Below are 57,671 nucleotides of genomic sequence, written 5' to 3'. Positions count from 1 at the left end.
GCAACTCTTTCGCGTAACCACATTCGGCGAATCACACGGGCTGGCGCTCGGTTGTATTGTCGATGGTGTTCCGCCGGGCATTTCTCTGACAGAAGCTGACCTGCAGCACGATCTCGACAGACGTCGCCCGGGGACGTCGCGTTACACTACGCAGCGCCGTGAACCGGATCAGGTGAAAATCCTCTCTGGTGTGTTCGAAGGCGTGACCACCGGTACCAGCATTGGTCTGCTGATCGAAAATACCGATCAGCGTTCACAGGATTACAGCGCGATTAAGGATGTTTTTCGTCCTGGTCACGCCGACTATACCTATGAGCAAAAATACGGTCTGCGCGACTATCGTGGAGGTGGACGCTCATCCGCACGTGAAACAGCGATGCGCGTGGCGGCCGGGGCGATTGCCAAAAAATATCTGGCGGAAAAATTCGGCGTTGAAATTCGCGGCTGTCTGACGCAGATGGGCGATATCCCGCTGGAGATTAAAGACTGGTCTCAGGTGGAGCTTAACCCGTTCTTTTGCCCGGATCCGGATAAAATCGAGGCGCTCGATGAACTGATGCGCGGCCTGAAAAAAGAGGGCGACTCCATCGGAGCGAAGGTCACCGTAGTGGCAAGCGGCGTACCTGCGGGTCTCGGTGAACCTGTATTTGACCGCTTGGATGCCGACATTGCCCATGCGCTGATGAGCATTAACGCCGTTAAGGGCGTAGAGATTGGTGATGGGTTTGACGTTGTCGCGCTGCGCGGCAGCCAAAACCGTGATGAAATCACCAAAGACGGTTTCCAGAGTAACCATGCGGGCGGCATTCTGGGCGGGATCAGCAGCGGGCAGCAAATTGTTGCACATATGGCGCTGAAACCGACGTCCAGTATTACCGTTCCAGGTCGTACCATTAACCGCTTCGGTGAAGAAGTCGACATGATCACTAAAGGTCGTCACGATCCATGCGTTGGGATCCGCGCTGTGCCGATCGCCGAAGCGATGCTGGCGATCGTATTGATGGATCACCTGCTGCGTCAGCGGGCGCAAAACGCGGACGTGAAGACCGATATTCCACGCTGGTAAGAGATGAACAAAATGGCACTTGCGGCGCTGGCTCTGTTTGCCAGTACCGCCTGTCTGGCGGCGACGCCCTGGCAGAAAATTACCCATCCGGTGGCAGGCAGCGCGCAGTCTATCGGCGCGTTCTCCAATGGCTGCATTGTTGGTGCAGATACGCTGCCTGTACAGTCAGAACACTATCAGGTGATGCGCACCGATCAGCGTCGTTACTTTGGTCATCCGGACCTGGTGATGTTTATCCAGCGTCTGAGTAATCAGGCGAATAATCTGGGGCTGGGCACGGTGTTAATCGGCGATATGGGCATGCCGGCCGGTGGGCGGTTCAATGGCGGTCACGCCAGCCACCAGACGGGACTGGATGTCGATATTTTCCTGCAACTGCCAAAAACGCGCTGGACCCAGTCACAATTGCTGCGTCCTCAGGCGTTAGATTTGGTCTCACGGGATGGCAAACATGTCGTGCCGTCGCTGTGGAAGCCGGAGATTTTCAGCCTGATTAGGCTGGCGGCAAAAGATAATGAAGTCACGCGTATTTTTGTGAATCCGGCGATTAAGCAGCAACTGTGTCTGGATGCAGGGACCGACAGGGACTGGTTGCGTAAAGTGCGACCGTGGTTCCAGCATCGTGCGCATATGCACGTACGATTACGTTGTCCTGCTGACAGCCTGGAGTGCGAAGATCAACCTTTGCCCCCACCGGGTGACGGCTGTGGCGCAGAGCTGCAAAGCTGGTTCGAACCTCCTAAACCTGGAACCACCAAGCCTGAGAAGAAGACACCGCCGCCGTTGCCGCCTTCCTGCCAGGCGCTACTGGATGAGCATGTACTCTAATGGATCATTTTGTCTCTCTGTTTATGGTGTCGCCACTGCTGTTGGGTGTGCTTTTTTTTGTGGCAATGCTGGCAGGTTTTATTGACTCTCTGGCCGGGGGCGGCGGTTTACTCACCATCCCGGCATTGATGGCGGCCGGAATGCCGCCCGCGCAAGCACTGGCCACCAATAAGCTGCAGGCCTGCGGGGGATCTATCTCTTCCTCGATCTATTTTATTCGCCGGGGCGTGGTTAATCTGGCGGATCAGAAGCTCAACATCTTCATGACCTTTGTCGGTTCAATGAGCGGCGCATTGTTGGTCCAGCATGTGCAGTCCGACATATTACGCCAGATCCTGCCGGTGCTGGTTATCTGTATTGGCCTCTACTTTCTGTTGATGCCCAGAGTGGGCGAAGAAGACCGGCAGCGTCGACTGCACGGTTTGCCTTTCGCGCTGGTGGCCGGAGGCTGCGTTGGTTTTTACGATGGCTTTTTTGGTCCGGCAGCGGGATCGTTCTACGCGCTGGCTTTTGTCATGCTGTGCGGATATAACCTGGCGAAATCGACGGCCCACGCCAAAGTATTAAATGCCACCTCGAATATCGGTGGGTTGTTGCTGTTTGCCCTCGGCGGCAAAGTGATTTGGGCGACCGGGTTTGTGATGCTCATTGGCCAGTTTATTGGCGCACGGATGGGATCGCGACTGGTGCTCAGCAAAGGACAAAAACTCATTCGGCCTATGATCGTTATTGTCTCCGCCGTAATGAGCGCCAAGCTACTTTACGATAATCATGGACAGGAGATTCTCCACTGGCTGGGGATGAACTAATGAATAACACCCATCACTACGAACAGTTAATTGAGATTTTTAACGGCTGCTTTGCCGATGAATTTAATACCCGTCTGATTAAAGGCGATGACGAACCGATCTATCTTCCTGCTGATGCGGAAGTACCGTATCACCGTATCGTTTTTGCGCATGGTTATTACGCCAGCGCCTTACATGAAATTTCGCACTGGTGTATTGCGGGTAAAGCGCGTCGTGAGCTGATTGACTTTGGTTACTGGTACTGCCCGGACGGACGCGACGCGAACACGCAATGCCAGTTTGAAGATGTGGAAGTGAAGCCGCAGGCGTTTGACTGGCTGTTCTGCATGGCGGCGGGCTATCCGTTTAACGTCAGTTGCGACAATCTGAACGGAGACTTTGAACCGGATCGCGTGGTATTCCAGCGTCGTGTGCATGCCCAGGTGATGGAGTATCTGGAAAAGGGGATCCCGGAGCGTCCAGCGCGCTTTATTAACGCGTTACAGAATTATTATCACACGCCTGAACTTAAGGCGGAACAATTCCCGTGGCCCGAAGCGCTCAACTGAAGCCGCCGCCACGTTTACAATGAGGAAAGAAGATGATCGCGGAGTTTGAATCACGCATTCTGGCATTAATCGACGATATGGTAGAGCACGCCAGCGATGATGAGTTGTTTGCCAGTGGCTATTTGCGTGGGCACCTGACGCTGGCCGTAGCAGAGCTGGATGCTGGCGAGGACCATTCCGCTGAGGCATTGTACGCCAATGTGACCAGCAGCCTGGAAAAAGCGATTAGCGCAGGCGAACTTTCGCCGCGTGACCAGGCGTTAGTGAAAGAGATGTGGGACATGCTGTTCCAGAAGGCGACAAAACAATAATTGCAGTGGATTGTGCCGGATGGCGACGTTAAGGCGTCTTATCCGGCCTACGTGGACTGACGATTCGGGTTCAGTTTGTAGGCCTGATAAGCGTAGCGCATCAGGCAATGATGAGAGGGTATCTTATTTCACCGCTTTTCCCTTCAATAACTTCCTGACCCACAACCGATTCGGGTTCAGTGCCGCCAGCGTATTGGCATCCATAGGAATAGGTTCATCGCTCATTTGTGATGCCAGAATTTCTGCACACAGTGGGGCTGAACACAACCCGCGTGACCCCAATGCCCCCAGCATAAATAAATCAGCATAAACTGGGGCGTTCACCGCATGCGCTTTGTCTTCGGCAAGCGTGGCGTACTGGCTGAGCGTGGCGTCATAGTCCGCGACATTACCCACCATCGGGATGTGATCGCGCGTAGCGCAGCGGACCCCGCAGCGGGCAGCATGCGCACTGACGTCCACCTCTTTTGCCCATGCGGCGTGCGGGAAGCAGTCGATTAAGCGCTGACGATTTTGCTGCTGGTCCTCCTCGCGATACTCAGTCTCTTCACTCCCACGATGATAGCTGGCACCAATGCAGTGTTGCTGGTTTTGCGGGTTATGCGGCGTGAGGTAACCGTCGTAGCACAACACCTGGCGTAGCGCTGACAGCGCGGGCGTGGTGGGGATATGACTCACCTGGCCGCCAACGGAATAGACCGGTAACGTCTGTGTCTGCTCAAAGCTGTTAATGCGATGGCCGTTAGCCAGAACCACCGCTGCGTGAGTGGCGGTTTCTCCACAGGCAAACTGCAATTGCCAGCCTGCTGTCTGGCGTGAAAGTGAGGCCAGAGTATGTTGGTAGCGGGTGCGTAATCCCAGGGTTGTGGCATAGTCCAGTACGGCAGCGGTTAACTGCGCCGGGCACAGCCATCCACTGGCAGGATACTGAATCCCGCCGCACCCGGTTTCGACGCCGGTGGTCTGTAAAACCTGCTCTGCGTCAACGCCGACGGCAAGCGCATCGGGCAGTTCAAGAGACAGCATTTGAGTGATTTTCTGCTGACTTTTTTCATCCCATGCCAGTTGCGTCACGCCGCACCAGTCATGCGCGAACTCTACCGGAAGGGCATCATACAGGCGGCGGGCGAAGGTAAACGCGGTGGGGAAAAAGAGATTAATGGCCGCGTCATGCTTGCTGAGTAACGGATAGAGCGCGCCCTGACGGTTACCTGATGCGCCTTCAGCAGGTTTTTCATCTGCGCAATACAGCGTGACCTGCCAGCCGCGGCGCAGTAGCGCCAGCGACAGCAATGCGCTGGCGATGCCACCGCCAATAATAGCGGCTTCGCGCTTATCTGTGCCCGTGCGCGTGAACCACGGAGCCGATGAAGGGAGTGCCAGAGTCTGTTCCATAACGCCACAAAGCATTTCGCGTTTGCGGCCAAAGCCTTTGCGCTTTTGCATCGTAAATCCGGCTTCCTGCAACCCCCGTCGCACAAAGCCTGCCGATGTGAAGGTAGCCAGCGTGCCGCCGGGGCGAGCCAGTCGGGCCATCGCGTTAAACAGCGTTGGCGTCCACATGTCCGGATTCTTCGCCGGGGCGAAACCGTCCAGGAACCAGGCGTCCACTTTTTGATTCAGGGAATCATCGAGTTTGCTGGTCAGTTCGTTAATATCGCCAAACCACAAATCCAGCGTGACGCGCCCATCATCAAGAAGCAGACGATGGCATCCCGCCAGCGGCAGCGGCCACTGCGCCTGTAACGCCGTGGCCCACGGGGCAAGCTCCGGCCAGTGCTGATGGGCTAAAGTTAAATCTTCACGCGTCAGCGGATATTTTTCAAAACTGATGAAATGTAATCTTTTCAGAGTTGCGTCAGGGTGCGTATCGCGAAAATCAGCGAATGCCTGCCAGAGAGTCAGGAAGTTAAGCCCGGTGCCAAACCCACTTTCTGCCACCACGAAGAGGGGGCGTGAATGCACAGGGAATCGCTGTGCGAGATGATTCCCGCCGAGGAAGACGTAACGTGTCTCTTCCAGCCCGTTATCATTGGAAAAATAGACATCATCAAAATCTCGGGAAACAGGTGTACCCTCAGCGTTGAATTCAAGGTTGGCAGGTTGTATAGCGTATTGTTTCACGTAAGTTACTCGTCTGGCAGGCTGTGCCCCGATCTTAGCGATGAGTGCCTGGCTGCGCAAATTTCCACATTAAATGGCTGATCGGACTTGTTCGGCGTACAAGTGTACGCTATTGTGCCACTCGAAACTTTAAAATAGTGCGACTTACAGAGGTATTGAATGAAACGTGCAGTGATTACTGGCTTGGGCATCGTTTCCAGCATCGGTAATAACCAGCAGGAAGTCCTGGCATCTCTGCGTGAAGGACGTTCAGGGATCACTTTCTCTCAGGAGCTGAAGGACTCCGGCATGCGTAGCCACGTATGGGGCAACGTAAAACTGGATACCACTGGCCTCATTGACCGCAAAGTAGTGCGCTTCATGAGCGACGCATCCATCTATGCATTCCTTTCCATGGAGCAGGCTGTGGCGGATGCCGGTCTTGCTGCAGAAGATTACCAGAATAACCCGCGCGTTGGCCTGATTGCAGGTTCCGGCGGCGGTTCCCCGCGTTTTCAGGTGTTCGGCGCTGACGCAATGCGTAGCCCGCGTGGTCTGAAAGCGGTTGGCCCGTATGTGGTCACCAAAGCGATGGCGTCCGGCGTTTCTGCCTGCCTCGCAACGCCATTCAAAATTCACGGCGTAAACTACTCCATCAGCTCTGCCTGTGCGACATCTGCGCACTGCATCGGCAACGCAGTAGAACAAATTCAACTGGGTAAACAAGACATCGTGTTTGCTGGCGGCGGCGAAGAGCTGTGCTGGGAAATGGCGTGTGAATTCGACGCCATGGGCGCGCTGTCTACCAAATATAACGACGATCCGTCTAAAGCTTCCCGTACCTATGATGCAAACCGCGACGGTTTTGTTATCGCAGGCGGCGGCGGTATGGTCGTGGTCGAAGAGCTGGAACACGCTCTGGCTCGTGGCGCGCATATCTACGCGGAAATCGTCGGTTACGGCGCTACCTCTGATGGCGCAGACATGGTTGCCCCGTCTGGCGAAGGCGCAGTACGTTGCATGCAGATGGCGATGCACGGTGTAGACACCCCGATCGACTACCTGAACTCTCACGGTACTTCTACTCCGGTAGGCGACGTGAAAGAGCTGGGCGCAATCCGTGAAGTGTTTGGCGACAACAGCCCGGCAATTTCTGCAACCAAAGCGATGACTGGTCACTCACTGGGCGCGGCTGGCGTGCAGGAAGCTATCTACTCTCTGCTGATGCTGGAACACGGCTTTATCGCGCCGAGCATCAACATTGAAGAGCTGGACGAGCAGGCGGAAGGTCTGAACATCGTGACCAAACCGACTGAGCAGGCGCTGACCACCGTGATGTCCAACAGCTTCGGCTTTGGCGGCACTAACGCGACGCTGGTCATGCGTAAGCTGAAAGCGTAAGTCTGCAAGATGATGTAGAAGGGAGCCCGATGGCTCCCTTTTTTATTTATTCATTTTTTCGTACTCCGGCGCGATTTCCACCGACCAGGCTTTGGCTCGTGTGATATCACCAGTGCTGTAGATTGGCTGTTCAAATTGATTATCCAGATCCCGCACGCGATAAATTTTCCAGCGACCTTCTTCCCAACGCGTATACACTTCCAGTTGCATGGGTGCTTCGCCTGCCGGCCCACCTAATTGTACTTCCACCTTTTCACCACCGAGAAAGGGCTGAGCCGCTCCAACCCGTAGCCGCGGGATCCATTCAGGGTCGTAATCCTGCACGTACATAAAATAGTCAGAATTTATTATTTCCTGCTCGTAAAGGCTGTCAATCAGCGCCAGACGGTCGATAACGTCTTTCGCCACATAAAGTTGCATGAGCGCGGACGTATCTCGATCTTGTGTGTAGGCGGACATCCACGCGAGATAGAATTGTTTTACAGCCTGTGTGCTGTCTTGATGAGGCGCATAGCAGCCGCAAAGCATCAGGATGAGAGCAATAAGCGAAAATGCTTTCATTACCGTGTCCCTAAAAATATATTCCGGCAAAAAAGATCGTTGAGTGTCCCTCTGATTGAAAACTATTTCCTCATTGTTAGTGCTTTTCTTCAATAATATAACCCTCTGTTTTGTGGATGCCTTCGGTGATTTCGAGGTTGACAAGTTTAGCCCCTCACAGGCAGACTCCAGCTTCAACATTATCCTCTTGATAATGCGTAAGCGTTTAACGTTATCCAACGCACCTTAATCCTGAAAGTCAGGTAGAGGGGGCGTGGGCATTCCTCGCCTTACTCTGCATTTTGGAGTAACGCATGACAGCAGTAACCCAACAAGAAAAAACACCGTCGGCGAACTTTTCGCTGTTTCGTATCGCTTTTGCGGTTTTTCTGACCTACATGACGGTCGGTCTGCCTTTGCCCGTCATTCCTCTGTTTGTGCACCACGAGCTGGGCTATGGCAACACCATGGTTGGTATCGCCGTAGGCGTACAGTTTTTGGCAACGGTCTTAACCCGCGGCTACGCCGGGCGCTTAGCCGATCAATATGGCGCTAAACGTTCGGCGTTACAGGGGATGTTTGCCTGTGCGCTGGCGGGGGCGGCGTGGCTTTTAGCCGCGCTATTGCCTGTCTCTGTCCCGGTGAAATTTGCGTTGTTAATCGTCGGGCGTTTGATCCTCGGCTTTGGCGAAAGCCAACTGCTCACCGGAACCCTGACCTGGGGACTGGGGCTGGTTGGCCCAACGCGATCCGGTAAAGTAATGTCGTGGAACGGGATGGCGATTTACGGTGCGCTGGCTGCCGGTGCGCCGTTGGGCTTGCTGATCCATAGCCACTTTGGCTTCGCGGTGCTGGCGGGAACCACTATGGTATTACCGCTGCTGGCCTGGGCATTCAACGGCACCGTTCGTAAAGTGCCTGCGCATGCCGGGGAACGACCTTCACTGTGGAGCGTGGTCGGGCTTATCTGGAAACCGGGCCTGGGTCTGGCATTGCAGGGCGTGGGTTTTGCCGTCATCGGTACGTTTATTTCGCTCTATTTTGTCAGCAATGGCTGGACGATGGCGGGATTCACCCTGACCGCGTTTGGCGGGGCATTTGTGCTGATGCGCATTCTGTTTGGCTGGATGCCGGACCGGTTCGGCGGCGTGAAGGTCGCCGTTGTCTCATTGCTGGTTGAAACTGCGGGCCTGATCCTGCTGTGGCAGGCTCCCTCTGCCTGGGTTGCTCTGCTCGGGGCGGCATTAACCGGGGCCGGGTGTTCGCTTATCTTCCCGGCATTGGGCGTTGAGGTTGTGAAGCGAGTGCCAGCACAGGTTCGTGGTACGGCGTTAGGCGGTTACGCCGCATTTCAGGATATCTCCTACGGCGTAAGCGGCCCTGTCGCCGGGGTGCTGGCCACCGCGTACGGTTATCCCTCGGTATTCCTTGCCGGGGCGATATCCGCCGTGGTGGGGATTGTTGTGACGTTGCTGACTCTGCGAAAAGGCTAAGCGACCAGCCAGAAAATGGCTAACGCAATCATCAAGGCAATAAATATCAGTCCCGGTCGTGCCGACAGTGATTTAACCGTTTCAATCATCGGCGCGAACGGGCTGTAAATGGGTTGGGGATGGCGCGGATCGTTTAATTCCTGCTCCCGGTCACGTTCCACGCGGCGCAGGAAGATTTGATTCAGCAAGTCCAGCACCTGAACTGTGGTCAGAATCGATTGTGGTTGGATCTGATACGTCTGTTGCGCGTACTCTTTGATTGCCGTCAGCTCATTGGGCTCTAACGGCAGCTTCAGCGCCGCCTGCAGCGTTTGTAGCGTCGGGGCACTTTGCAGACTGAGCGTCTGACGCGCCTGCAGCCAGGTGACCAGATGCGTAAATTGTTTGGCGGGGATTAGCTCTCCGCTTTTTACCCCAGACAGCTCCAGCATAGATTGCCAGATCATCTTACCGGATTCTCCCGTGGCCGCCGCCAGTTTGGTAACCAACTGGTTCAGCGTATTGTGCTCTGCGGGGAGTAACGGACGATCGGTAGCCGGACGCTGCTGCGGCTGCGGTATTGAAAGCTGACCTTGTTGCAACAGGGTTAGCACGTTCTTCAATTGTTCCGGCGTGAGTTGGCTAAGCGCCGTCTGCCCATACTGCTGGCGAATAAAATCACTCACCGCCTGACGGTTATTTCCCTGACTTAACAGTTCAGTAAGCTGCGACAGTACCTGACGATTAGCATGGTTCTGCTGTGCGACTTCCAGCCGCTGGTTCAGGTTTTGCTCTGCGGCAGGAAAGTGACGTGACTGCAACGGTGTGTCACTTTTTACGCCCAGATCGTGTTTCATTCCAGCCCACACCTCAGCGCTTTGCTGTTGGGTGAGCGAAATCAAACGGGTAATCAGCCGTTCCAGCACGGTACGTTGTAACGTGGATAACGGTTGCTCACCTGCAACGGAGGGGACATTTTGGCCTTCGCCGGGAGGGCGAGCGGGCGTACCTGAAATGGGCTGCATCGTCTCTGTTCCTTAAATCTGTGCTGACCAGGTCTCGCAGTATGCCTGGCGGCGAGATTATGGCACACTTGCCCGGTTAACTCTCGTTCTCAAACAGGTGCGAAAGACGTGAAAATCCTCGTTGATGAAAATATGCCCTATGCCCGCGAACTGTTCAGTCGTTTGGGGGAGGTCAAAGCGGTTCCTGGCCGTCCGATTCCCGTTGCGGAACTGGATGATGCGGATGCTTTAATGGTGCGCTCGGTGACGAAAGTCAATGAATCACTGCTCAGCGGAAAACCGGTTAAATTTGTCGGTACGGCAACCGCAGGCACGGACCATGTGGATGAAGCCTGGCTTGCGCAGTCGGGAATCGGTTTTTCCGCAGCGCCCGGATGTAATGCGATTGCGGTCGTAGAATATGTTTTTTCAGCGTTGTTGATGCTGGCGGAACGCGACGGTTTTGCGTTACGCGATCGTACCGTGGGTATCGTCGGTGTTGGCAACGTAGGTGGACGTTTGCAGGCGCGACTGGAAGCGCTGGGGATCCGTACTTTGCTGTGCGATCCGCCAAGAGCCGATCGCGGTGACGAGGGCGATTTCCGCTCGCTGGACGAACTGGTACAGCAGGCCGATGTGCTGACGTTCCATACGCCGCTATTTAAAGACGGCCCGTATAAGACACTGCACCTGGCGGATGACGCGCTGATGAGTCGACTGAAGCCCGGCACTATTCTGATCAACGCCTGCCGTGGGCCGGTTATCGACAATACGGCATTACTGAACCGGCTTAACGCCGGGCAGGCACTGAGCGTGGTGCTGGATGTCTGGGAAGGCGAGCCGGATCTCAATGTGGCGTTGCTGGAGAAAGCCGATATTGGCACCGCGCACATTGCCGGATATACCCTGGAAGGAAAGGCTCGTGGGACCACGCAGGTCTTTGAGGCCTATAGCAAGTTTATTGGTCGCGAGCAGCACGTGGCGCTGAATACCCTGTTACCTGCGCCGGAATTCGGTCGTATCACGTTGCATGGCCCGTTAGATCAGCCAACGCTGAAAAGGTTGGCGCATTTAGTGTATGATGTGCGCCGCGATGATGCGCCGCTGCGTAAAGTCGCTGGAATTCCGGGTGAATTTGATAAACTGCGTAAAAATTATCTTGAGCGCCGTGAATGGTCGTCTTTATACGTGATGTGTGACGACGAGACGGCAGCCGCCTTGCTGTGTAAGCTGGGTTTTAACGCTGTTCATCACCCGGCACATTAATGTCTTCTTAATGCTCCCTGTCGAATAATGCGACAGGGACGCTTATGTATTTCTGGAGTAAATCACCATGTCTGAAGGCTGGAACATTGCCATTCTGGGCGCAACGGGCGCCGTAGGCGAAGCCCTGCTCGATACGCTGGCTGAACGCCAGTTCCCGGTCGGTGAAATTTTTGCGCTGGCGCGTAACGAAAGTGCCGGTGAGCACCTGCGTTTTAACGGTAAATCGGTCATTGTTCAGGATGTTGCAGACTTTGACTGGACCCAGGCACAACTGGCATTTTTTGTTGCGGGCGCTGAGGCCACCGCTGCATGGGTGGAAGAAGCAACCAATGCCGGTTGCCTGGTTATCGACAGCAGTGGTTTGTTCGCACTTGAGCCTGACGTTCCGCTGGTGGTTCCGGACGTTAACCCGTTCGTGTTGGCAGATTACCGCAACCGCAATGTGATTGCGGTCCCTAATAGCCTGACCAGTCAACTGTTGTCTGCGCTGAAACCGCTGATTGATGACGGTGGTCTTTCACGTATTACGGTGACCAATATTCTGTCGGCCTCCGCGCACGGTAAAAAAGCGGTGGATGCGTTGGCAGGGCAAAGTGCGAAACTGCTCAATGGTATCCCGATTGACGAAGACGATTTCTTTGGTCGCCAGCTGGCATTCAATATGCTGCCGCTGCTGCCAGATCGCGAAGGTAGCGTGCGTGAAGAACGTCGTATCGTTGATGAAGTGCGCAAAATTATGCAGGATGACGGTCTGCTTATCTCCGCTAGCATCGTACAGTCACCGGTATTCTACGGTCACGCGCAGATGGTGAATTTTGAAGCTCTGCGTCCATTAGCTGCGGAAGAAGCGCGCGATGCGTTTTCTCGCGCTGAAGACGTGGCGTTGTCGGAAGAGACCGATTTCCCGACTCAGGTTGGCGATGCGTCAGGTACGCCACATCTTTCCATCGGCTGTGTACATAACGATTACGGTATGCCGGAGCAGGTTCAGTTCTGGTCCGTGGCAGACAACGTGCGTTTTGGCGGCGCGTTGATGGCGGTGAAAATTGCGGAGAAACTGGTGCAGGAGTATCTGTACTAATGTCGGACCTGCAACAGCCGCTAACCCATAAAATTGCGCTGGGCATTGAGTATGACGGCAGCAAATATTATGGCTGGCAGCGCCAGAACGAAGTGCGTAGCGTTCAGGAAAAGCTGGAAAAAGCGCTTTCTCAGGTCGCGAATGAGCGTATCAATGTCTTTTGTGCGGGGCGCACGGATGCGGGCGTTCATGGCACAGGGCAGGTCGTGCATTTTGAAACGCACGCTGTGCGTAAAGACGCCGCCTGGACGTTGGGCGTAAATGCGAATTTACCTGGTGACATCGCCGTGCGCTGGGTGAAAGCTGTACCTGATGATTTTCATGCCCGATTTAGCGCCACGGCTCGCCGTTATCGCTACATCATCTACAATCATCGGTTGCGCCCTGCGGTTTTGGGCAAAGGGGTAACCCATTACTATGAGCCGCTGGATGCTGAACGTATGCATCGTGCAGCCCAGTGTCTGATCGGCGAAAATGATTTTACCTCGTTTCGTGCGGTGCAGTGCCAGTCGCGCACACCGTGGCGTAACGTGATGCACATTAACGTTGAACGTTTTGGTGCATATGTGGTGGTGGATATTAAAGCGAATGCCTTTGTACATCATATGGTCAGGAATATTGTCGGCAGCCTGATGGAAGTAGGCGCCAACAACCAGCCGGAGAGCTGGATAGCAGAACTGTTAGCAGCGAAGGACAGAACGCTGGCAGCGGCAACGGCGAAAGCGGAAGGACTGTATTTGGTCGCGGTAGATTACCCTGACCGGTTCGACCTGCCAAAACCGCCAATGGGCCCGCTATTTCTGGCGGACTAATTTGAGTCGTATAAAGGCAAAACTATGGACCTGATTTACTTTCTTATCGATTTTATTCTGCACATTGATGTGCACCTGGCAGAGCTGGTCGCGGAATACGGTATCTGGGTATACGCGATTCTGTTTCTGATCCTGTTCTGTGAAACCGGGCTGGTAGTGACGCCGTTCCTGCCGGGGGACTCACTGCTGTTTGTTGCTGGCGCGCTTTCTGCGCTGCCAACTAACGATCTCAATGTTCATCTGATGGTGGCGTTGATGATTGTAGCTGCGATTGTCGGCGATGCGGTGAACTATACGATTGGCCGGTTGTTCGGTGAAAAACTCTTTAGTAACCCGAACTCCAAAATTTTTCGTCGCAGCTACCTGGATAAAACCCATGCGTTCTACGAGCGTCATGGCGGAAAAACGATTATCCTGGCGCGTTTCGTGCCTATCGTGCGGACATTTGCGCCATTTGTTGCCGGTATGGGACACATGTCCTACCGCCACTTTGCGATGTATAACGTTGTAGGCGCACTGCTGTGGGTATTGCTGTTCACCTATGCAGGCTATCTGTTTGGCGATCTGCCCATCGTTCAGGAAAACCTGAAATTATTGATTGTGGCGATTATCGTCCTTTCCGTATTGCCGGGTGTGATTGAAGTAATTCGTCATAAACGGGCTGCGTCACGGGCTGCAAAATAGAAAGTAACTCAGCGGTTCGACCACTTTTTTATCCAAAGTTTCGGGCTGTTATGTTTTAATGTGCAACATTCATGGTCTGTTAGGGGCAAAAATGGCATTATGCGCCCCTTATAACAAAGCTGACTAGGGTTCAGGCAGAAAGGTCACCAATGAGCTGGATTGAACGAATTAAAAGCAACATTACTCCCACCCGCAAGGCAAGCATTCCTGAAGGGGTGTGGACCAAGTGTGATAGCTGCGGTCAGGTTTTATACCGTGCTGAGCTGGAACGTAATCTTGAGGTCTGTCCGAAGTGTGACCATCATATGCGCATGTCGGCGCGCAATCGCCTGCATAGCCTGTTAGATGAAGGTACTCTTGTGGAACTGGGTAGCGAACTTGAGCCGAAAGACGTGCTGAAGTTTCGTGACTCCAAAAAGTACAAAGACAGACTGGCCTCAGCACAGAAAGAAACCGGCGAGAAAGATGCGCTGGTGGTGATGAAAGGCACGCTTCACGGTATGCCGGTCGTTGCGGCTGCATTCGAGTTCGCGTTTATGGGCGGCTCCATGGGTTCTGTCGTCGGTGCGCGTTTCGTCCGTGCCGTTGAGCAGGCGCTGGAAGACAACTGTCCGCTAATCTGCTTCTCCGCTTCTGGCGGGGCGCGTATGCAGGAAGCGCTGATGTCTCTGATGCAGATGGCGAAAACCTCTGCTGCGCTGGCGAAAATGCAGGAACGCGGTTTACCGTACATTTCTGTACTGACCGACCCAACGATGGGCGGTGTTTCCGCAAGCTTCGCGATGCTGGGCGATCTCAACATTGCCGAACCGAAAGCGTTGATCGGCTTTGCGGGTCCGCGTGTTATCGAGCAAACCGTACGTGAGAAACTGCCGCCGGGATTCCAGCGCAGCGAGTTCCTGATTGAAAAAGGCGCTATCGATATGATCGTCCGCCGTCCGGAAATGCGCCTGAAACTGGCAAGCATTCTGGCGAAGCTGATGAATCTTCCGGCGCCGAATCCGGATGAGCCGCGTGAAGGCGAGGTGGTACCTCCGGTACCCGATCAGGGATCAGAGTCCTGATAATTTACTCTATGGATTTCGAGTTGCAGGTAGGCGGCAAGAGAGTTCATCCCGATGAGCTTGCACAGGCAAGTGATTCGGGTGAACGAGAGCAGCCAACAAGCCTGCAGCTTGAAAGACGACGAGTACAAAAGGGCAGGGCCAGTTGGCGCTGCCTTTTGCTTTTCTCAACGTAAAGAATCTACAGGCATCATGGACAATAAACGTATTCCTCAAGCCGCGTCGCCTCTGGCGTCGTGGCTTTCTTATCTGGAAAACCTGCACAGTAAAACCATCGATCTGGGCCTCGAACGCGTAAGCCTGGTGGCGCGCAAACTGGGCGTGTTGAAACCCGCATCATTTGTCTTTACGGTGGCGGGAACCAACGGAAAAGGCACGACCTGCCGTACGCTGGAATCGGTGCTGACCGCAGCAGGTTATAAAGTCGGAGTATATAGTTCGCCGCATCTGGTGCGTTACACGGAACGCGTGCGCGTGCAGGGGCGTGAACTGCCGGAATCCGCGCATACCGCCTCGTTTGCTGAGATTGAAGACGCACGTGGCGATATTTCCCTGACCTACTTTGAATACGGTACGCTATCGGCGCTTTGGTTGTTTAAACAGGCTCAGTTGGACGTCGTCATTCTGGAAGTGGGGTTAGGCGGTCGCCTTGACGCGACGAATATCGTCGATGCCGATGTTGCGGTCGTCACCAGTATTGCGCTTGATCATACTGACTGGCTGGGCCCGGATCGCGAGAGCATTGGTCGTGAGAAAGCGGGGATTTTCCGCGCAGAGAAACCGGCCATCGTTGGCGAACCGGAAATGCCATACACTATTGCGGATGTGGCGCAAGAGTGCGGGGCGATTTTGCAACGCTGTGGTGTGGACTGGCGCTATACGGTAACGGAGAACGACTGGTCCTTTACGGACGCTCACGGCACGTTGGCGCATCTGCCATTGCCACAGGTTCCACAACCGAACGCCGCGACTGCACTGGCTGCGCTGCGTTCCAGTGGTCTTGACGTCAGCGAGCAGGCGATTCGTGACGGAATCAAACAGGCGATTTTACCGGGGCGCTTCCAGATTGTGAGCGAGTCGCCGCGGGTGATTTTTGATGTTGCCCATAACCCGCATGCGGCGGAATATCTGACCGGACGTCTGAAAAAGTTAGTGAAAAGCGGGCGTGTACTTGCAGTTATCGGTATGCTACATGATAAAGATATTGCCGGTACGTTGGCCTGGTTAAAAAGCGTGGTCGATGCCTGGTACTGCGCGCCACTGGAAGGGCCGCGTGGCGCAACGGCAGAACAGCTGTTAGAACATCTGGGCAAAGGTGAAGCCTATGACAGCGTGGCGCAGGCATGGTCTGCGGCACTGGCCGAGGCGAAGCCAGAAGATACCGTGTTGGTGTGTGGATCGTTTCACACTGTCGCACATGTCATGGAAGTGATAGACGTGGGGAGAAGCGGTGGCGAGTAAGTTTCAGAATCGATTAGTTGGCACAATTGTGCTGGTCGCGCTTGGGGTGATTGTGCTCCCCGGGCTGCTTGACGGGCAAAAAAAACATTATCAGGATGAGTTTGCTGCGATCCCTCTGGTGCCCAAACCGGGCGATCGCGACGAACCGGACATGATGCCTGCGGCAACGCAGGCGCTGCCGACGCAACCGCCTGAAGGGGCGGCAGAAGAGGTGCGCGCGGGCGATGCCGCTGCGCCATCGCTGGACCCATCGCGCATGGCAACGGCAAACAGCGCGGAGTTAGATCCTGTCCCCGCACCTGTTGAACCGCCGAAACCTAAACCGAAGCCGCAACCCGTTGTCGCCACACCGGCGCCAACGCCAGCCCCAGCGGCGAAACCGGTCGCTGAAGAAGCGCCAGCACCGACCGGCAAAGCGTATGTTGTGCAGCTCGGCGCACTGAAAAATGCGGATAAGGTCAATGAGATCGTGGGTAAACTTCGTGGCGCGGGCTTCCGGGTATATACTTCCCCGTCAACGCCGGTACAGGGTAAAATAACCCGCATTCTCGTAGGGCCTGACGCCTCCAGAGATAAGCTGAAGAACTCGCTGGGCGAGCTGCAGAAGATCTCCGGTCTGAGTGGGGTTGTGATGGGGTATACCCCTAATTAAGGGGCAGTCTCATGTCGGCCGGATACGGTGTTTTCACCGCTATCCGGCAGTGTCCGAAGAGGCATAAAACCGTATGGCGTTGAAGATTTTTTCAGCGCCATTTTTATTTACGCGTGGAAAGGAAATCCCTACGCAAACGTTTTCTTTTTCTGTTAGAATGCGCCCCGAACAGGACGACAGGGCGTAAAATCGTGGGACACTTATGGTCTGGATTGATTACGCCATTATCGCGGTGATTGGTTTTTCCTGTCTGGTTAGCCTGATCCGTGGCTTTGTTCGTGAAGCATTATCGTTGGTGACTTGGGGTTGTGCTTTCTTTGTCGCCAGCCATTACTACACTTACCTGTCTGTCTGGTTTACGGGCTTTGAAGACGAACTGGTTCGAAATGGGATTGCTATCGCGATACTGTTCATCGCGACACTTATCGTCGGCGCTATCGTTAACTTTGTGATAGGCCAACTGGTAGAGAAAACAGGTTTGTCGGGTACCGACAGGGTGTTGGGGGTTTGCTTTGGTGCTCTGCGAGGAGCGCTGATCGTCGCCGCCATACTGTTCTTTCTCGATACGTTTACCGGTCTGTCGAAAAGTGAAGACTGGAGTAAGTCGCAGCTGATCCCGCAGTTCAGTTTCATCATCAGATGGTTCTTTGACTATCTGCAAAGCTCGTCAAGTTTCTTGCCCAAAGTATAAACTTTGGGTCGTTGCTGAACGAGGAAAAGACGTATGTGCGGTATTGTCGGTATCGCCGGTGTTATGCCGGTAAACCAGTCGATTTATGACGCGTTAACGGTGCTCCAGCATCGTGGTCAGGATGCTGCGGGCATCATCACTATTGATGCCAACAACTGCTTCCGCTTGCGTAAAGCAAACGGAATGGTGAGCGATATTTTTGAAGCGCGCCATATGCAGCGTTTGCAGGGCAATATGGGCATCGGTCATGTGCGTTACCCAACGGCTGGCAGCTCCAGCGCCTCCGAAGCTCAACCTTTTTACGTTAACTCACCGTATGGCATCACGCTTGCCCACAACGGCAACCTGACCAATGCGCATGAGCTGCGTAAAAAGCTGTTTGAAGAAAAGCGCCGCCACATCAATACCACTTCAGATTCTGAAATCCTGCTGAATATTTTCGCCAGCGAGCTGGATAACTTCCGCCATTACCCGCTGGAAGCAGACAATATTTTTGCGGCCATTGCGGCAACTAACCGCCAGATCCGTGGCGCCTACGCCTGCGTGGCGATGATTATCGGCCACGGTATGGTTGCCTTCCGCGATCCTAACGGTATTCGCCCGCTGGTACTGGGCAAACGCGATATTGGCGACGGTCGCACCGAGTATATGGTGGCTTCCGAGAGCGTGGCGCTGGATACGCTGGGCTTTGAATTTCTGCGCGACGTAGCACCTGGCGAAGCGGTGTACATCACCGAAAAAGGCCAGCTGTTTACCCGCCAGTGCGCCGATAACCCGGTCAGCAATCCGTGCCTGTTCGAATACGTTTACTTTGCGCGTCCTGACTCCTTTATCGACAAGATTTCCGTCTACAGCGCCCGTGTGAATATGGGAACTAAGCTCGGCGAAAAAATTGCCCGCGAGTGGGAAGATCTGGATATCGACGTGGTGATCCCGATTCCGGAAACCTCTTGTGATATCGCGCTGGAAATCGCCCGTATTCTCGGCAAGCCGTACCGTCAGGGGTTTGTGAAAAACCGCTATGTGGGGCGTACCTTTATCATGCCGGGCCAGCAGCTGCGTCGTAAATCCGTGCGCCGTAAACTGAACGCCAACCGTGCGGAGTTCCGTGATAAGAACGTGCTGCTGGTGGATGACTCTATCGTACGTGGCACCACCTCAGAACAGATTATCGAGATGGCGCGTGAAGCCGGGGCGAAGAAGGTGTATCTGGCCTCTGCCGCACCGGAAATTCGCTTCCCGAACGTGTATGGTATCGATATGCCGACGGCGACGGAGCTGATTGCCCACGGTCGCGAAGTGGACGAGATTCGTCAGATAATCGGCGCAGACGGGCTTATCTTCCAGGACCTGAACGATCTGATTGAAGCCGTTCGCGCTGAGAACCCAGATATTCAGCAGTTTGAATGTTCAGTGTTTAACGGCGTGTACGTTACTAAAGACGTCGACCAGCAATATCTCGATTTCCTCGACTCCCTGCGTAATGACGATGCCAAAGCGATATTGCGTCAGAATGAAGCGGAAAACCTTGAGATGCATAACGAAGGTTAATGTTTGCTCGCAAGCAAGGGCGCAATCCGCACCCTTGCTTGCAACTCCCCATAAATTCCTGCAAAGTCGGCCCTGAAGCAAGCAAGGGCGATTAAACATGAAACGACTCATCATTGGTATTTCTGGCGCAAGTGGGGCTATTTACGGCGTGCGCCTGCTGCAGGTTTTGCGTGACGTTACTGATGTGGAAACCCATCTGGTGATGAGCGCCGCTGCCCGGCAGACGCTGGCGCTGGAAACGGATCTCTCTGTGCGCGACGTGCAGGCGCTGGCGAATGTGACTCACGATACGCGCGATATCGCCGCCAGTATTTCCTCTGGCTCTTTTCAGACCGCCGGGATGGTTATCCTGCCCTGTTCAATTAAAACGCTTTCTGGCATCGTTCATAGCTATACCGATGGGCTGCTCACCCGTGCGGCTGACGTGGTCCTGAAAGAGCGTCGTCCGCTGGTGCTGTGCGTGCGCGAAACGCCGCTGCATCTGGGGCATCTGCGGCTAATGACGCAGGCGGCAGAAATTGGGGCGGTGATTATGCCACCGGTGCCGGCGTTTTATCATCGCCCGCAAACCCTCGATGACGTGATTAATCAAACGGTTAATCGTGTCCTTGACCAGTTTGATATCTCCCTTCCTCATGACCTCTTCACCCGCTGGCAAGGGGCGTAAGCCGTTCCATCAGGGTGCAAAGAAACATCCGTTGCCCTGTTTCAGGGCAATTTTGTAACCGCGATCATATCCTCGACATTTAATTCGTCAAAACTCAACGAAACGCTGCGTTTCAACCGTCAGACCTGCTATCTTCAAAATCAGGACAATATTGCAACGTTTTATTAACATATTTAACGTCGAATATCCTCAACGACGCGAAAATGGCATAAGACCTGCATGAAAAAGTCTGCAAACACACAACACAACGTAAAACATAATAAAATTACGCCACTTGAGGGTTATGTATGAAGAAGACGGTTCTTGCTTTGTCTTTGCTGGTAGGACTTTCCGCAACCGCGGCCAGCTACGCAGCACTTCCGCAGACAGTTCGTATTGGTACAGATACCACGTATGCACCTTTTTCCTCTAAAGATGCCAAAGGCGATTTCGTCGGTTTTGATATCGATCTGGGAAATGAGATGTGTAAGCGCATGCAGATCAAATGTACCTGGGTTGCCAGCGACTTTGATGCACTGATCCCGTCGCTGAAAGCGAAAAAAATTGATGCCATCATCTCCTCGCTTTCCATCACCGAGAAGCGTCAGCAAGAGATTGCCTTCTCAGACAAGCTTTACGCCGCAGATTCTCGTTTGATCGCCGCGAAAGGTTCGCCGATTCAACCGACTCTGGACTCCCTCAAAGGTAAACACGTAGGCGTACTACAAGGCTCTACTCAGGAAGCCTATGCCAATGATAACTGGCGCAGCAAAGGCGTGGATGTGGTGGCCTACGCGAACCAGGACCTGATCTATTCTGACCTGACGGCGGGACGTCTGGATGCGGCATTGCAGGATGAAGTCGCGGCCAGCGAAGGTTTCCTGAAACAACCGGCAGGTAAAGACTACGCTTTTGCCGGTCCTTCAGTTAAAGATAAAAAATACTTTGGCGACGGAACCGGGATTGGCTTGCGCAAAGATGATGCGGAGCTGAAGGCGGCTTTCGATAAAGCGCTGGGTGAACTGCGCAAAGACGGCACCTACGACAAAATGGCGAGTAAGTATTTTAACTTTAATGTCTACGGCGATTAATTCATCGACGTGGGGGCGTTGGCTGCACCATTGCGGGTAATCATTACGGTGCATTATAAATTCAGTGCACTGTTTTGGTGCCTTTATCGCTGACTTAATAAGCATGAATGCATACTTAAGCGCTTTTCATGCAAATAAATACCGCCGACAAGGTAGAATGCTTTGCCTTGTCGGCCTGATTAATGGCACGATAACTGCACCTGGTCCTGTAAAGATCCCCTATAAAAGACAGTCTGTTGAGGATAGTTATGAAAAAACTGGTGTTGTCTCTTTCTTTGGTCCTGGCTTTCTCCAGTGCTACCGCAGCATTTGCAGCCATTCCGCAAAAAATTCGTATCGGCACCGATCCTACTTATGCGCCGTTCGAATCGAAAAATGCGCAGGGTGAATTAGTCGGTTTTGATATCGATCTGGCTAAAGAGCTATGCAAACGTATTAATACACAATGTACCTTCGTGGAAAACCCGCTGGATGCGCTGATCCCTTCGCTAAAAGCGAAGAAAATCGATGCGATTATGTCCTCGCTTTCCATTACTGAAAAACGTCAGCAGGAAATCGCGTTTACCGACAAGCTTTATGCAGCCGACTCGCGTCTGGTTGTCGCTAAGGATTCTGCTATTCAGCCGACCATTGAGTCGCTGAAAGGCAAACGTGTCGGCGTGCTGCAGGGTACCACTCAGGAAACGTTCGGCAACGAACACTGGGCGCCAAAAGGCATTGAAATTGTCTCCTATCAGGGACAAGACAACATCTATTCTGACCTGACAGCCGGGCGTATTGACGCCGCATTCCAGGATGAAGTTGCTGCCAGCGAAGGCTTCCTGAAACAGCCAGTTGGTAAAGATTACAAATTCGGCGGCCCGTCTGTGAAAGACGAGAAATTGTTTGGCGTGGGTACCGGTATGGGACTGCGTAAAGACGATAACGAGCTGCGCGAAGCACTGAATAAAGCCTTTGCTGAGATGCGCGCCGACGGCACTTACGAGAAGCTGGCTAAAAAGTACTTCGATTTTGATGTTTACGGCGGTTAATCACCGCAGGTGCTGATAAAGCCCGTAGATTTTTGACGCGTTAAATTTATGCCTGATGGCGCTGCGCTTATCAGGCCTACATTGATTTTGTAGGCCGGATAAGGCAAAGCCGCCATCCGGCATTGAACGGTGAGTCTGAAATCAAAAGAGGCTTATTACTCCACCACACACGACAGGACAGGCAGCATGTTGTATGGCTTTTCAGGTGTTATTTTACAGGGCGCAATTGTTACGCTTGAGCTGGCGCTCAGTTCAGTGGTGCTGGCGGTTCTGATAGGCCTTGTCGGCGCGGCAGCAAAACTGTCGCAAAGCCGGGCGCTGGGGCTTATTTTCGAAGCGTACACCACGCTTATCCGCGGCGTGCCCGATCTGGTCTTAATGTTGCTCATCTTCTATGGATTACAAATCGCGCTGAATACCATTACCGATGCAATGGGGGTCAGCCAGATTGATATCGATCCGATGGTAGCGGGGATAATCACGCTCGGATTTATCTACGGGGCCTACTTTACCGAAACGTTCCGCGGCGCGTTTATGGCTGTGCCCAAAGGCCATATTGAAGCCGCGACGGCATTCGGCTTTACCAGTTCACAAATTTTTCGCCGCATTATGTTCCCGGCAATGATGCGCTATGCCTTACCGGGAATTGGTAATAACTGGCAGGTTATTCTCAAAGCCACGGCGTTGGTATCGCTGCTCGGTCTGGAAGATGTGGTGAAAGCGACTCAGCTTGCAGGGAAGAGCACCTGGGAGCCGTTCTATTTTGCCGTCGTGTGCGGGGTCATCTATCTGGTGTTTACCACAGTTTCTAATGGTGTGCTGCTGTACCTTGAGCGCCGCTACTCCGTGGGTGTGAAGAGGGCTGACCTGTGATTGAGATTATTCAGGAATACTGGAAGTCCCTGCTATGGACCGACGGATATCGCTACACCGGCGTTGCTATTACCCTGTGGCTTCTAATTTCTTCGGTGGTGATGGGCGGGATACTGGCGCTGTTTTTGGCGATTGGTCGCGTTTCCAGTAATAAATTTATTCAGTTTCCCATCTGGTTATTCACCTATATTTTTCGTGGGACACCGCTGTATGTACAACTGCTGGTGTTTTATTCCGGGATGTATACGCTGGAGATAGTCAAAGGAACGGACTTCCTCAACGCGTTTTTCCGCAGCGGATTGAATTGCACCGTACTGGCGTTGACGCTGAATACCTGCGCCTATACGACGGAGATTTTCGCCGGGGCGATTCGTTCTGTGCCGCACGGCGAGATTGAAGCCGCGCGCGCTTACGGTTTCTCGTCATTCAAACTGTATCGCTGCATAATTTTGCCTTCCGCGCTGCGTATTGCGCTGCCGGCATACAGCAATGAAGTGATTTTAATGCTGCATTCCACGGCGCTGGCGTTTACCGCCACGGTGCCTGATTTGTTGAAAATCGCCCGCGATATCAACTCGGCAACGTATCAACCGTTTACCGCTTTCGGTATTGCCGCGGTGCTGTATTTGATTATTTCGTATGTCCTGATCAGTCTGTTCCGTAAAGCGGAAAAACGCTGGTTGCAGCATGTATCCTCTAAATAATTCGAGTAACACGATGTCTGAGAATAAATTAAACGTTATCGATTTACATAAGCACTACGGCGAACATGAAGTGCTGAAAGGGGTATCTCTGCAGGCTAATGCGGGTGATGTCATCAGTATTATCGGCTCGTCAGGTTCCGGTAAAAGTACCTTTCTGCGCTGCATTAACTTTCTTGAAAAACCGAGTGCTGGTTCCATTGTCGTCAGTGGGCAGAACATTGGTCTGGTGCGAGACAAAGATGGCCAGCTCAAGGTTGCGGACAAAAATCAGCTGCGTTTGCTGCGCACAAGACTAACCATGGTCTTTCAGCACTTTAATCTGTGGAGCCACATGACGGTGCTGGAAAACGTCATGGAAGCGCCGATTCAGGTACTGGGACTGAGCAAGCAGGAAGCCCGCGCACGCGCGGTGAAGTATCTGGCTAAAGTGGGTATTGATGAGCGAGCGCAGGGCAAATATCCGGTGCATTTGTCTGGTGGTCAGCAGCAGCGCGTTTCTATTGCGCGTGCGCTGGCGATGGAACCGGAGGTGTTGCTGTTTGATGAACCCACCTCGGCGCTTGACCCAGAGCTGGTCGGCGAGGTGCTACGCATTATGCAGCAACTGGCCGAAGAGGGGAAAACCATGGTGGTCGTGACTCATGAAATGGGGTTTGCCCGAAATGTCTCCACGCACGTGATTTTTCTGCATCAGGGGAAAATTGAAGAAGAGGGCGACCCGGAGCAGGTATTCGGCAACCCGCAAAGCCCACGCTTGCAGCAGTTCCTCAAAGGATCGCTGAAGTAATTCAGTTGCCCGGAGGCGCCATGCTTTCCGGGCCTACCGCTTTAACGCATCGCACTCCAGGCGATAAACCCAGTCGTCGTGCGCGATCCCATTAATCTCATACGCTTTTTCCAGCACCTGCGTTCGTACAAAGCCTGTCTTTTCCAGAACACGTATCGAACCCTTATTCTCAGCCAGCACGTAAGCATTTATCGCCGTGACGCCAGCATGTTCAAAGGCATACTGGCACACCGCGCGCACGGCTTCGCTGGCAATACCTTTCCCCTGCGCATGTGGCATGATGGCGTAACCGAGGTCGGCCTCCTGCGGATAAAGATGACTGATTTGCAGACCAATATCGCCGAGCGGCGTCGGGTTGTTATGCTCGCGAATAACAAATGTGTGCTGTGCGGCAAGGCGTCTGGCGAATAACAGACGCGTATCCTTCGCTGGGGCGATGTCGCCCATATAGCGCATGACTTCAGGGCTTTCACGTAGTCTCTGGAAAAATGACCAGTCAGAAAATTGAAACAAAGAGAGGGTAAGACGGGGAGTCGATATTTTTGCCATAACGTCGCCATTGCGGAAGTCAGATCTATAACCTTACCATCGCAACGGCGAATGTGAATAGCGCTTAGTAACTATTGGATAACATCCGCTAGCGCCTCTTCTAAATCGTACCAGCGAAACGCGAAACCGGACGCTTCCAGGCGTTTGGGTAACGCCCGCTGTCCGCCGAGAACCAGCACGGAAGACTCGCCCATCAGTAGACGTATTACGCCAGCGGGAACGCGCAGAATGGCTGGGCGGTTTAAGGCATGGCCCAGCGCGTGGGCAAACTGCTCATTGTGTACCGGATATGGCGAAACCATATTGAAGGGGCCACGCAGATCGTTATCCAGCAGCCAGATAATGCCGTTGACCATATCATCAATATGGATCCAGGCCAGATACTGGCGTCCGTTACCCATCGGGCCGCCTAAACCAAGACGAAATGGCGGGACCATTTTCCCCAGAATCCCGCCAGCAGAGGCCAATACCACGCCGGTACGCAACATACACACGCGGGTTTTGTCACTTTGCGCTGTGCTGGCAATTTGCTCCCAGCGGGCGCACAGTTTATGGGTAAATTCGTTATGCGGCGGCTCTTCTTCCGTGACCACAACTTCGCCCAGATCGCCGTAGTAACCGATAGCGGAACCGGATATTAACACCGCGGGCGGCGTCTCGCTGGCGTGGATTAAATCGACCAGTTTCTGCGTGATGCCCCAGCGACTCTGACACAGGCGCTCCTTTTGCTCAGCGCTCCAGCGCTTATCTGCAATAGGCTCTCCGGCAAGATTAATCACGGCATCAATGCCATTGAGATTTTGCTGCTCTGTCAGCCCCTTCCACAACGTGACCCGAGAGCCGAGAATCTGACGCGCCTTATCAGGGTTACGTGTCACTACGGTTACCTGATGCCCCAGTTCGAACAGGCGGGGGATCAGATGACGTCCAATCAGGCCAGTACCGCCGGTAATCAGAATCTGCATGTCGCCTCCCGGGTTACGTTTAGCGCTGCCAGCTCAGCGTCATGGATACTGAGTCGGCGTAACGCAATGCGTGAAGTTTATCGATCTCTACTTCAGCATAAGTGACCCAGTGATGTTCGCGTGCGATATCGAGCACATCTTGAGTTAATTTTTCTAATAGTGAGAAGCGGTTACTCTCCACGTGCGCAATGATGCTTTTGGTGATAGTGCGATAATTCAGCGCGTCGTTGATGTCTTCGCTGATACGGGCTTTGTCTGCCGGATAATGAATGGCAATGTTGATGACGATATCCTGGCGGTTAAGGATCTCCTCTTCTTTGATGCCGATAAAGGTGCGCAGACGAAGGTTTTTTATACGAATAATAGCGTCAGGTTGTGACATTGCAGGTTTCCTCCATGTATGAACCTATTCATGATACACGAGAATCGAATCGTGTTACCGCTTCTCACTCTGCGCTTGCTGCATGGCGCGTTCCGTGGCAGGCCGCGTACGGATGCGCTCATGCCAGTTATTAACCGCCGGGTAATTGTCGAGGTCGATACGCTGACGCTGGTGGGCATGAATCCATGGCCAGCAGGCTATGTCAGCAATGCTGTAGTGATCGCCCCCCAGCCAGGGGGAGGTTTCCAGACGTTTATTCATCACGTTATACAGGCGCTGAGTTTCAACCTGGTATCTTTCAATGGCGTAGGGGATCGTCTGCGGGGCGTAATGACTGAAATGGTGATTCTGACCGAGCATGGGCCCCAGGCCGCTGACCTGCCAGAACAGCCATTGCAACGTGGTGTGGCGCTCACGTAACTCACCGCTCAGCAGCTTGCCGCTCTTTTCCGCCAGATAGAGTAAAATTTCTCCGGACTCAAACAGGCTGATCGGGCTTCCGCCGTCCTGTGGCGCATTGTCGATAATGGCCGGGATTTTATTGTTCGGCGAGATCTGCAGAAAATCAGGACGAAACTGGCTACCTTTGTTGATATCAACATGAATCAGACGGTATTGCAGCTGCGTCTCTTCAAGAAACAGCGTGATTTTGTGACCGTTTGGCGATGGCGTGTAATAGAGATCGATCATTTTCAGCGTCCGTTTTGTCATGAACCGGGTCATTACAAGTATAGAGGCTGTTAGCGTGCGTGAGTTTTCATCAAGTGACAGCGAGAGAAAGACTCTATATTTTGAAGGCAAGCCAATACACTTCAGAGGACGTTATGAGCAAACCTGCAATTACGCTGTGGTCAGATGCCAATTTTTTCTCCCCTTACGTGCTGTCTGTTTATGTCGCTCTGCAAGAGAAAGGGTTACCTTTTACGCTGAAAACTGTTGATCTCAACAGCGGTGAACACTTGCAACCTTCATGGCAAGGTTATGCGTTGACGCGCCGCGTACCGGTCCTGGAGATTGACGATTTCGAGCTGAGCGAATCATCAGCAATTACTGAGTTTCTGGAAGAGAGCTTTGCCCCGCCGCAGTGGGAGCGCATCTACCCACACGATGTGCAAAAGCGCGCGCGGGCTCGCCAGGTGCAGGCGTGGATCCGCAGCGATCTGATGCCTATTCGTGAAGAACGTTCAACGGATGTAGTTTTTGCTGGCGTGAAAAAAGCGCCATTGAGCGAAGCCGGAAAAGCCAGTGCAGAAAAATTGTTCGCCACTGCGAGCAGTTTACTGAGTCACGGTAAACAAAATTTATTTGGCGAATGGTGTATCGCTGATTGCGATTTAGCGCTAATGCTTAATCGTCTGGTCCTTAACGGCGATGAGGTGCCAGAAGCGCTTGCGGAATACGCCACCTTCCAGTGGCAGCGCGCTTCCGTTCAGCGTTTTATCGCGCTTTCAGCGAAGCGTTCCTGCTGACCATCGAAGCGTAATCCAGTATCATTACAAGGTACTTTTCAACGAGGAGTGAGTGATGAAACTGATGTTCGCATCGGACATTCATGGTTCGTTGCCAGCCACGGAACGCGTACTCGAACTGTTTACCGCAAGCGGAGCGCAATGGCTGGTGATATTGGGTGATGTTTTAAATCACGGACCGCGTAATGCGTTGCCGGAAGGCTATGCGCCCGCGCAGGTTGCAGAGCGGTTGAATGAACTGGCAGCGCGGATTATTGCGGTGCGTGGCAATTGCGACAGCGAAGTGGATCAGATGCTCCTGCATTTTCCGATAACCGCGCCGTGGCAGCAAATTCTGACAGAAAACCAGCGACTCTTTTTGACGCACGGGCATCTTTTTGGCCCGCAAAATATGCCAGCGCTCAGCGCGGGAGATGTACTGGTTTATGGGCATACGCATCTGCCGGTTGCCGAGTTGCAAGGGGATGTCTATCACTTTAACCCCGGCTCGGTAAGCATCCCGAAAGGAGGCTTTGCGGCAAGCTACGGGATTCTGGATGATAATGTTCTCAGCGTCATGGCACTCAATGATCAAAGTGTTATTGCGCAGATCGAGATTAATCCGTAATTTACCCCACAAACATAAACGCGCCGTAAGAGCGCCAGAAAAAAGAAGGTTTCCTGATGGTGGAACAGCGTCATTTGGCAAGTACGGAATGGGTGGATATTGTGAACGAAGACAACGAAGTCATCGCACAGTCCAGCCGGGAACAAATGCGGGCGCAGCGCTTACGCCATCGTGCGACGTATATCGTGGTGCACGATGGTATGGGCAAAATTCTGGTTCAGCGTAGGACTGAGACAAAAGATTTTTTGCCCGGTATGCTGGATGCCACCGCTGGCGGTGTTGTTCAGGCTGACGAGCAGCTACTGGACTCAGCGCGCCGTGAAGCGGAAGAGGAGTTGGGGATTGCGGGTGTGCCGTTTGCCGAGCACGGTCAGTTTTATTTTGAAGACCAGAATTGTCGCGTCTGGGGTGGGCTGTTTAGCTGTGTGTCCCACGGACCGTTCGCGTTACAGGAAGAAGAGGTCAGTGAAGTTTGCTGGCTTACGCCGGAAGAAATTACCGCACGCTGTGACGAATTTACGCCGGACTCTCTGAAAGCGCTGGCGCTGTGGATGACCCGCAACGCCAAGAATGAAGGGGCAAAAGCCGAAAAGCAGGAAGAAGCCGAGTAACGTCTGCTCATCCGGCCTACAGCGTCGAGAAATCATGTAGGCCGGGCAATCATTTTTTAATGGTAACCCATTATCTGCGCACCAATCACCACCACGCTGGACATAATAAACAGCAGGCCTAACAGCGTGGCACCTACTTTCAGCCAGTTACGAAAATCCACCCGACAAACGCCTAACGTTGCCATCAACGATGCCGACGTCGGATAGATAATGTGGCTGAATCCGTCGCCAAACTGGAAGGCCAGTACGGTGACCTGACGGTTTACGCCAACCAGATCGCCCAGCGGCGCTAATAGCGGCATGGTCAATGCAGCCTGGCCAGAGCCGGACGTAACGAAGAAATTAAATACCGCCTGGAACAGCAGCATAAACCATGCAGCGATAGCGTTATCCAGTCCGCTGATACCGTTGGCAATGCTGTGCAGCAGGGTATTTAATACGCTGGCTTCGCCCGCCTCTCCGTTACCGACCAGCAGTAATATGCCCTTGGCGAAACCGACCAGCAGGGCGGGAGCAATCATCATTCGCGCACCTTCAGTGAAGGAGGATGCCATGACGTTGACCGTCATACCGTTGAGACGGAACACCACACCGATGATGCCAATCACCAGCCCCATCGTGAAGAACTGACTGGCGATCTCAGGAATAAACCACGCGTTGACGATAACGCCCCAGACGACCCAAATCATCACCGCGGTCAGTACCAGCAATACCAGCCAGTCGCCCAGCGTGAAGCGTCGTTCTACAACCTCGTCCTGCTGCTCACGAAAGAAGCGGTCGGACTCATGTACCCGGGAGAGAAGCGGATTTTTTTTGATGCGCGCTGCGTAGGCCAGGGTGAAGGTCAACCCTATCAGGGTCGCAACGACCCATACTACGATACGCAGACCGGAACCAGAGAGCGCCGGGACACCTGCAATACCCTGCGCGACCACCACGCAGAACGGGTTCATCCATGAACTGGCAAAACCAATTTGGGTAGCGATATAGGTGACCAGCACGGTGGTGATACTGTCGTAACCTAAGCGTACCATCAAAGGCGCAATGATAATGGCAAAAGCAACCGCCTCTTCGCCCATGCCAAACACCGCGCCGCCTAATGAGAAGAGAATAAACAGCACCGGGATAAACAGAACTTCGTTACCCCGCGTATGACGAATGAGCGCCAGAATGCCATTATCAATGGTTCCGGTACGCATAACGATGCCAAATGCACCGCCAATCACCAGCATAAACATGATGATACCAACCGCCGTGCCGAACTTAGAGCCGGAGGTTAACCCTTCAAACGGAAAATTCATCAGGCCGGGGCGTTCATCTCCGGTGGTGAAAAACTGCACCCGGTGATACTGCTCTTCACCCGCGTCGTTGGTCAGAATACGAAAAGAGTGGGGGTCAACAACTTTACGGGTTTTGGTTTGCCCATCAACCTGATACTGCACTTCCTGGCTATCGAACATCCCGACCGGAACTACCCATGTCGCCAGGCTGGTTAAAATGGCGACGAAAAAAATAATCACCAGCGTATCGGGCATCGCCCATTTTTTGGCTGGCTGTGATTCTGTGACTGCTGACATGAAAGACTATCCCTGTTGCAATGCAAAAGAGAGTAAGTATGCAAACAGAAGAATAGTTATTCATTGATGCAGCGCATCCAGGCAAATGTTTCAGAATTTACAAAAGAAAAAAACGGATATAAAAAAACCGGAAATATCAGCTATTTCCGGTTTGATAAGCAGAGGTGTTGCCGGATAAGAGATCCGGCACACTGCAGCAAATTACTGCTGCTGGGAAGACTGGATCGCGGTCAGGGCGATGGTATAGACGATATCGTCTACCAGCGCGCCACGGGACAGGTCGTTCACCGGCTTGCGCATACCCTGCAGCATCGGCCCGATGGAGATCAGGTCGGCAGAACGCTGTACCGCTTTGTAGGTGGTGTTACCGGTGTTCAGATCCGGGAAGATGAACACTGTAGCGCGACCTGCAACCGGCGAGTTCGGCGCTTTGGATTTCGCTACGTCAGCCATAACCGCGGCGTCGTACTGCAACGGACCGTCGATCATCAGGTCAGGACGTTTTTCCTGCGCCAGACGAGTCGCTTCGCGAACTTTCTCTACGTCGCTACCTGCACCAGAGGTACCGGTGGAGTAGGAGAGCATCGCAACGCGCGGTTCGATACCGAAGGCGATGGCGGATTCAGCGGACTGAATGGCGATTTCTGCCAGCTGTTCAGCAGTTGGATCCGGGTTGATCGCACAGTCACCGTAAACGTAAACCTGTTCCGGCAGCAGCATGAAGAACACGGAAGACACCAGAGAGCTACCCGGCGCAGTTTTGATCAACTGCAGCGGCGGACGAATGGTGTTTGCGGTGGTGTGAACGGCACCAGAAACCAGACCGTCAACGTCGTCCTGCTCCAGCATCAGGGTACCGAGAACCACGTTGTCTTCCAGCTGTTCGCGGGCAACGGTTTCGGTCATGCCTTTGTTCTTACGCAGCTCAACCAGGCGAGCAACGTAGCTTTCGCGAACCACATCCGGGTCAACGATTTCTACGCCAGCGCCCAGCTCAACGCCCTGAGAGGCCGCAACGCGGGTGATCTCGTCCGGGTTACCCAACAGAACGCAGGTAGCGATACCGCGTTCAGCACAGATAGCAGCCGCTTTAACGGTGCGCGGTTCGTCGCCTTCCGGCAGAACAACGCGTTTGCCCGCTTTACGCGCCAGCTCGGTCAGCTGATAACGGAATGCCGGCGGAGACAGGCGACGGCTGCGCTCAGAGGTCGCGGTCAGAGATTCAATCCAGTCAGCGTTGATGTAGTTAGCAACGTATTCCTGAACTTTTTCGATGCGCTCGTGATCGTCAACCGGAACTTCCAGGTTGAAGCTCTGCAGGCTCAGAGAGGTCTGCCAGGTATTGGTGTTCACCATGAATACCGGCAGGCCGGTAGCGAATGCACGTTCGCACAGTTTGTTGATGCGCGCGTCCATTTCGTAGCCGCCGGTCAGCAGCAGAGCACCGATTTCTACGCCGTTCATAGCTGCCAGACATGCTGCAACCAGCACGTCAGGACGGTCGGCAGAAGTCACCAGCAGAGAACCTGCGCGGAAGTGCTCCAGCATGTGCGGAATGCTGCGTGCGCAGAAAGTCACAGACTTCACGCGGCGGGTGTTGATATCGCCTTCGTTAACGATGGTGGCGTTCAGGTGACGCGCCATATCGATTGCACGGGTAGCGATCAGATCGAAGCTCCATGGCACCGCGCCCAGAACCGGCAGCGGGCTGGATTCTTGCAGTTTAGCCGGATCAACTTTGATCACCTGCGCCTTGGAAGAGTCGTCGAAAATCTCGGACAGATCCGGGCGAGTACGGCCCTGGTCATCAACCGGCGCGTTCAGTTTGTTAACGATAACGCCAGTGATGTTGGTGTTTTTCGCGCCGCCGAAGCTGCTGCGAGTCAGTTCAATACGCTCGTTCAGCTGTTCCGGAGTATCGGTGCCCTGAGACATCACGAAGACGATTTCCGCATTCAGCGTTTTCGCGATTTCGTAGTTCAGAGACTGCGCGAACTGATGTTTACGGGTTGGGACCAGGCCTTCAACCAGTACGACTTCAGCATCTTTGGTGTTCGCGTGGTAATTCGCGATGATCTCTTCCATCAGCACATCTTTCTGATTGCTGGAGAGCAGAGATTCAACGTGGCTCATCTTCAGCGGCTCAGCAGCTGGCAGGTTAGAGTTCGCACGAACGATAGTAGTAGTCTGGTCTGGCGCATCGCCACCGGCACGAGGCTGAGCGATTGGCTTAAAGACGCTCAGACGAACGCCTTTGCGTTCCATAGCGCGGATCACGCCGAGGCTGACGCTGGTCAGGCCGACGCTGGTTCCGGTAGGGATCAGCATAATAATACGGGACACGGTTTATCCTCTTTCGTTACCGCCCATTTCAGGCGGGTTACAAAACAGCACCGCCAGCTAGGCTGGCGGTGTGAAATCAGGCAGTCAGACGGCTCGCGTCTTGCGCGATAACCAGTTCTTCGTTGGTTGGGATAACCACCGCAGGACGGGTACCTTCTTTGTTGATGAAACCAGATTTGCCGAAACGTGCGGCCAGGTTACGTTCGTGGTCAACTTCAAAGCCCAGAACGCCCAGTTTGCCCAGAGACAGTTCACGAACCATCGCTGCGTTTTCACCGATACCACCGGTGAAGACAACCGCATCCAGACGACCATCCATCAGCGCAGTGTAAGAACCGATGTACTTCGCCAGACGGTGGCAGTAAACGTCCATTGCACGTTTAGCGTCTTCTTTGGTTGCGTAGTTATCTTCAACATAACGGCAGTCGCTGGTGACTTCGGTCAGACCCAGCAGGCCGGACTCTTTGGTCAGCATTTTGTTGATCTGGTCAACGCTCATGCCCAGGGTGTCGTGCAGGTGGAAGATGATCGCCGGGTCGATGTCACCGGAACGCGTACCCATCACCAGACCTTCCAGTGGGGTCAGACCCATGGAGGTATCAACACATTTACCGTTACGGATAGCAGATACAGAACCGCCGTTGCCCAGGTGGCAAGTGATGATGTTCAGTTCATCAACCGGTTTGTTCAGCATTTTTGCCGCTTCCTGAGTAACAAAGAAGTGGCTGGTACCGTGCGCGCCGTAACGACGTACGCCGTGTTCTTTGTACAGGCTGTACGGCAGAGCATAGAGGTAAGACTCTTCCGGCATAGTCTGATGGAACGCGGTGTCGAATACAGCCACGTTTTTGTCTTTCAGACTTGGGAAGGATTTCAGCGCTTCTGCGATACCGATCAGGTGAGCAGGGTTATGCAGCGGTGCGAAAGAGGCAGAATCTTTGATGCCCTGGATAACAGAATCATCGATAACCACAGAGCTGGTATACTTCTCGCCGCCGTGTACGATACGGTGACCGATAGCGGTCAATTGCGCAGACAATTCTGGTTTTTGTGCCAGAATAGTGTTAACGATAAAGTTCAGCGCTTCACTGTGAGCGGCGCCTGCACCTAAAGCCGCTTCTTGTTTACCGCCGTCCATTTTCCACTTGATGCGTGCTTCTGGGAGATGGAAACATTCGGCTAAACCAGAGAGGTATTCTTCACCGTTTACTGCATCGATGATGGCAAATTTCAGTGAGGAGCTACCGCAGTTCAGAACCAGTACTAACTTACTCGACATGGAAGTACCTATTTATGATACGTGGCTAAAAAAACGTCAGGGAGTCATAGAGCGTAGCGCATGATGACACCGACGTTTATGATTAACATCATGCGCCAGAGTCTTTTTGGGCACGATGGAATAAATACCTTTGAGTCTATGTCATTTTGCGTATTTTTCAGCCAGTGGCATACTGTATGCCAATTTGACGACTCAATGATTTTGGACTAAAGGCCTTACAGGCCGGCACAGGATACCTGAATGTGGGTATCAAAGACAAAATGTTTTGAACGATGTCCCTTGTAGTTGTTGTTTTGCACAAATTTTTTAATTTTTATATGTGAAGTTGAGGTAACCGCCATGTCGACACCGGATAATCGTTCCGTCAATTTTTTTAGTTTGTTTCGCCGGGGGCAGCACTATGCGAAGACGTGGCCAATGGAAAAGCGCCTCGCGCCCGTGTTTGTTGAGAACCGCGTGATCCGCATGACGCGTTACGCAATCCGTTTTATGCCGCCAATCGCTGTTTTCACCTTATGCTGGCAAATTGCTTTAGGCGGGCAGTTGGGACCGGCCGTGGCGACAGCGCTGTTTGCACTCAGCCTGCCGATGCAGGGCATGTGGTGGCTGGGTAAGCGTTCCGTCACACCGCTGCCGCCTTCAATACTCAACTGGTTCTACGAAGTTCGGGGTAAATTGCAAGAGGCCGGACAGGCGCTCGCTCCGGTAGAAGGAAAGCCTGATTATCAGGCGCTGGCTGACACGCTTAAGCGCGCCTTCAAACAACTGGATAAAACTTTCCTCGATGATTTGTAATTGACCCCTGATTACGCATATAAAAGAAGGCACAAGATGCCTTCTTTTTTTCATCGTAGTAGCAGTGATACAGGAGTCCCAAATGGAAATGACCAACGCTCAACGTCTGATTTTGTCTAACCAGTACAAAATGATGACTATGCTCGATCCCACTAACGCCGAGCGTTATCGTCGTTTGCAGACGATTATTGAACGCGGTTACGGCTTGCAGATGCGTGAGTTGGATCGTGAGTTTGGTGAGCTGACGGAAGAAACCTGTCGTACGATTATCGATATTATGGAGATGTATCACGCATTACATGTCTCCTGGACCAATCTAAAAGACGCGCAGTCTATTGATGAGCGCCGCGTGACCTTCCTCGGTTTTGACGCCGCAACGGAAGCCCGTTTCCTCGGGTACGTTCGTTTTATGGTCAATGTGGAAGGGCGTTATACCCACTTCGATGCGGGTACGCATGGTTTCAACGCCCAGACCCCGATGTGGGAAAAATATCAGCGTATGCTGAATGTCTGGCACTCTTGCCCGCGCCAGTATCACCTGAGCGCGAATGAAATTAACCAAATCATTAATGCCTGAGGGGGCGAGCGTGCAGTGCAAAGGTTTTCTGTTTGATCTGGATGGAACGCTGGTCGATTCCTTACCCGCAGTAGAACGCGCGTGGTGCAACTGGGCCGATCGTTTTGGCCTCGATCACGCCGAGGTGCTCGGCTTTATTCATGGTAAGCAGGCCATTACCTCCCTGCGACACTTTATGGTGGGCAAGTCCGAGGCGGAGATCGCTGCGGAGTTCACCCGCCTGGAGCAGATCGAAGCGACGGAAACCGCGGGGATCACCGCGCTGCCAGGGGCGGTTGACTTGCTCAACCATCTCAACAAAGCGGGCATTCCATGGGCGATTGTGACTTCAGGATCAATGCCGGTCGCACGGGCGCGCCATCGTGTCGCAGGACTTCCTGCTCCTGAGGTGTTTGTCACTGCCGAACGGGTAAAAAGAGGTAAACCAGAGCCTGACGCCTATCTGTTAGGCGCTCAGTTACTGGGCCTGGCGCCACAGGAATGCGCGGTAGTCGAGGATGCGCCCGCAGGGGTGCTCTCGGGACTGGCTGCAGGGTGCCATGTAATAGCGGTAAATGCGCCAGCGGACACCCCGCGTCTGGATGAGGTCGATTTTTCGCTGACCAGTCTGGAACAGATTTCTGTGACCAAACAGCCCAACGGAAATGTGGTCGTTGTAAGAAATACCTGATCATGATTTAGCCCCAGATTGTTGGGGCTTTTTTATGGCAGAATCGGTCCATCCATCTCATTTAACAAGGATATGTTGTGAACGGTGAATTGATATGGGTTCTCTCATTGCTGGCGATTGCCGTCGTCTTGTTTGCAACTGGCAGAGTGCGTATGGACGCGATCGCTTTGCTGGTCATTATTGCCTTTGTTCTGAGTGGAACATTGAGCATCACAGAAGCTTTTTCCGGGTTCAGCGATCCTAACGTTATTTTGATCGCGGCTTTATTTATTATCGGCGACGGTCTGGTGCGTACCGGGGTGGCGACGGTGATGGGGGCCTGGCTGGTGAAGGTCGCCGGCAGCAGTGAAGTCAAAATGCTGGTGTTGCTGATGATAACCGTGGCCGGGCTCGGTGCGTTTATGAGTTCGACCGGCGTGGTTGCTATCTTTATACCGGTTGTCTTAAGCGTTTCCATGCGCATGCAAATTTCTCCCTCACGTCTGATGATGCCGCTGAGCTTTGCCGGATTGATAAGCGGCATGATGACGCTGGTGGCGACACCGCCAAATCTGGTCGTCAACAGTGAGTTGCTACGCGAAGGACTTAACGGTTTCAGCTTTTTTAGCGTCACTCCGCTGGGGCTGGTGGTTCTGGTGCTTGGCATAATTTATATGCTGCTGATGCGCTTTATGCTGAAGGGCGAAGACTCCGGGCAGCCAGGAGACGGTTGGAAACGCCGGACTTTTCGCGATTTAATCAAAGAGTATCGCCTTACAGGGCGTGCCCGCCGTCTGGCTATTCGCCCTGGTTCACCGATGATTGGCCAGCGTCTGGACGACCTGAAACTGCGTGAGCGTTACGGAGCAAACGTGATTGGCGTGGAGCGCTGGCGGCGCTTTCGTCGCGTGATTGTTGACGTTAACGGGGTTTCTGAGTTTCGCGCCCGTGACGTGCTGCTGATTGATATGTCTGCAGCGGATGTCGATCTGCGAGAATTTTGCAGTGAGCAACTGCTGGAGCCGATGGTGCTGCGCGGGGAATACTTCTCCGAGCAGGCGTTGGATGTGGGCATGGCCGAGATCTCACTGATCCCAGAATCGGAACTGATTGGCAAAACGGTACGGGAGATAGCCTTTCGTACGCGTTACGGTCTGAATGTGGTCGGCCTGAAACGCGATGGTACGGCGCTGGCAGGCGCGGTGGTGGATGAACCGTTGCTGATGGGGGATATCATTCTGGTGGTGGGTAACTGGAAGCTCATCACACTGCTGGGACAAAAAGGGCGTGACTTCGTGGTGTTGAACATGCCAGCTGAGGTCAGTGAAGCTTCCCCGGCGCACAGTCAGGCGCCGCATGCCATTTTCTGCCTGGTGCTGATGGTCGCCCTGATGCTTACCGATGAAATTCCTAATACGGTTGCCGCAATTATCGCCTGCCTGCTGATGGGGAAATTCCGCTGTATCGATGCCGAAAGCGCCTATAAAGCGATTCACTGGCCAAGCATTATTTTGATCGTCGGGATGATGCCCTTCGCATTGGCGCTACAAAAAACTGGCGGTGTCGATCTGGTGGTAAAAGGACTGATGGACGTCGGCGGCGGGTATGGCCCGTACATGATGCTGGGCTGCCTGTTCGTCCTGTGCGCGAGCATTGGGTTATTTATCTCTAACACTGCAACGGCGGTACTCATGGCGCCAATCGCCCTGGCGGCGGCAAAGTCGATGGGGGTTTCGCCGTATCCTTTTGCGATGGTGATTGCAATGGCGGCATCCGCAGCCTTTATGACACCGGTCTCTTCGCCGGTAAACACGCTGGTGCTGGGACCGGGTAACTATAGCTTTAGCGATTTCGTGAAAATTGGCGTGCCGTTTACGGTGATCGTGATGGCGGTGTGTGTGGTGATGATCCCGATGCTGTTCCCGTTTTGATTTTTATGTGCCGGATAAGACGTTGACGTCGCCATCCGGCAAAATCGTTTAAAGCGGTGAATCCTGGCTGATCTCATCTAATGAGAGGTGAAAGCTCGGGACAAACACCTCCATAAAATAGTCCATCTCTTCGCTGCGCCGCGACTCCAGCGTTTTTTCCAGCCGCGTTTTCGCCAATAGGAACTCATTATTGCCCGCCGAAAGTTCCTCCAGACACTTCAGATAGGCGCACAGCGCATCGGCCTGTTTGACGATAGATTTCTCTTCTTCGCTGTAAGCATGTTCATCAATCAGCGGAGCAAAAATATCGCGCAGCTCGTCGGGCACCATATCGACCAGCTTTTGCTGGGCAATTTTCTCTATCGCTTTATATTCCTGGGCTATTTGTGAGTTGAAGTATTTTACCGGGGTAGGGAGGTCACCGGTCAGCACCTCTGAAGCATCATGGTACATTGCCAACAGGGCAATGCGCTCTGCATTAAGCTGACCACCAAATTTACGGTTTTTAATCGCGGCCAACGCATGAGCGACCATGGCAACTTGCAAACTATGCTCGGACACGTTTTCGGTGCGCACGTTGCGCATCAGCGGCCAGCGGTTAATGAGCTTCAGGCGGGAGAGGTGGGCAAAAAAGTGGCTCTGCTTCATAACGACCCTTATATGATGGCAACCTGAGAGTCATTGTGCGCAGAGAAGGCTGTCAGATGCAAATACTCGTCATACTGATCCAACAGCCCGTGTTTTATTACAGCTGGTGATACCCTGACAGGAAGCGCTCAAATTTACTCAGCGACATTTCGATATCGTCAATGCGCGGGAGCGTGACGATGCGGAAATGATCCGGCCACGGCCAGTTGAACGCCGTTCCCTGAACCAGCAGCACTTTTTCCTGCAACAGGAAGTCGAGCACCATTTTCTGGTCGTCATGAATGTTGAAGCGTTTAGCGTCGATTTTTGGGAACATATACAGCGCGCCGCGCGGTTTCACGCAGGAGACGCCGGGAATATCATTGAGTAACTCCCAGGCGCGGTTGCGTTGTTCATACAGGCGCCCGCCAGGCATGATAAATTCACTGATGCTCTGGTATCCGCCCAGCGCGGTCTGAATCGCATGTTGCGCCGGAACGTTAGCACATAAGCGCATAGAGGCCAGCATCTCAAGACCTTCGATGTACCCCTTGGCATGTTTCTTCGGCCCGTTCAGCACCATCCAGCCCTGACGGAAACCGGCAACGCGATAGGTTTTTGACAGGCCATTGAAGGTGATAGTCAGCAGGTCCGGAGCCATTGCGGCGATCGAGTGGTGTTCAGCGTCATCGTAGAGAATTTTGTCGTAAATCTCGTCCGCAAAAATGATGAGATTGTTCTGGCGAGCAATTTCAACAATCTCCATCAGCAGCTCTTTGGAGTAAACAGCGCCGGTTGGGTTGTTGGGGTTAATGATGACGATCCCACGCGTGCGCGGGGTAATTTTTGCGCGAATGTCGTCCAGGTCCGGGAACCAGTCAGATGATTCGTCACACAGGTAGTGCACGGCATTACCGCCGGAGAGCGATACCGCCGCTGTCCACAGCGGGTAATCAGGTGCCGGAACGAGCATCTCGTCCCCACTGTTCAGCAATGCCTGCATGGCTTGCACAATCAATTCGGAAACGCCATTACCGATATAGATATCTTCCACGGTCACATCGCGCATCCCGCGGGCCTGATAATGCTGCATGATCGCTTTACGGGCTGAATAGAGACCTTTTGAGTCGCAATATCCTTGCGCTGTTGGCAAATTGCGGATCACATCAACCAGAATTTCATCTGGCGCTTCAAACCCGAATGGCGCCGGGTTGCCGATGTTCAGTTTCAGAACTTTATTGCCTTCTTCTTCCAAGCGCTTTGCTTCCTTCAGAACCGGGCCGCGAATGTCATAACAGACGTTTTCTAATTTGCTGGATTTTTCAATGGGGGACATGAACGTTGACCTTTTTAGCTGTGAATGCCACTCCCTGCCATGGAAGTCAGCCCAGCACAATGTACTCCCACGACGGTAAGTTTTGAAGGGTCTTTAGTAGAAGATTTTGAAAATCCATGAAGTTATAATTGACTGTTAATATCTAAATATATCATAAATATTAGTATAATAAACTAACAAAATGTGTTTTATTGGTTTTATATTTTATACCTTTGGTTTTGATGTGGTGGTTTGTCTGGTCAAAAAAACTTAAGTCTGGAATGCAAAAGGTAACCGACACTTAAGCTGTATGACGTCATTCGAAAATACTGAGGTTTTATCTGCGAGGGCTGTTATCGGCCTGATCCGCGCGTGGTACGGTGTGAATTCATTGTTAAGCATAATTAATGAATTGAGGGATTCTTAATTAATTATTATTTAATATTTAAATCGCATTAATTTGAATGGACTAATAATACGAAAACCTCAGTTCTGACATAACGCCTTGTTGCCGCGAATTATTCGCGATAACACTTATAAATATAGTGGTTTTAGGTTAAGATAAGTCTCATGAAATGGTGCGTAGTAAGAATTATACGTTAATTCAAATGTTTGTTGGTTGTTCCTAACATACTGAAAAGTTAGTTTTTAATGTGTAAATTATTGTTCGTTAACTTTTTTTAAATTTACAAAATTTACATGTTTTCCATTAGTCAGAATCATCCAGCAGCTAAAAATATGGGCCTTTCTCGTTGCTATATTCCGATGAGTGTCACGGTTATTATATAGCGTAGAAAGAGAATTGTTTCGTTTGTTAAACCAAATACATCCTTATTTTCACTTGGTTACACTAAGCGAAACTGCAAGGAAGGCAGGCAGATAACAAATGGAGTTGTTTGATTCTGAATGCACAGCATTAACACGGTATGACCCGCGAGTAAGTGAAAAACTATGATAAATGCAAATCGTCCGATAATTAACCTCGACCTCGATCTGCTGAGAACCTTCGTTGCTGTTGCCGACCTGAATACCTTCGCGGCTGCGGCAGCTGCGGTATGTCGCACTCAGTCTGCGGTGAGTCAGCAAATGCAGCGTCTTGAGCAACTCGTGGGGAAAGAGTTGTTCGCGCGCCATGGACGCAACAAACTGCTGACCGAACATGGTATACAGCTGTTGGGTTACGCCAGAAAAATCTTGCGTTTTAATGATGAGGCATGCTCATCATTAATGTTTAACAATCTTCAGGGAGTGTTAACTATCGGAGCTTCTGATGAATCTGCCGATACTATACTGCCTTTCCTGCTCAACCGTATAAGTTCGGTTTATCCGAAGCTTGCATTGGATGTGAGGGTCAAGCGCAACGCCTATATGGTGGATATGCTGAAGTCGCAAGAAGTGGATTTGGTGGTAACGACTAACCGTCCGGGCGATTTTGAATGCCTGAATCTGCGCACTTCACCGACGCACTGGTATTGTGCAGCTGAATATATCCTGCAAAAAGGTGAGCCGGTTCCGTTGGTTCTGCTGGACGATCCGAGCCCGTTCCGCGATATGGTGTTGGCAACGCTGAATGCTGCACAGATCCCGTGGCGCTTAGCGTATGTTGCTTCAACATTGCCTGCGGTTCGTGCTGCGGTCAAAGCCGGTCTGGGCGTTACTGCGCGTCCCGTTGAAATGATGAGTCCTGATTTACGCGTACTGGGCGCGGCGGACGGATTACCGCCACTGCCTGATACCGAGTATCTGTTGTGCTGCGATCCGGCTACGCAAAATGATTTAGCTCAGGTTATCTTTAACTCGATGCAGACTTATCAAAATCCTTGGCAATACAATCAGTTTACCCCCGAAGGGGGAGATGATTCGCTCCTTGTTGAAGGGGACTTCGAGTAACGCGTCACAAAAAACGTTTTAAAATGTAAGTGTAAAAAAAGAGCCGCTAATGATGAAAAAACATCCAGCGGCTCTTTTTTTATGCAAATAACGTTGGTTTATGTCATTTGCTATACTAAAACTTAACAAAATCAGCGGCTAAAAAAACAGCCTGCAAATAGGGTGAAAAATAATCAGCAGAAGTGTTAATTGTTTCCATGTTAAAAAACTAGAGAAATTGTTGCTGTTTTTTATGGTGAATTAACAAAAGCGTGTCACAGATCAAGAAAATACTCCCATTTAGGGGGAGGCATTAGTGTGAATTCCTGTCAAAATAGACGTGTATTATCTTTTTTACTTCACTACGGACACGATTCAACAACATTAAAAAAGACCGATGATGCGATCGAAATGGGTCTAAACAGCACTTTATGTTAATGAGGTTGGAACAGTGTAAAATAATGTGAGGAAACTTTTGTTAAAGTTGACAAAAGGTTATAGAAAGGAGTAAAAAACCCCATCAATTGGCTGTATAAAATGGTTTTCTACAGTGATTGTAAGGTTTTTTTTATTCCTCCCCATGAATCGATGTGGCGTTCATCTGCCGAAAAGAGCAGAGAATTTGGCGCTACTTTTGATGAGTAAGCAATGAGTATGTCAACATCCACTGAAATCATCGCTCATCACTGGGCATTCGCTATCTTTCTTATTGTCGCCATTGGCCTGTGCTGCCTGATGCTCGTCGGCGGCTGGTTTTTAGGTGGTCGCGCGCGCGCGAGATCTAAAAACGTGCCGTTTGAATCAGGTATCGACTCGGTCGGCACCGCCCGCTTGCGCCTGTCTGCCAAGTTTTATCTGGTAGCCATGTTCTTCGTTATCTTCGACGTTGAAGCGCTGTATCTGTTCGCATGGTCAACATCTATCCGTGAAAGCGGTTGGATTGGCTTTGTGGAAGCTGCAATTTTTATTTTTGTGTTACTGGCTGGTCTGGTTTATCTGGTGCGTATTGGCGCGCTGGACTGGACGCCCGCGCGTTCACGCCGCGAGCGTATGAACCCGGAAACGAACAGTATCGCTAATCGTCAACGCTAACCGCGAGGCATTAAGATGGATTATACGCTCACCCGCATAGATCCTAACGGTGAGAACGACCGTTACCCCCTGCAAAAACAGGAGATCGTAACCGACCCCCTGGAGCAAGAAGTTAATAAAAATGTGTTCATGGGTAAGCTCCATGACATGGTTAACTGGGGCCGTAAAAACTCAATTTGGCCATATAACTTTGGCCTTTCCTGCTGCTACGTTGAGATGGTGACCTCGTTTACCGCCGTGCACGATGTGGCCCGTTTTGGTGCGGAAGTACTGCGTGCCTCGCCGCGTCAGGCTGACCTGATGGTCGTGGCTGGAACCTGCTTTACCAAAATGGCACCGGTTATTCAGCGCCTCTACGATCAGATGCTGGAACCAAAATGGGTTATTTCCATGGGCGCATGCGCTAACTCCGGCGGTATGTACGACATCTATTCTGTGGTGCAGGGCGTTGATAAATTTATTCCGGTCGATGTTTACATCCCGGGATGCCCGCCGCGTCCAGAAGCGTATATGCAGGCTCTAATGCTGCTGCAGGATTCCATTGGCAAAGAACGCCGTCCGCTCTCCTGGGTGGTTGGCGATCAGGGCGTTTATCGCGCCAATATGCAGTCAGAACGCGAGCGTAAACGCGGCGAACGTATTGCTGTAACGAATCTTCGTACACCAGACGAGATTTAATTTGCGCCTGTCGGCAGCAGCCCTTCCTTCGCTTATCACTACATAAATAGCGCGAAGCACTGCCGACTACCACGGACCATTTGCAATGGTGAACAATATGACCGACTTAACCGCGCAAGACGCTGTATGGCAAACACGGGATCACCTTGATGACCCAGTCATTGGCGAACTGCGCAACCGTTTTGGGCCGGATGCCTTTACCGTTCAGGCGACTCGCACCGGGGTACCCGTTGTTTGGGTCAAGCGTGAACAATTACTGGAAGTTGGCGATTTCTTAAAGAAACTGCCGAAACCTTACGTCATGCTGTTTGACTTACACGGCATGGACGAACGTCTGCGTACGCACCGCGAAGGGTTACCTGCCGCGGATTTTTCCGTTTTCTATCACCTGATTTCCATTGAACGCAATCGCGATATCATGCTCAAGGTGGCTTTGTCTGAAAACGATCTGCGTGTACCGACGTTTACCAAACTGTTCCCGAACGCCAACTGGTATGAGCGTGAAACCTGGGAAATGTTTGGCATTGATATCGAAGGTCACCCGCACCTGACGCGTCTGCTGATGCCGCATACCTGGCAAGGTCACCCGCTGCGTAAAGACTACCCGGCGCGTGCGACCGAATTCGATCCGTTTGAGCTGACCAAAGCCAAACAGGATCTGGAGATGGAGTCTCTGACCTTCAAACCCGAAGACTGGGGCATGAAACGTAGCACCGAAAACGAGGACTTTATGTTCCTCAACCTCGGTCCTAACCACCCGTCTTCTCACGGTGCGTTCCGTATTGTGCTGCAGCTTGATGGCGAAGAAATCGTCGACTGTGTACCTGACATCGGCTACCACCACCGTGGCGCTGAAAAGATGGGTGAACGTCAGTCCTGGCACAGCTACATTCCTTACACTGACCGTATCGAATACCTCGGCGGCTGCGTCAACGAAATGCCTTACGTACTGGCGGTTGAGAAACTGGCGGGCATCACCACGCCGGATCGCGTCAACGTGATTCGCGTGATGCTGTCTGAACTGTTCCGTATCAACAGCCACCTGCTGTACATCTCCACGTTCATTCAGGACGTCGGCGCGATGACGCCGGTCTTCTTCGCCTTTACCGACCGTCAGAAAATTTATGACGTGGTGGAAGCGATCACCGGTTACCGTATGCACCCGGCCTGGTTCCGTATCGGCGGTGTCGCACACGATCTGCCGCGCGGTTGGGACAAGCTGCTGCGTGACTTCCTCGACTGGATGCCAAAACGTCTGGATTCCTACGAGAAAGCCGCACTGCGTAACACCATCCTGAAAGGTCGTTCCCAGGGCGTTGCCGCCTATGGCAAGAAAGAAGCGCTGGACTGGGGTTGTACCGGTGCTGCGCTGCGTGCGACCGGTATTGATTTCGACGTGCGTAAAGCCCGTCCATACTCTGGCTATGAAAACTTTGACTTTGAAGTTCCGGTTGGCGGCGGCGTATCCGACTGCTATACCCGCGTAATGCTGAAAGTTGAAGAGCTGCGCCAGAGTCTGCGCATCCTTGAGCAGTGCCTCAACAACATGCCGGAAGGCCCGTTCAAAGCGGATCACCCGCTGACGACGCCGCCGCCGAAAGAGCGCACGCTGCAACATATCGAAACCCTGATCACCCACTTCCTGCAGGTTTCGTGGGGACCGGTTATGCCGGCAAACGAGTCCTTCCAGATGGTGGAAGCGACCAAGGGTATCAACAGTTACTACCTGACCAGCGATGGCAGCACCATGAGTTATCGTACTCGTATCCGTACCCCGAGCTATGCGCACCTGCAGCAGATCCCGGTAGCGGTACGTGGCAGTCTGGTGTCCGACCTTATCGTCCATCTGGGTAGTATTGATTTTGTTATGTCAGATGTGGACCGCTAATTATGCACGAGAATCAACAACCACAAACCGAGGCTTTTGAGCTGAGTGCGGCTGAGCGTGAAGCGATTGAGCACGAGAAGCACCACTACGAAGACCCCCGTGCGGCGTCCATTGAAGCGCTGAAGATCGTTCAGAAGCAGCGTGGCTGGGTGCCGGATGGCGCGATCTATGCGATCGCGGATGTGCTGGGTATCCCGGCGAGCGACGTAGAAGGTGTTGCCACGTTCTACAGCCAGATCTTCCGCCAGCCGGTAGGTCGCCACGTGATCCGCTATTGCGACAGCGTGGTGTGCCATATCAATGGTTATCAGGGGATCCAGGCTGCGCTGGAGAAAAAACTCAACATCAAGCCGGGGCAGACGACTTTTGATGGTCGCTTTACGCTGCTGCCGACCTGCTGCCTGGGGAACTGTGATAAAGGGCCGAACATGATGATCGATGACGACACTCATGCTCACCTGACCCCGGAAGGCATTCCTGAACTGCTGGAGCGGTATAAATGAAAGACATTATCCGTACTCCCGAAACACATCCGCTGACCTGGCGTCTGCGTGATGACAAACAGCCGGTCTGGCTGGACGAATACCGTAGCAAAAACGGTTACGAAGGTGCGCGTAAGGCCCTGACCGGCCTGTCACCGGACGAAATCGTCAATCAGGTAAAAGACGCTGGCCTGAAAGGGCGCGGCGGCGCAGGCTTTTCTACCGGCCTGAAGTGGAGCCTGATGCCGAAAGACGAATCCATGAACATCCGTTACCTGCTGTGTAACGCCGATGAAATGGAACCGGGCACCTATAAAGACCGTCTGCTGATGGAACAGCTGCCGCACCTGCTGGTGGAAGGCATGCTGATTTCCGCGTTTGCGCTGAAAGCGTACCGTGGTTACATCTTCCTGCGTGGTGAATATATCGAGGCGGCTGTGCATCTGCGCCGCGCGATCGCTGAAGCAACCGAAGCCGGTCTGCTGGGCAAAAATATCATGGGCACGGGTTTCGATTTCGAACTGTTTGTCCATACCGGGGCAGGGCGTTACATCTGCGGTGAAGAAACTGCGCTGATTAACTCCCTCGAAGGTCGTCGTGCTAACCCGCGCTCCAAGCCGCCTTTCCCGGCAAGCTCTGGCGCATGGGGTAAGCCGACCTGCGTAAACAACGTCGAAACGCTGTGTAACGTACCGGCCATCCTCGCCAACGGCGTGGAGTGGTACCAGAACATCTCGAAGAGCAAAGATGCGGGCACCAAGCTGATGGGCTTCTCCGGTCGCGTGAAGAACCCTGGCCTGTGGGAACTGCCTTTCGGTACTACCGCGCGTGAGATCCTCGAAGATTACGCAGGCGGCATGCGCGATGGTCTGAAGTTCAAAGCCTGGCAGCCTGGCGGCGCGGGGACAGACTTCCTGACCGAAGCACATCTCGATCTGCCGATGGAATTCGAAAGCATTGGTAAAGCAGGCAGCCGTCTGGGCACCGCGCTGGCAATGGCTGTCGATCACGAGATTGGCATGGTACCGCTGGTGCGTAACCTCGAAGAGTTCTTCGCCCGCGAGTCCTGCGGCTGGTGTACGCCGTGCCGTGACGGTCTGCCGTGGAGCGTGAAAATTCTGCGTGCGCTGGAGCGTGGCGAAGGCCAGCCTGGGGATATCGAGACACTTGAGCAACTGTGTCGTTTCCTCGGCCCGGGTAAAACCTTCTGTGCACACGCACCGGGCGCGGTGGAGCCGCTACAGAGCGCCATTAAATATTTCCGCGAAGAATTCGAAGCTGGCATCAAGCAGACATTCAGCAATACCCACGCTATTGGTGGTATTCAGCCGAACCTGCTGAAAGAGCGCTGGTAATTGCAGGTTACCCCTGCATCGCGATAAGTAATTCGATTAACGCTTAGTCCCTGACTAAGCCAACTGGAAGCATGCTGACTATGGCTACGATTCATGTAGACGGCAAAGAATATGAGGTCAACGGAGCGGACAACCTGCTGGAAGCTTGTCTGTCTCTTGGCCTTGATATTCCGTACTTTTGCTGGCACCCGGCGCTGGGCAGCGTCGGTGCTTGCCGCCAGTGTGCGGTGAAGCAATATCAAAACGCGGAAGATACGCGTGGTCGCCTGGTGATGTCTTGTATGACACCAGCCACCGAAGGCACCTTTATTTCTATTGATGACGAAGAAGCGAAACAGTTCCGCGAAAGCGTTGTGGAGTGGTTGATGACTAACCACCCGCACGACTGTCCGGTCTGCGAAGAGGGCGGTAACTGCCACCTGCAGGATATGACCGTCATGACCGGTCATAGCTTCCGTCGCTATCGCTTCACGAAGCGTACGCACCGCAACCAGGACCTGGGGCCGTTCATCTCTCACGAAATGAACCGCTGCATCGCCTGCTATCGCTGCGTACGTTACTACAAAGATTACGCCGATGGCGCGGATCTGGGCGTGTATGGCGCGCATGACAACGTCTACTTCGGTCGCCCGGAAGACGGTACGCTGGAAAGCGAATTCTCCGGTAACCTGGTCGAGATTTGCCCGACCGGCGTGTTCACCGATAAAACGCACTCCGAGCGCTACAACCGTAAGTGGGACATGCAGTTTGCGCCGAGCATCTGCCAGCAGTGTTCCATTGGCTGTAACACCAGCCCGGGCGAACGCTATGGTGAACTGCGTCGTATCGAAAACCGTTACAACGGTACCGTTAACCACTACTTCCTCTGCGACCGTGGTCGCTTTGGCTATGGTTACGTGAACCTGAAAGACCGTCCGCGTCAGCCGGTACAGCGTCGTGGCGATGACCTGATCACGCTCAACGCCGAACAGGCGATGCAGGGCGCGGCAGATATTCTGCGCCAGTCGAAGAAAGTGATTGGTATCGGCTCCCCGCGTGCCAGCGTTGAAAGCAACTTCGCACTGCGTGAACTGGTCGGGGCGGATAACTTCTATACCGGTATCGCCCAGGGTGAGCAGGAACGTCTGCAACTGGCGCTGAGCGTTCTGCGTGACGGCGGTATTCATACCCCCGCACTGCGCGAAATTGAGTCTTACGATGCGGTTCTGGTGCTGGGCGAAGATGTCACCCAGACCGGCGCGCGCGTTGCGCTGGCAGTGCGTCAGGCGGTGAAAGGTAAAGCACGCGAAATGGCTGCGGCGCAGAAAGTGGCTGACTGGCAGATCGCGGCAATCCTTAACATCGGCCAGCGTGCTAAGCACCCGCTGTTTGTAACTAACGTCGATAACACCCGTCTGGATGATATCGCTGCATGGACCTACCGCGCACCGGTAGAAGATCAGGCGCGTTTAGGCTTCGCTATCGCTCATGCGCTGGACAACAACGCCCCGGCGGTTGACGGTATCGATCGTGACCTGCAGAACAAAATTGACGTGATCGTTCAGGCATTAGCCGGAGCGAAGAAACCACTGATTATTTCTGGCACCAACGCCGGTAGCGCCGAAGTGATTCAGGCTGCTGCCAACGTGGCGAAGGCGCTGAAAGGTCGTGGCGCTGACGTCGGCATCACCATGATTGCGCGCTCTGTTAACAGCATGGGCCTGGGTATGATTGGCGGTGGTTCCCTTGACGATGCGCTGACCGAGCTGGAAACAGGTCGTGCTGACGCCGTTGTGGTGCTGGAAAATGACCTGCATCGCCATGCTTCAGCAACGCGCGTTAATGCCGCGCTGGCGAAAGCGCCGTTGGTACTGGTTGTTGACCATCAGCGTACGGCAATTATGGAGAACGCCCATCTGGTGCTTTCCGCCGCGAGCTTTGCCGAAAGCGATGGGACGGTGATTAACAACGAAGGCCGCGCGCAGCGCTTCTTCCAGGTCTATGACCCGTCCTACTATGACAGCAACACCGTGATGCTGGAAAGCTGGCGCTGGCTGCACTCGCTGCACAGCACCGTGCAGAGCCGGGAAGTGGACTGGACGCAGCTCGACCACGTTATCGACGCGGTTGTTGAGAAGTTGCCGCAACTGGCTGGGATCAAAGATGCCGCGCCGGATGCAAGCTTCCGTATCCGTGGACAGAAACTGGCGCGCGAGCCGCACCGCTACAGCGGTCGTACCGCGATGCGCGCTAACATTAGCGTCCATGAACCACGTCAGCCGCAGGATAAAGACACCATGTTCGCCTTCTCGATGGAAGGGAACAACCAACCGTCTGCGCCGCGTTCACAAATTCCGTTTGCCTGGGCTCCGGGCTGGAACTCCCCACAGGCGTGGAACAAGTTCCAGGATGAGGTGGGCGGGAAACTGCGTCATGGCGATCCGGGCGTGCGTCTGATCGAAGCTTCTGCGGATGGTATGGATTACTTCACTACCGTTCCGGCGAGCTTCGAGGCTCAGGATGGTCAGTGGCGTATCGCGCCGTACTACCATCTGTTTGGTAGTGACGAATTGTCTCAGCGTGCGCCGGTCTTCCAGACCCGTATGCCACAGCCGTACATCAAACTTAACCCGGCAGACGCCGCGAAGTTGGGTGTTAATGCCGGTACCCGTGTTTCTTTCAGCTACGATGGCAATACGGTCACGCTGCCGGTTGAAATCGCTGAAGGATTAACGGCAGGGCAGGTTGGTTTACCGATGGGTATGCCTGGCATCGCGCCGGTTCTGGCAGGCGCGCGTCTTGAGGATCTGCAGGAGGCACAACAATGAGTTGGATTACACCCGATCTGATTGAGATCCTGCTGAGCATTCTCAAAGCGGTGGTGATTCTGCTGGTGGTGGTCACCTGCGGGGCATTCATGAGCTTTGGCGAACGTCGTCTGCTGGGTCTGTTCCAGAACCGTTACGGACCGAACCGTGTTGGCTGGGGCGGTTCGCTCCAGCTGGTTGCGGACATGATCAAGATGTTCTTTAAAGAAGACTGGATCCCGAAATTCTCGGATCGCGTCATCTTTACCCTGGCACCGATGATCGCCTTTACCTCGCTGCTGCTGGCTTTCGCCATCGTGCCGGTGAGTCCAAACTGGGTCGTTGCTGACCTGAACATCGGCATCCTGTTCTTCCTGATGATGGCGGGCCTCGCGGTATACGCGGTGCTGTTCGCTGGCTGGTCCAGTAACAACAAATACTCCCTGCTTGGTGCGATGCGTGCTTCTGCGCAGACGCTGAGCTATGAAGTGTTCCTTGGGCTGTCCCTGATGGGCGTGGTGGCGCAGGCCGGTTCATTCAATATGACCGACATCGTCAATAACCAGGCTGATATCTGGAACGTTATTCCGCAGTTCTTTGGTTTTGTCACCTTTGCCATCGCGGGCGTGGCGGTATGTCACCGTCACCCGTTTGACCAGCCAGAAGCCGAGCAGGAACTGGCCGACGGTTACCACATTGAATATTCCGGCATGAAATTCGGTCTGTTCTTCGTGGGCGAGTACATCGGTATCGTCACCATTTCTGCACTGATGGTTACCTTGTTCTTCGGTGGCTGGCATGGCCCGTTCTTACCGCCATTCGTCTGGTTCGCGCTGAAAACCGCGTTCTTCATGATGATGTTCATTTTGATTCGTGCGTCGTTACCGCGTCCTCGTTATGACCAGGTAATGTCCTTCGGCTGGAAAGTCTGTCTGCCGCTGACGCTCGTCAACTTGTTGGTAACGGCGGCTGTCATTCTGTGGCAGGCGCAATAAGGGACACAAAGACCATGACCTTAAAAGAATTGTTCGTAGGTTTCGGCACCCAGGTACGCAGTATCTGGATGATCGGCCTGCATGCGTTCGCGAAACGTGAAACGCAGATGTACCCGGAAGAGCCGGTCTATCTCCCGCCCCGTTTTCGTGGTCGTATCGTTCTGACCCGCGACCCGGACGGTGAAGAGCGCTGCGTTGCCTGTAACCTGTGCGCGGTAGCATGTCCGGTAGGCTGTATCTCTCTGCAAAAAGCAGAGACCAAAGACGGCCGCTGGTATCCGGAGTTTTTCCGCATTAACTTCTCACGCTGCATTTTCTGCGGCCTGTGCGAAGAAGCCTGTCCGACAACGGCTATTCAGCTGACTCCAGATTTCGAGCTGGGTGAGTACAAGCGCCAGGACCTGGTTTACGAGAAAGAGGATCTGCTGATCTCCGGTCCGGGCAAATACCCGGAATATAACTTCTACCGGATGGCAGGTATGGCAATCGACGGCAAAGATAAGGGCGAAGCAGAGAACGAAGCCAAGCCTATCGACGTCAAGAGCCTGTTACCGTAAGGAGAGGGGCAATGGAGTTCGCTTTTTATATCTGTGGCCTGATAGCCATTCTCGCAACCTTGCGGGTGATCACCCACACCAATCCGGTACACGCACTGCTGTATCTGATTATTTCGCTGCTGGCGATTTCTGGGGTGTTCTTCTCGTTAGGCGCTTACTTCGCCGGTGCGCTGGAAATTATCGTCTACGCGGGCGCCATCATGGTGCTGTTCGTGTTCGTGGTAATGATGCTCAACCTCGGTGGCTCTGAAATTGAACAGGAACGCCAATGGCTGAAACCACAGGTGTGGATTGGTCCGGCGATTCTGTCGGCCATCATGCTGGTCGTGATTGTGTACGCCATTCTTGGCGTTAACGATCAGGGCATCGACGGTACGCCAATTAGCGCGAAAGCGGTCGGTATTACCCTGTTCGGACCGTATGTACTGGCGGTCGAACTGGCTTCGATGCTGCTGCTGGCTGGCCTGGTTGTGGCCTTCCACGTTGGTCGCGAAGAGCGTTCAGGTGAAGTGCTGAGCAATCGCACCGATGACCGTGCGAAAAGAAAAACGGAGGAGCACGCATGATCCCCTTACAACATGGACTGATCCTCGCGGCTGTCTTATTCGTGCTGGGCTTAACAGGTCTGGTTATCCGCCGCAATCTGCTGTTTATGCTGATTGGGCTGGAAATCATGATTAACGCCTCCGCGTTGGCCTTTGTGGTCGCCGGAAGCTACTGGGGCCAGACCGATGGTCAGGTGATGTACATTCTCGCCATCAGCCTTGCGGCTGCGGAAGCGAGTATTGGACTTGCACTGTTGCTGCAACTTCATCGCCGTCGCCAGAACCTGAACATCGATTCAGTAAGTGAGATGCGTGGATGAACATGCTTGCCTTAACCATTATTCTGCCATTTATTGGCTTTGTATTACTGGCGTTCTCTCGCGGTCGTTGGTCAGAAAATCTGTCCGCTACCGTGGGCGTTGGCTCTATTGGCCTGGCTGCGCTGGTGACGGCGTTTGTTGGCGTTGACTTCTTTGCTAATGGTCAACAAGCCTACAGTCAGCCGCTGTGGACGTGGATGTCTGTCGGTGACTTCAACATCGGCTTCAACCTGGTGCTGGACGGCCTGTCGCTGACTATGCTCAGCGTGGTGACCGGCGTCGGTTTCCTGATCCATATGTTCGCCTCTTGGTATATGCGTGGGGAAGAGGGCTACTCTCGTTTCTTCGCTTACACCAACCTGTTTATCGCCAGCATGGTGGTTCTGGTACTGGCGGATAACCTGCTGCTGATGTACCTCGGTTGGGAAGGCGTGGGCCTGTGCTCCTATCTGCTGATCGGTTTCTATTACACCGATCCGAAGAATGGCGCTGCGGCAATGAAAGCCTTCGTGGTGACCCGTGTCGGTGATGTGTTCCTCGCCTTCGCGCTGTTCATCCTCTACAACGAGCTGGGCACGCTGAACTTCCGCGAAATGGTCGAACTGGCGCCTGCGCACTTTGAAGCGGGTAATAACATGCTGATGTGGGCAACCCTGATGCTGCTGGGTGGTGCGGTGGGTAAATCCGCGCAGCTGCCGTTGCAGACCTGGCTTGCTGACGCGATGGCCGGCCCGACGCCTGTCTCCGCGCTGATCCACGCCGCGACGATGGTTACCGCTGGTGTCTACCTGATTGCACGTACCCATGGTCTGTTCCTGATGACCCCGGAAATCCTGCATCTGGTGGGGATTATCGGTGCGATCACGCTGGTGCTGGCGGGTTTTGCCGCGCTGGTACAGACCGACATCAAACGCGTTCTCGCTTACTCCACCATGAGCCAGATTGGCTACATGTTCCTGGCGCTCGGCGTTCAGGCATGGGATGCGGCGATTTTCCACCTGATGACGCACGCCTTCTTTAAAGCGCTGCTGTTCCTGGCATCCGGCTCGGTTATCCTGGCTTGCCACCACGAACAGAACATCTTCAAGATGGGCGGCCTGCGTAAGTCGATTCCGCTGGTGTATGTCTGCTTCCTGATTGGTGGCGCGGCGCTGTCGGCTCTGCCGTTGATTACCGCGGGCTTCTTCAGTAAGGATGAGATTCTGGCCGGTGCGATGGCGAACGGTCATATTAATCTGATGGTTGCAGGTCTGGTCGGTGCGTTTATGACCTCGCTGTACACCTTCCGTATGATTTTCATCGTGTTCCACGGTAAAGAACAAATTCACGCTCACGCCGGGAAGGGGATTACCCATCATCTGCCGCTGATTGTGCTGATGATCCTGTCTACCTTTGTTGGCGCGCTGATTGTGCCGCCGCTGCAGGGAGTATTGCCTGCAACGACCGAACTTGAGCATGGTCGCGTCATGACGCTGGAAATTACCTCCGGCATCGTAGCGATTGCGGGCATCCTGATCGCAGCGTGGCTGTGGCTGGGTAAACGTACGCTTGTTACGTCGATTGCCAACAGTGCGCCGGGCCGCCTGCTGGGTACCTGGTGGTATAACGCCTGGGGCTTCGACTGGCTGTACGACAAAGTGTTCGTTAAGCCGTTCCTGGGCATTGCCTGGCTGCTGAAGCGCGACCCGCTGAACTCAATGATGAACATTCCGGCTGTCCTTTCCCGCTTTGCAGGTAAAGGCCTGCTGTTAAGCGAGAACGGTTATCTGCGCTGGTATGTGGCATCAATGAGCATCGGCGCTGTCGTTGTGCTGGCACTGTTGATGGTACTGCGTTGATCGTAAAGTGAATTTTATCCAAATTCGTTGAAAATCAGGCCTCTGTCAGAGGCCTTAAAAAGGAATAAAAATCGCCATGTTACTACCCTGGCTAATATTGATTCCCTTTATCGGTGGCTTCCTGTGCTGGCAGACCGAACGCTTTGGCGTGAAGGTGCCGCGTTGGATCGCGCTGATTACCATGGGACTGACGCTGGCGCTTGGCCTGCAACTGTGGTTGCAGGGCGGCTATTCACTGACGCAATCCGCGGGTATTCCGCAGTGGCAGTCTGAGTTTGTCCTGCCGTGGATCCCACGTTTTGGCATCTCTATCCATTTAGCAATCGACGGCTTGTCGCTGCTAATGGTAGTGCTGACCGGTCTGCTCGGTGTTCTGGCGGTCCTTTGCTCCTGGAATGAAATCGAAAAATACCAAGGCTTCTTCCACCTGAACCTGATGTGGATCTTAGGCGGCGTGATCGGCGTGTTCCTGGCCATCGACATGTTCCTGTTCTTCTTCTTCTGGGAAATGATGCTGGTGCCGATGTACTTCCTGATCGCGCTGTGGGGGCATAAAGCTTCTGACGGTAAAACGCGTATCACGGCGGCAACCAAGTTCTTCATTTACACCCAGGCGAGTGGTCTGGTGATGTTGATTGCCATCCTGGCGCTGGTGTTTGTGCACTATAAAGCGACCGGCGTGTGGACCTTCAACTATGAAGAGCTGCTGAACACCCCGATGTCCCACGGCGTGGAATATCTGCTGATGCTCGGCTTCTTCATCGCCTTCGCGGTGAAAATGCCGGTGGTTCCGCTGCACGGCTGGTTGCCGGATGCGCACTCCCAGGCACCGACCGCGGGTTCCGTTGACCTGGCGGGGATCCTGCTGAAAACCGCAGCCTACGGTCTGCTGCGTTTCTCTCTGCCGCTGTTCCCGAACGCGTCGGCGGAGTTTGCGCCTATCGCCATGTGGCTTGGCGTAATCGGTATCTTCTACGGCGCGTGGATGGCCTTTAATCAGTACGACATCAAACGTCTGATTGCCTACACCTCCGTATCCCACATGGGCTTCGTGCTGATTGCTATTTATACCGGCAGCCAACTGGCTTACCAGGGCGCGGTTATCCAGATGATCGCGCACGGTCTGTCCGCAGCCGGTCTGTTCATCCTGTGTGGTCAGCTGTACGAACGTCTGCACACGCGTGACATGCGTATGATGGGTGGTCTGTGGGGCAAAATGAAATGGTTGCCTGCGCTGTCCATGTTCTTCGCAGTATGTACGCTGGGTATGCCGGGTACAGGTAACTTCGTTGGCGAATTTATGATTCTGTTCGGCAGCTACCAGGTGGTTCCGGTCATTACCGTGATCTCGACCTTTGGTCTGGTGTTTGCCTCTGTATACTCGCTGGCGATGCTGCATCGCGCTTACTTTGGTAAGGCGAAGAGCCAGATTGCCAGCGTAGAACTGCCAGGGATGTCGCTGCGTGAGCTGTTTATCATCCTGTTGCTGGTCGTGCTTCTGGTACTGCTTGGCTTCTATCCGCAGCCGATTCTGGATACCTCGCATTCTGCGATGAGCAACATCCAGCAGTGGTTTGTTAATTCCGTTACTACTACAAGGCCGTAAATCGCCATGACAATAACTCCACAACACCTGATTGCGCTGCTACCGCTGCTGATCGTCGGCTTGACGGTGGTGGTTGTGATGCTCTCCATTGCGTGGCGACGCAATCACTTCCTCAATGCCACGCTGTCGGTCATTGGGCTTAACGCCGCGCTGGTTTCGCTCTGGTTTGTTGGCCAGGCGGGCGCCATGGACGTCACCCCGCTGATGCGGGTTGACGGTTTCGCCATGCTCTACACCGGGCTGGTGCTGCTGGCGAGTCTTGCCACCTGTACCTTTGCTTACCCGTGGCTGGAAGGCTATGACGACAACCGGGAAGAGTTCTATCTGCTGGTATTGATTGCTGCCCTGGGCGGTATTTTGCTGGCAAATGCTAACCATCTGGCGGCGCTGTTCCTCGGTATCGAACTGATTTCTCTGCCGCTGTTTGGTCTGGTTGGCTATGCGTTCCGTCAGAAACGTTCGCTGGAAGCCAGTATCAAATACACCATTCTGTCTGCCGCAGCGTCTTCCTTCCTGCTGTTCGGTATGGCGCTGGTGTACGCGCAGTCTGGCAACCTGTCGTTTGTTGCGCTCGGTAAGAGTCTTGGTGACGGCATGCTGCACGAACCGCTGCTGCTGGCGGGCTTCGGTCTGATGATTGTTGGCCTCGGCTTTAAACTCTCGCTGGTTCCGTTCCACCTGTGGACGCCAGACGTATACCAGGGCGCTCCGGCTCCGGTTTCCACCTTCCTGGCGACGGCGAGCAAAATCGCTATCTTCGGCGTGGTGATGCGTCTGTTCCTGTACGCACCGGTTGGCGACAGCGAAGCGGTACGTACCGTGCTGGGCGTGATTGCCTTTGCCTCCATCATCTTCGGTAACCTGATGGCGCTGAGCCAGACCAACATCAAGCGTCTGCTCGGTTACTCCTCCATCTCTCACCTCGGCTATCTGTTGGTGGCGTTGATTGCCCTGCAGAGTGGCGAAATGTCGATGGAAGCGGTTGGCGTTTACCTGGCCGGTTATCTGTTCAGCAGCCTCGGCGCGTTCGGTGTGGTCAGCCTGATGTCCAGCCCGTACCGCGGCCCGGATGCCGATTCTCTGTTCTCCTACCGTGGTCTGTTCTGGCATCGTCCGATCCTCGCGGCAGTGATGACGGTAATGATGCTGTCTCTGGCGGGTATCCCGATGACGCTGGGCTTTATCGGTAAGTTCTACGTGCTGGCAGTCGGTGTGCAGGCTAACCTTTGGTGGCTGGTTGCTGCCGTGGTGGTCGGTTCCGCAATTGGTTTGTACTACTATCTGCGTGTTGCCGTGAGCCTGTACCTGAGCGCGCCGCAACAGCTGAACCGCGATGCGCCGTCTAACTGGCAGTACAGCGCGGGCGGGATCGTGGTGCTGATTTCTGCTCTTTTGGTGCTGGTATTGGGTATCTATCCGCAACCGCTGATCAGCATTGTGCAGTTAGCGACGCCGCTGATGTAAGCGACCCGCTAAAACGAAAAAAACCCGCCTTGGCGGGTTTTTTT

At 53.4% G+C, this 57,671-nt stretch carries 55 protein-coding genes (1 of these 55 only partly in view); 43 read left to right on the top strand and 12 right to left on the bottom strand.

The features are described 5' to 3' along the window. The 5 genes in view from aroC to FDW92_RS06510 are tightly spaced (at most 32 nt apart) and all read left to right on the top strand, a layout consistent with a single transcriptional unit that may run on beyond the window. Positions 1–1,066, top strand: partial view of a chorismate synthase gene (aroC, locus tag FDW92_RS06530; protein ID WP_042307046.1) — the 3' portion only. It extends 20 nt beyond the left edge of the window; the window shows 1,066 of its 1,086 coding nt (coding positions 21–1,086); the start codon falls outside the window, past its left edge; the stop codon is at positions 1,064–1,066. 3 nt (positions 1,067–1,069) lie between these two features. Continuing rightward, positions 1,070–1,894, top strand: a complete 825-nt coding sequence (gene mepA / locus FDW92_RS06525; protein ID WP_042307048.1) for a penicillin-insensitive murein endopeptidase — start codon at positions 1,070–1,072, stop codon at positions 1,892–1,894. Beyond that, entirely contained in the window at positions 1,894–2,703 is an 810-nt protein-coding gene (locus FDW92_RS06520) for a sulfite exporter TauE/SafE family protein (protein WP_038642367.1), read from the top strand. The genes mepA and FDW92_RS06520 overlap by 1 nt, the downstream gene beginning before the upstream one ends. Further along, positions 2,703–3,251: an elongation factor P hydroxylase gene (locus tag FDW92_RS06515; protein ID WP_042307050.1), complete on the top strand. Its 549-nt coding sequence runs from the start codon at positions 2,703–2,705 to the stop codon at positions 3,249–3,251. Before FDW92_RS06520 ends, FDW92_RS06515 begins: the two co-directional genes overlap by 1 nt. Positions 3,252–3,283: 32 nt before the next feature. Next, on the top strand, positions 3,284–3,562 hold the full coding sequence (locus FDW92_RS06510) for a YfcL family protein (protein WP_042307051.1): 279 nt from the start codon (positions 3,284–3,286) through the stop codon (positions 3,560–3,562). A 123-nt stretch (positions 3,563–3,685) separates the two neighbouring features. On the opposite strand, the gene mnmC is transcribed toward FDW92_RS06510, so the two are convergent. After that, positions 3,686–5,686 (bottom strand): bifunctional tRNA (5-methylaminomethyl-2-thiouridine)(34)-methyltransferase MnmD/FAD-dependent 5-carboxymethylaminomethyl-2-thiouridine(34) oxidoreductase MnmC, encoded by a 2,001-nt coding sequence (gene mnmC / locus FDW92_RS06505; protein WP_042307053.1) that lies wholly within the window; start codon positions 5,684–5,686, stop codon positions 3,686–3,688. Between the two features lie 159 nt (positions 5,687–5,845). Between mnmC and fabB the strand changes: the two genes are divergently transcribed. After that, the gene (fabB, locus tag FDW92_RS06500; RefSeq protein ID WP_042307055.1) at positions 5,846–7,066 is read left to right on the top strand and encodes a beta-ketoacyl-ACP synthase I; all 1,221 of its coding nucleotides are present in this window, start codon (positions 5,846–5,848) and stop codon (positions 7,064–7,066) included. A 42-nt stretch (positions 7,067–7,108) separates the two neighbouring features. On the opposite strand, the gene FDW92_RS06495 is transcribed toward fabB, so the two are convergent. Beyond that, complete coding sequence (locus tag FDW92_RS06495) at positions 7,109–7,627, bottom strand: YbjP/YqhG family protein (protein WP_042307056.1); 519 nt, start codon at positions 7,625–7,627, stop codon at positions 7,109–7,111. A gap of 293 nt (positions 7,628–7,920) precedes the next feature. Between FDW92_RS06495 and FDW92_RS06490 the strand changes: the two genes are divergently transcribed. After that, positions 7,921–9,099, top strand: coding sequence for an MFS transporter (locus FDW92_RS06490; protein ID WP_042307058.1), 1,179 nt, complete (start codon positions 7,921–7,923; stop codon positions 9,097–9,099). On the opposite strand, the gene flk is transcribed toward FDW92_RS06490, so the two are convergent. After that, a complete protein-coding gene (gene flk / locus FDW92_RS06485) occupies positions 9,096–10,103 on the bottom strand; it encodes a flagella biosynthesis regulator Flk (RefSeq protein ID WP_042307059.1) in 1,008 nt (335 codons plus the stop codon). The genes FDW92_RS06490 and flk overlap by 4 nt on opposite strands. Positions 10,104–10,211: 108 nt before the next feature. Between flk and pdxB the strand changes: the two genes are divergently transcribed. The 15 genes from pdxB to hisP all read left to right on the top strand — a co-directional run bounded on the left by pdxB (position 10,212) and on the right by hisP (position 24,476). Next, positions 10,212–11,348, top strand: a complete 1,137-nt coding sequence (pdxB, locus tag FDW92_RS06480) for a 4-phosphoerythronate dehydrogenase PdxB (protein ID WP_042307060.1) — start codon at positions 10,212–10,214, stop codon at positions 11,346–11,348. Between the two features lie 67 nt (positions 11,349–11,415). Beyond that, the gene (locus FDW92_RS06475) at positions 11,416–12,429 is read left to right on the top strand and encodes an aspartate-semialdehyde dehydrogenase (RefSeq protein ID WP_042307061.1); all 1,014 of its coding nucleotides are present in this window, start codon (positions 11,416–11,418) and stop codon (positions 12,427–12,429) included. After that, positions 12,429–13,241: a tRNA pseudouridine(38-40) synthase TruA gene (truA, locus tag FDW92_RS06470; RefSeq protein ID WP_042307062.1), complete on the top strand. Its 813-nt coding sequence runs from the start codon at positions 12,429–12,431 to the stop codon at positions 13,239–13,241. Before FDW92_RS06475 ends, truA begins: the two co-directional genes overlap by 1 nt. A gap of 24 nt (positions 13,242–13,265) precedes the next feature. Continuing rightward, entirely contained in the window at positions 13,266–13,925 is a 660-nt protein-coding gene (locus tag FDW92_RS06465; RefSeq protein ID WP_003028140.1) for a DedA family protein, read from the top strand. 149 nt (positions 13,926–14,074) lie between these two features. After that, on the top strand, positions 14,075–14,989 hold the full coding sequence (gene accD, locus FDW92_RS06460) for an acetyl-CoA carboxylase, carboxyltransferase subunit beta (protein WP_042307064.1): 915 nt from the start codon (positions 14,075–14,077) through the stop codon (positions 14,987–14,989). 192 nt (positions 14,990–15,181) lie between these two features. Continuing rightward, complete coding sequence (gene folC, locus FDW92_RS06455; RefSeq protein WP_042307066.1) at positions 15,182–16,450, top strand: bifunctional tetrahydrofolate synthase/dihydrofolate synthase; 1,269 nt, start codon at positions 15,182–15,184, stop codon at positions 16,448–16,450. After that, positions 16,440–17,102: a cell division protein DedD gene (gene dedD, locus FDW92_RS06450; RefSeq protein ID WP_042307068.1), complete on the top strand. Its 663-nt coding sequence runs from the start codon at positions 16,440–16,442 to the stop codon at positions 17,100–17,102. Before folC ends, dedD begins: the two co-directional genes overlap by 11 nt. A gap of 202 nt (positions 17,103–17,304) precedes the next feature. After that, the gene (gene cvpA, locus FDW92_RS06445) at positions 17,305–17,793 is read left to right on the top strand and encodes a colicin V production protein (protein WP_006683632.1); all 489 of its coding nucleotides are present in this window, start codon (positions 17,305–17,307) and stop codon (positions 17,791–17,793) included. Positions 17,794–17,826: 33 nt separating this feature from the next. Continuing rightward, the gene (purF, locus tag FDW92_RS06440) at positions 17,827–19,344 is read left to right on the top strand and encodes an amidophosphoribosyltransferase (protein WP_005129677.1); all 1,518 of its coding nucleotides are present in this window, start codon (positions 17,827–17,829) and stop codon (positions 19,342–19,344) included. A gap of 97 nt (positions 19,345–19,441) precedes the next feature. Continuing rightward, the gene (locus FDW92_RS06435; RefSeq protein WP_042307071.1) at positions 19,442–20,011 is read left to right on the top strand and encodes a UbiX family flavin prenyltransferase; all 570 of its coding nucleotides are present in this window, start codon (positions 19,442–19,444) and stop codon (positions 20,009–20,011) included. A 287-nt stretch (positions 20,012–20,298) separates the two neighbouring features. Then, positions 20,299–21,081 (top strand): lysine/arginine/ornithine ABC transporter substrate-binding protein ArgT, encoded by a 783-nt coding sequence (gene argT / locus FDW92_RS06430; RefSeq protein WP_006683634.1) that lies wholly within the window; start codon positions 20,299–20,301, stop codon positions 21,079–21,081. A gap of 248 nt (positions 21,082–21,329) precedes the next feature. Beyond that, positions 21,330–22,112 (top strand): histidine ABC transporter substrate-binding protein HisJ, encoded by a 783-nt coding sequence (hisJ, locus tag FDW92_RS06425; protein WP_003028120.1) that lies wholly within the window; start codon positions 21,330–21,332, stop codon positions 22,110–22,112. Between the two features lie 186 nt (positions 22,113–22,298). Beyond that, the gene (locus FDW92_RS06420) at positions 22,299–22,985 is read left to right on the top strand and encodes a histidine ABC transporter permease HisQ (protein ID WP_038642334.1); all 687 of its coding nucleotides are present in this window, start codon (positions 22,299–22,301) and stop codon (positions 22,983–22,985) included. After that, a complete protein-coding gene (gene hisM, locus FDW92_RS06415) occupies positions 22,982–23,689 on the top strand; it encodes a histidine ABC transporter permease HisM (RefSeq protein WP_003028116.1) in 708 nt (235 codons plus the stop codon). Before FDW92_RS06420 ends, hisM begins: the two co-directional genes overlap by 4 nt. Before the next feature lie 13 nt (positions 23,690–23,702). Next, positions 23,703–24,476: a histidine ABC transporter ATP-binding protein HisP gene (gene hisP, locus FDW92_RS06410; protein ID WP_038642330.1), complete on the top strand. Its 774-nt coding sequence runs from the start codon at positions 23,703–23,705 to the stop codon at positions 24,474–24,476. A gap of 33 nt (positions 24,477–24,509) precedes the next feature. On the opposite strand, the gene FDW92_RS06405 is transcribed toward hisP, so the two are convergent. The 4 genes from FDW92_RS06405 to yfcG form a co-directional block, all read right to left on the bottom strand. Continuing rightward, positions 24,510–25,025, bottom strand: a complete 516-nt coding sequence (locus tag FDW92_RS06405; protein ID WP_072014720.1) for a GNAT family N-acetyltransferase — start codon at positions 25,023–25,025, stop codon at positions 24,510–24,512. A 71-nt stretch (positions 25,026–25,096) separates the two neighbouring features. Continuing rightward, positions 25,097–25,990: a TIGR01777 family oxidoreductase gene (locus FDW92_RS06400; protein ID WP_042307075.1), complete on the bottom strand. Its 894-nt coding sequence runs from the start codon at positions 25,988–25,990 to the stop codon at positions 25,097–25,099. A gap of 19 nt (positions 25,991–26,009) precedes the next feature. Then, positions 26,010–26,372, bottom strand: coding sequence for a dihydroneopterin triphosphate 2'-epimerase (gene folX / locus FDW92_RS06395; RefSeq protein ID WP_038642324.1), 363 nt, complete (start codon positions 26,370–26,372; stop codon positions 26,010–26,012). 54 nt (positions 26,373–26,426) lie between these two features. Next, the gene (gene yfcG / locus FDW92_RS06390; protein ID WP_042307078.1) at positions 26,427–27,062 is read right to left on the bottom strand and encodes a GSH-dependent disulfide bond oxidoreductase; all 636 of its coding nucleotides are present in this window, start codon (positions 27,060–27,062) and stop codon (positions 26,427–26,429) included. Positions 27,063–27,196: 134 nt separating this feature from the next. Here yfcG and yfcF point away from each other — a divergent pair, with 134 nt between their 5' ends. From yfcF to yfcD, 3 genes are read left to right on the top strand one after another with little or no spacing between them, the layout of a single operon-like run. Then, positions 27,197–27,841: a glutathione transferase gene (gene yfcF, locus FDW92_RS06385; RefSeq protein ID WP_042307079.1), complete on the top strand. Its 645-nt coding sequence runs from the start codon at positions 27,197–27,199 to the stop codon at positions 27,839–27,841. 55 nt (positions 27,842–27,896) lie between these two features. After that, entirely contained in the window at positions 27,897–28,448 is a 552-nt protein-coding gene (yfcE, locus tag FDW92_RS06380; RefSeq protein ID WP_042307082.1) for a phosphodiesterase, read from the top strand. A 56-nt stretch (positions 28,449–28,504) separates the two neighbouring features. After that, the gene (gene yfcD / locus FDW92_RS06375; RefSeq protein WP_042307083.1) at positions 28,505–29,059 is read left to right on the top strand and encodes an NUDIX hydrolase YfcD; all 555 of its coding nucleotides are present in this window, start codon (positions 28,505–28,507) and stop codon (positions 29,057–29,059) included. 56 nt (positions 29,060–29,115) lie between these two features. Here yfcD and yfcC read toward each other — a convergent pair whose 3' ends face one another. From yfcC to ackA, 3 genes are all read right to left on the bottom strand, one after another. Next, on the bottom strand, positions 29,116–30,636 hold the full coding sequence (yfcC, locus tag FDW92_RS06370) for a putative basic amino acid antiporter YfcC (RefSeq protein WP_137400586.1): 1,521 nt from the start codon (positions 30,634–30,636) through the stop codon (positions 29,116–29,118). 201 nt (positions 30,637–30,837) lie between these two features. Beyond that, positions 30,838–32,979 carry a phosphate acetyltransferase gene (pta, locus tag FDW92_RS06365; RefSeq protein WP_042307087.1) on the bottom strand — a complete coding sequence of 714 codons (2,142 nt, stop codon included), beginning with the start codon at positions 32,977–32,979 and terminating at the stop codon, positions 30,838–30,840. A gap of 76 nt (positions 32,980–33,055) precedes the next feature. Continuing rightward, complete coding sequence (ackA, locus tag FDW92_RS06360; RefSeq protein WP_042307090.1) at positions 33,056–34,258, bottom strand: acetate kinase; 1,203 nt, start codon at positions 34,256–34,258, stop codon at positions 33,056–33,058. A 339-nt stretch (positions 34,259–34,597) separates the two neighbouring features. On the opposite strand from ackA, the gene yfbV reads away from it, so the two are divergent. The 4 genes from yfbV (at position 34,598) to FDW92_RS06340 (ending at position 38,210) form a co-directional block, all read left to right on the top strand. Further along, positions 34,598–35,053: a terminus macrodomain insulation protein YfbV gene (yfbV, locus tag FDW92_RS06355; protein WP_038642312.1), complete on the top strand. Its 456-nt coding sequence runs from the start codon at positions 34,598–34,600 to the stop codon at positions 35,051–35,053. Between the two features lie 82 nt (positions 35,054–35,135). Next, the gene (locus tag FDW92_RS06350) at positions 35,136–35,630 is read left to right on the top strand and encodes a YfbU family protein (protein ID WP_006683652.1); all 495 of its coding nucleotides are present in this window, start codon (positions 35,136–35,138) and stop codon (positions 35,628–35,630) included. Then, positions 35,623–36,300, top strand: coding sequence for a sugar phosphatase (locus FDW92_RS06345; protein WP_094301032.1), 678 nt, complete (start codon positions 35,623–35,625; stop codon positions 36,298–36,300). The genes FDW92_RS06350 and FDW92_RS06345 overlap by 8 nt, the downstream gene beginning before the upstream one ends. 77 nt (positions 36,301–36,377) lie before the next feature. Further along, positions 36,378–38,210, top strand: coding sequence for an SLC13 family permease (locus FDW92_RS06340; protein WP_038642308.1), 1,833 nt, complete (start codon positions 36,378–36,380; stop codon positions 38,208–38,210). A gap of 48 nt (positions 38,211–38,258) precedes the next feature. Here FDW92_RS06340 and yfbR read toward each other — a convergent pair whose 3' ends face one another. Together yfbR and alaA are read right to left on the bottom strand one after the other, a co-directional pair. Then, on the bottom strand, positions 38,259–38,858 hold the full coding sequence (gene yfbR / locus FDW92_RS06335) for a 5'-deoxynucleotidase (RefSeq protein WP_042307093.1): 600 nt from the start codon (positions 38,856–38,858) through the stop codon (positions 38,259–38,261). A gap of 97 nt (positions 38,859–38,955) precedes the next feature. Further along, positions 38,956–40,173, bottom strand: coding sequence for an alanine transaminase AlaA (gene alaA, locus FDW92_RS06330; protein ID WP_005129483.1), 1,218 nt, complete (start codon positions 40,171–40,173; stop codon positions 38,956–38,958). A gap of 930 nt (positions 40,174–41,103) precedes the next feature. Here alaA and lrhA point away from each other — a divergent pair. The 14 genes from lrhA (at position 41,104) to nuoN (ending at position 57,627) form a co-directional block, all read left to right on the top strand. Further along, on the top strand, positions 41,104–42,042 hold the full coding sequence (gene lrhA, locus FDW92_RS06325; RefSeq protein WP_042307095.1) for a transcriptional regulator LrhA: 939 nt from the start codon (positions 41,104–41,106) through the stop codon (positions 42,040–42,042). A gap of 627 nt (positions 42,043–42,669) precedes the next feature. Beyond that, complete coding sequence (gene nuoA, locus FDW92_RS06320) at positions 42,670–43,113, top strand: NADH-quinone oxidoreductase subunit NuoA (RefSeq protein WP_003028077.1); 444 nt, start codon at positions 42,670–42,672, stop codon at positions 43,111–43,113. Between the two features lie 15 nt (positions 43,114–43,128). Further along, positions 43,129–43,791, top strand: a complete 663-nt coding sequence (nuoB, locus tag FDW92_RS06315) for an NADH-quinone oxidoreductase subunit NuoB (protein ID WP_003028075.1) — start codon at positions 43,129–43,131, stop codon at positions 43,789–43,791. 85 nt (positions 43,792–43,876) lie between these two features. After that, positions 43,877–45,679, top strand: coding sequence for an NADH-quinone oxidoreductase subunit C/D (nuoC, locus tag FDW92_RS06310; protein ID WP_072276965.1), 1,803 nt, complete (start codon positions 43,877–43,879; stop codon positions 45,677–45,679). Positions 45,680–45,681: 2 nt separating this feature from the next. Beyond that, positions 45,682–46,182: an NADH-quinone oxidoreductase subunit NuoE gene (nuoE, locus tag FDW92_RS06305; protein WP_006683660.1), complete on the top strand. Its 501-nt coding sequence runs from the start codon at positions 45,682–45,684 to the stop codon at positions 46,180–46,182. Next, positions 46,179–47,516, top strand: a complete 1,338-nt coding sequence (gene nuoF, locus FDW92_RS06300) for an NADH-quinone oxidoreductase subunit NuoF (RefSeq protein ID WP_003839356.1) — start codon at positions 46,179–46,181, stop codon at positions 47,514–47,516. The genes nuoE and nuoF overlap by 4 nt, the downstream gene beginning before the upstream one ends. Positions 47,517–47,596: 80 nt before the next feature. Further along, positions 47,597–50,323: an NADH-quinone oxidoreductase subunit NuoG gene (gene nuoG / locus FDW92_RS06295; RefSeq protein WP_042307216.1), complete on the top strand. Its 2,727-nt coding sequence runs from the start codon at positions 47,597–47,599 to the stop codon at positions 50,321–50,323. Further along, the gene (gene nuoH / locus FDW92_RS06290) at positions 50,320–51,297 is read left to right on the top strand and encodes an NADH-quinone oxidoreductase subunit NuoH (protein ID WP_003028063.1); all 978 of its coding nucleotides are present in this window, start codon (positions 50,320–50,322) and stop codon (positions 51,295–51,297) included. The genes nuoG and nuoH overlap by 4 nt, the downstream gene beginning before the upstream one ends. A 14-nt stretch (positions 51,298–51,311) precedes the next feature. Further along, a complete protein-coding gene (gene nuoI, locus FDW92_RS06285) occupies positions 51,312–51,854 on the top strand; it encodes an NADH-quinone oxidoreductase subunit NuoI (protein WP_003028062.1) in 543 nt (180 codons plus the stop codon). Between the two features lie 11 nt (positions 51,855–51,865). Continuing rightward, the gene (nuoJ, locus tag FDW92_RS06280) at positions 51,866–52,420 is read left to right on the top strand and encodes an NADH-quinone oxidoreductase subunit J (protein WP_042307097.1); all 555 of its coding nucleotides are present in this window, start codon (positions 51,866–51,868) and stop codon (positions 52,418–52,420) included. Further along, a complete protein-coding gene (gene nuoK, locus FDW92_RS06275; RefSeq protein WP_006683663.1) occupies positions 52,417–52,719 on the top strand; it encodes an NADH-quinone oxidoreductase subunit NuoK in 303 nt (100 codons plus the stop codon). Before nuoJ ends, nuoK begins: the two co-directional genes overlap by 4 nt. Then, positions 52,716–54,557, top strand: coding sequence for an NADH-quinone oxidoreductase subunit L (nuoL, locus tag FDW92_RS06270; RefSeq protein ID WP_042307099.1), 1,842 nt, complete (start codon positions 52,716–52,718; stop codon positions 54,555–54,557). Before nuoK ends, nuoL begins: the two co-directional genes overlap by 4 nt. 76 nt (positions 54,558–54,633) lie before the next feature. Further along, on the top strand, positions 54,634–56,163 hold the full coding sequence (gene nuoM, locus FDW92_RS06265) for an NADH-quinone oxidoreductase subunit M (protein WP_003027692.1): 1,530 nt from the start codon (positions 54,634–54,636) through the stop codon (positions 56,161–56,163). Between the two features lie 6 nt (positions 56,164–56,169). Continuing rightward, positions 56,170–57,627: an NADH-quinone oxidoreductase subunit NuoN gene (gene nuoN / locus FDW92_RS06260; protein ID WP_042307100.1), complete on the top strand. Its 1,458-nt coding sequence runs from the start codon at positions 56,170–56,172 to the stop codon at positions 57,625–57,627. Positions 57,628–57,671: the final 44 nt, after the last annotated feature.

Origin of the sequence: Citrobacter sp. wls706 (assembly GCF_005281305.1) — a bacterium.
Classification (GTDB): domain Bacteria; phylum Pseudomonadota; class Gammaproteobacteria; order Enterobacterales; family Enterobacteriaceae; genus Citrobacter; species Citrobacter werkmanii.
This window is presented reverse-complemented; position numbering and strand designations above follow the sequence as displayed.

Coding starts and splice junctions, on each gene's coding strand:
- nuoM (WP_003027692.1), top strand. CDS start 54,634: ATGTTACTACCCTGGCTAATATTGATTCCCTTTATCGGTGGCTTCCTG.
- nuoF (WP_003839356.1), top strand. CDS start 46,179: ATGAAAGACATTATCCGTACTCCCGAAACACATCCGCTGACCTGGCGT.
- nuoE (WP_006683660.1), top strand. CDS start 45,682: ATGCACGAGAATCAACAACCACAAACCGAGGCTTTTGAGCTGAGTGCG.
- nuoB (WP_003028075.1), top strand. CDS start 43,129: ATGGATTATACGCTCACCCGCATAGATCCTAACGGTGAGAACGACCGT.
- FDW92_RS06435 (WP_042307071.1), top strand. CDS start 19,442: ATGAAACGACTCATCATTGGTATTTCTGGCGCAAGTGGGGCTATTTAC.
- yfbR (WP_042307093.1), bottom strand. CDS start 38,858: ATGAAGCAGAGCCACTTTTTTGCCCACCTCTCCCGCCTGAAGCTCATT.
- nuoG (WP_042307216.1), top strand. CDS start 47,597: ATGGCTACGATTCATGTAGACGGCAAAGAATATGAGGTCAACGGAGCG.
- FDW92_RS06490 (WP_042307058.1), top strand. CDS start 7,921: ATGACAGCAGTAACCCAACAAGAAAAAACACCGTCGGCGAACTTTTCG.
- FDW92_RS06520 (WP_038642367.1), top strand. CDS start 1,894: ATGGATCATTTTGTCTCTCTGTTTATGGTGTCGCCACTGCTGTTGGGT.
- FDW92_RS06420 (WP_038642334.1), top strand. CDS start 22,299: ATGTTGTATGGCTTTTCAGGTGTTATTTTACAGGGCGCAATTGTTACG.
- FDW92_RS06350 (WP_006683652.1), top strand. CDS start 35,136: ATGGAAATGACCAACGCTCAACGTCTGATTTTGTCTAACCAGTACAAA.
- folX (WP_038642324.1), bottom strand. CDS start 26,372: ATGTCACAACCTGACGCTATTATTCGTATAAAAAACCTTCGTCTGCGC.
- yfcD (WP_042307083.1), top strand. CDS start 28,505: ATGGTGGAACAGCGTCATTTGGCAAGTACGGAATGGGTGGATATTGTG.
- FDW92_RS06510 (WP_042307051.1), top strand. CDS start 3,284: ATGATCGCGGAGTTTGAATCACGCATTCTGGCATTAATCGACGATATG.
- nuoJ (WP_042307097.1), top strand. CDS start 51,866: ATGGAGTTCGCTTTTTATATCTGTGGCCTGATAGCCATTCTCGCAACC.
- argT (WP_006683634.1), top strand. CDS start 20,299: ATGAAGAAGACGGTTCTTGCTTTGTCTTTGCTGGTAGGACTTTCCGCA.
- nuoC (WP_072276965.1), top strand. CDS start 43,877: ATGGTGAACAATATGACCGACTTAACCGCGCAAGACGCTGTATGGCAA.
- fabB (WP_042307055.1), top strand. CDS start 5,846: ATGAAACGTGCAGTGATTACTGGCTTGGGCATCGTTTCCAGCATCGGT.
- hisP (WP_038642330.1), top strand. CDS start 23,703: ATGTCTGAGAATAAATTAAACGTTATCGATTTACATAAGCACTACGGC.
- yfcF (WP_042307079.1), top strand. CDS start 27,197: ATGAGCAAACCTGCAATTACGCTGTGGTCAGATGCCAATTTTTTCTCC.
- mepA (WP_042307048.1), top strand. CDS start 1,070: ATGAACAAAATGGCACTTGCGGCGCTGGCTCTGTTTGCCAGTACCGCC.
- truA (WP_042307062.1), top strand. CDS start 12,429: ATGTCGGACCTGCAACAGCCGCTAACCCATAAAATTGCGCTGGGCATT.
- nuoN (WP_042307100.1), top strand. CDS start 56,170: ATGACAATAACTCCACAACACCTGATTGCGCTGCTACCGCTGCTGATC.
- FDW92_RS06345 (WP_094301032.1), top strand. CDS start 35,623: ATGCCTGAGGGGGCGAGCGTGCAGTGCAAAGGTTTTCTGTTTGATCTG.
- nuoL (WP_042307099.1), top strand. CDS start 52,716: ATGAACATGCTTGCCTTAACCATTATTCTGCCATTTATTGGCTTTGTA.
- yfcE (WP_042307082.1), top strand. CDS start 27,897: ATGAAACTGATGTTCGCATCGGACATTCATGGTTCGTTGCCAGCCACG.
- nuoH (WP_003028063.1), top strand. CDS start 50,320: ATGAGTTGGATTACACCCGATCTGATTGAGATCCTGCTGAGCATTCTC.
- nuoA (WP_003028077.1), top strand. CDS start 42,670: ATGAGTATGTCAACATCCACTGAAATCATCGCTCATCACTGGGCATTC.
- ackA (WP_042307090.1), bottom strand. CDS start 34,258: ATGTCGAGTAAGTTAGTACTGGTTCTGAACTGCGGTAGCTCCTCACTG.
- yfcG (WP_042307078.1), bottom strand. CDS start 27,062: ATGATCGATCTCTATTACACGCCATCGCCAAACGGTCACAAAATCACG.
- FDW92_RS06475 (WP_042307061.1), top strand. CDS start 11,416: ATGTCTGAAGGCTGGAACATTGCCATTCTGGGCGCAACGGGCGCCGTA.
- yfbV (WP_038642312.1), top strand. CDS start 34,598: ATGTCGACACCGGATAATCGTTCCGTCAATTTTTTTAGTTTGTTTCGC.
- hisJ (WP_003028120.1), top strand. CDS start 21,330: ATGAAAAAACTGGTGTTGTCTCTTTCTTTGGTCCTGGCTTTCTCCAGT.
- FDW92_RS06515 (WP_042307050.1), top strand. CDS start 2,703: ATGAATAACACCCATCACTACGAACAGTTAATTGAGATTTTTAACGGC.
- nuoK (WP_006683663.1), top strand. CDS start 52,417: ATGATCCCCTTACAACATGGACTGATCCTCGCGGCTGTCTTATTCGTG.
- alaA (WP_005129483.1), bottom strand. CDS start 40,173: ATGTCCCCCATTGAAAAATCCAGCAAATTAGAAAACGTCTGTTATGAC.
- FDW92_RS06400 (WP_042307075.1), bottom strand. CDS start 25,990: ATGCAGATTCTGATTACCGGCGGTACTGGCCTGATTGGACGTCATCTG.
- nuoI (WP_003028062.1), top strand. CDS start 51,312: ATGACCTTAAAAGAATTGTTCGTAGGTTTCGGCACCCAGGTACGCAGT.
- lrhA (WP_042307095.1), top strand. CDS start 41,104: ATGATAAATGCAAATCGTCCGATAATTAACCTCGACCTCGATCTGCTG.
- purF (WP_005129677.1), top strand. CDS start 17,827: ATGTGCGGTATTGTCGGTATCGCCGGTGTTATGCCGGTAAACCAGTCG.
- FDW92_RS06405 (WP_072014720.1), bottom strand. CDS start 25,025: ATGGCAAAAATATCGACTCCCCGTCTTACCCTCTCTTTGTTTCAATTT.
- FDW92_RS06495 (WP_042307056.1), bottom strand. CDS start 7,627: ATGAAAGCATTTTCGCTTATTGCTCTCATCCTGATGCTTTGCGGCTGC.
- yfcC (WP_137400586.1), bottom strand. CDS start 30,636: ATGTCAGCAGTCACAGAATCACAGCCAGCCAAAAAATGGGCGATGCCC.
- flk (WP_042307059.1), bottom strand. CDS start 10,103: ATGCAGCCCATTTCAGGTACGCCCGCTCGCCCTCCCGGCGAAGGCCAA.
- FDW92_RS06465 (WP_003028140.1), top strand. CDS start 13,266: ATGGACCTGATTTACTTTCTTATCGATTTTATTCTGCACATTGATGTG.
- cvpA (WP_006683632.1), top strand. CDS start 17,305: ATGGTCTGGATTGATTACGCCATTATCGCGGTGATTGGTTTTTCCTGT.
- accD (WP_042307064.1), top strand. CDS start 14,075: ATGAGCTGGATTGAACGAATTAAAAGCAACATTACTCCCACCCGCAAG.
- folC (WP_042307066.1), top strand. CDS start 15,182: ATGGACAATAAACGTATTCCTCAAGCCGCGTCGCCTCTGGCGTCGTGG.